This window comes from Kitasatospora sp. NPDC094015 (assembly GCF_040304075.1).
Lineage (GTDB): Bacteria > Actinomycetota > Actinomycetes > Streptomycetales > Streptomycetaceae > Kitasatospora.
The window spans coordinates 1-56,653 of sequence record NZ_JBEOUL010000002.1 but is presented as its reverse complement, the minus strand read 5'-3'; the positions used below and the strand labels follow the sequence as shown (position 1 = coordinate 56,653).

Genomic DNA, 56,653 nt, shown 5'->3' with positions numbered 1-56,653 from the left:
GCTCCCGAACGGCGAGGAGGTCGGCCCGACCGTCGCCCCCATCGAGGCCATCTACCCGGACCGCCCGAGCCGCCAGGACCAGACCGCCTGGTTCGTCTTCTCCGGCGCCACCGACGGCGACTACACCCTCTCCGTCACCGACCCCGACCACGGCGCCCCCGCCACCGCCGTCCTACCCGCCACCAACGTCAAGGCCAGCGGCCCCACCGGCTGAACCGGCCACACCCCCACCGACCGACGGCGCGGCCCTCCGGGGGGAGGGCCGCGCCGTCACCACTTGGCCCCCACGTGCTCGTCCAGCAACGCCACGGCGGCCCGCCGGGCGATCGAGATGTTGACCGCCCCGCTCGGCCGCCGGGAGGCCTTCCACTCGACGCCGAGGGCGTCCAGGGTGCCGGTGAACAGCCGCACGATGTCGGCCGAGGTGTTGGTGAAGAAGTACCGCGGATACTCATGGCGACGCACCACACCGCCGACCGTCCTGGTCGCCCAATTGGTGATCCGGCACCCGTCGGAGTGCAGCAGCCCGCGCAGCAGCGGCCACGGATGGGCGTCCACGATCTCCTGCTGCCAGGCGGCGAGGACGATCGGCCGCTCGTGCTTCTTCCCGGGGCCGTGCTGCGGGAGGAGGCAGGGCCAGTGCTTGCTGGTGCTGACCACCTGGACGCACCCCTGGGCGTCGGCCCGGCAGGTGCGGTTGGCCGGCAGGACGGCGGTGATCGTCCGTTCGCACTCCTCGATCAGCCCCGGCCAGGCCTTGGCGCAGGCGATCCGCAGGGCGTACACACCCCGTCGGCCTTCGCTGAGGCAGCCGTCACCGAGGTAGAGGCCGAGCAGGTAGGCGTACGGCGCCGGCGGCAGGGCGGCGGGCGTGCGCGCCGGGCACTCGGCGCTCCTCCCGGGGCTGGGGGCGGCGCGGATCGTCCACTGCCGCAGCGCGTGACGCGAGATGCCGGTGGCCCGGTTCACCTGGCTGAGGGTCAGGCCGGAGCGGTGCAGTGCGAGCGCCCGCTCGCGGGTGGCCATGTCGTACATGCGGCCGAGAGTCCGCGATCAGCTGTCCCGAATACCGGGATCGCGGAGAGCTTCACCTGAAGTGATGAAGATCTCCAACGGTAGCGAAACCTTCGATTCGAAGGTGAGGTGCCCCGGGTGGGATTCGAACCCACGCTGTCGGTGGTTTGAGCACCGTGCCTCTCGCCGCTGGGCTACCGGGGCATTCGCAGAATCGAAGGTTGCCCCTGACCCTGTGGGTCTCAAACATACCGTGTCTAGGTAGGCTCGTGCATGCAGCACCCCGCCGGAACGAGGAGCCCCGTGAGCACCGCCGACGAGCAGCCCGAGCCGCTTGAGACCGATCTGCCCCAGATCACCCGTATTGTCATCGCCGAGGACGAGGCGCTGATCCGCCTCGACCTGAAGGAGATGCTGGAGGAGGAGGGGTACACCGTCGTCGGTGAGGCGGGTGACGGCGCCACCGCGGTGCGGCTGGTCGAGGAGCTCAAGCCGGACCTGGCGATCCTGGACGTGAAGATGCCCGTCCTGGACGGCCTCTCCGCGGCCGAGCAGATCCACGAGGCGCACCTGGCCCCGGTCCTGATGCTCACCGCGTTCTCCCAGCGCGAGCTGGTCGACCGGGCGCGGGACGCCGGCGCGATGGCGTACATCGTGAAGCCGTTCAGCAAGAGCGACCTGGTGCCGGCGATCGAGATGGCGGTGTCCCGCTACACCGAGATGCGGACGCTGGAGGAGGAGATCGCCGATCTCACCCAGCGGCTGGAGACCCGGAAGCTGGTGGACCGGGCGAAGAGCGTGCTGCAGACCAAGTTCGGGCTGAACGAGCCGGCCGCGTTCCGGTGGATCCAGAAGACCTCGATGGACCGCCGGATGACCATGGCGGCGGTGGCCGAGGCCGTGATCGAGGAGGGTGACGCGCAGGACCGCAAGAAGGCCGAGAGCGAGGCCTGACCGGTCGTCACGGACGTCACGCGCGAGTGCCCCGCCGGGCTGGCCGGCGGGGCACTCGCGCGTTCGGGTGGCGGGGTGCTCAGTCCTCGCCGAGGTAGGCCTTGCGGACCGACTCGTCGTGGAGCAGGTCGGCGCCGGTGCCGGTGAGCACGATGCGGCCGGTCTCCATGACGTAGCCCTGGTCGGAGAGCGAGAGCGCGGCCTGGGCGTTCTGCTCGACCAGCAGGATGGTGGTCCCGGCGGCCTTGAGCTCGACGATGGTCGCCATGATCTTCTGCATCATCAGCGGGGACAGGCCCATCGAGGGCTCGTCCAGCATCAGCAGCTTGGGGCGGGACATCAGGGCGCGTCCCATGGCGAGCATCTGCTGCTCGCCGCCGGACAGGGTGCCGGCGGCCTGCTTGCGGCGCTCGCCGAGGATCGGGAAGAGCGTGTAGGCGCGCTCGACGTCCTCGGTGATCCCGGGGGTGTCCTTGCGGAGGAAGGCACCGAGGAGCAGGTTCTCCTCGATGCTCATCCGCGGGAAGATGTGCCGGCCCTCGGGGGAGTGCGCCAGCCCGAGCGAGACGATCTTGTGCGCGGGCACCGTGGTGAGCGGCCGGCCCTCGAAGGTGACCTTGCCCGCGGTGGGGCGCAGCAGGCCGGAGAGGGTGCGCAGGGTGGTGGTCTTGCCGGCGCCGTTGGTGCCGATCAGGGTGGTGACCTCGCCCTGGTTGACGGTGAAGCTGATGCCCTTGACGGCTTCGATCTTGCCGTAGGAGACGCGGAGGTCCTCGACCTCAAGGAGCGCGGTCACTGGTCTGCCTCCGTGCTGGTGTCCGTGCTTGCCGCCGGGGCCTCGGTGGCCGCGGCGGCGTCGGTGGCGCCTTCGAGGGGCGCACCGAGGTAGGCGGTGATGACCCGCTCGTCGCTCTGGACGGTCTCGCGGTCGCCCTCGACGATCTTCTGGCCCTGGACCAGTACGGCGGTGCGGTCGCAGAGGTTGAAGATGAACCGCATGTCGTGCTCGATGACGAGGATCGCGATGCCCTTGTCGCGGATGGCGAAGACCAGTTCCTCGGCGGCGCGGGTCTCCTGCGGGTTCATGCCGGCGGTGGGCTCGTCGAGGAGCAGCAGGCCGGGGTCGCTGGCGAGGGCGCGGGCGATCTCGAGCTTGCGCTGCTCGCCGTAGGGGAGGTTGCGGGCGAGGTGCTCGGCCTTGTGGGCGAGGCCGCAGAACTCGAGGAGTTCCATGGCCTTCTCGCGGCTCTCGGCCTCGGCGCGGCGGTAGCCGGGGCCGCGCAGGATGGCGGAGAAGAGGCCTTCCTTGGTGCGGGTGTGCCGGCCGACCAGGACGTTCTCCAGGACGGTCATGTTGGCGAACAGCCGGATGTTCTGGAAGGTGCGCGCGATGCCGGCCTGGGTGACCAGGTGGGGCTTGGGCGGCAGGACGGTGCCCTTGTACCGGACGGTGCCCTCGGTGGGGACGTACAGGCCGGTGAGGCAGTTGAAGAAGGTGGTCTTGCCGGCGCCGTTGGGGCCGATCAGGCCGACGATCTCGCCGCTGTTGACGGTGAGGTCGACGTTGTTGACCGCGGTGAGGCCGCCGAAGCGCATGATGACGCCGGTGGCTTCGAGGATCGGCACGGTGTCCGGCGCGTCGGCCGGGCGGGGGGCGGGGACGGTGCTGGTGGTCATGGTGCGGGTCACGCCCCTGCCTTGGTGAGTACGGGTTCGTCGGTGACCGGCGGCTCCGCGTCGGCGGCGTCCTCGTGGAACTCCAGCTGGGCGCGGCGGTTGGCGATGAGGCCTTCGGGCCGTACGCGCATCAGCAGGACGAGGGCGATGCCGAAGACGAGCAGCTGGTAGTTCTTCAGGAAGACCAGCTTCTCGGGGATCAGGTAGAGCAGGGTGGCGCCGAGCAGGGGACCGCTGATGGTGCCCATGCCGCCGAGGACGACGGCGGCGACCAGGAAGGCGCTGTTGGGCGGGACGGGTCCGGCGAACTGGTAGGGGTCGGGGACGACGCTGTAGCTGACGTGGGCCATCACGGTGCCGGCGAGGCCGGCGAGGGCGGCGCCGAGGGCGAAGGCGAGGAGCTTGAGCTTGAAGCCGTTGATGCCCATCGCCTGGGCGGCGGTCTCGTCCTCGCGGATGGCGACCCAGGCGCGGCCGATCCGGGAGTCGTTGGCCCGGCTGAAGATGACCACGACGATGGCGGTGACGAGCAGCATCAGCAGGAAGTAGTTGGCGAACCGGCCGAGGGTGAAGGAGCCGAAGCTGTGCTCCGCCCCGAAGTTGAATCCGAGGATGTCGAGGTCGGGGATGTTGCGGATGCCGTTGGGGCCGTTGGTGACCTTGGGGCCGGAGATGCCGTCGAGGCTGTTGACGGCGATGCGGAAGATCTCTCCGAAGCCGAGGGTGACGATGGCGAGGTAGTCGCCGCGCAGCCGCAGGGTGGGGGCGCCGATGACGACGCCGAAGACCAGGGCGGCGGCCATGCCGGTGAGGGCGGCGCCCCAGAACGGGAAGTGCAGGCCGACCGGGGAGGAGCTGGAGCCGGAGACCAGGGCGGCGGCGTAGGCGCCGACGCCGAGGAAGGCGACGTAGCCGAGGTCGAGCAGGCCGGCCAGGCCGACGACGACGTTGAGGCCGAGGGCGACGGTGGCGAAGATCAGGATGTTGACGCCGACGCTCGCGAAGTGGTCGTCGCTCTGGGTGAACGGGAACGCGGCGGCGGCGGCGAACGCGGCGGCCGTGGTGGTGCCGCGGTGGCGGGCGTTGATCGCGGTGAGCTGGGCGATCAGGCCGCCGCGCAGCAGGGCCCAGGCACCGAAGGCGGCGAGGATGAGGAAGCCGATGAACAGCTCGCCGTACTCGGTGGTGATGCCGTAGGTGAAGACGGTGAGGCCGATGGCGGCCGCCGCGATGATGATCAGCGTCTCGACCCAGCGGTTGAGCGGGGCGGCGGGGCGCAGGTCGGGGCGGGTGCCGACGAGCTTGCTGACCGCGTAGCGCAGTGCGGCGAGCGGGTTGCCGGTGGCCTGCCAGGATTCGGCGGTGGCCTCCCGGGGCAGGCCGAGGGCGCCGAGCAGCGGGAGCAGCGCGGCGAGGCCGGCCAGGTAGCCGCCGGGTTCGAGGTTGGCGATGCCGCCGAGCTCGTAGCTGATGGCGATCAGGGTGAACCAGGTGGTGGCGAAGGCGCCCGCGGCGAGGACCAGCGCGGCGGCTTCGGGGCCGGCCGGGCTGAGCCAGCGGGTGCCCTTGACGCGGTAGAGCGGGAGCGCGAAGAGCGCGGTGAGCAGGCCGCCGACCAGGGTGAGGATCTGCAGGCCGCCGGGGTAGCCGTCGACGGTGAGGTCGCCGGGGAACTCGGAGGTCCAGGTCCAGTGGACGAGGGTGCTGGCGGCGGTGGCCACGCCGCCGACGGCGACCAGGGCCTTGGCGGCCGCGGGGGGCATCGGGATGGCACTGCGCGTAGTGGTGCTCATGGTGTGGTCTCCCGCTTCCTCAGGCCCGGTCCGCGACGCGTTCCCCGAGTAGACCCTGTGGTCTCACGAGGAGGACGACGATGAGCAGCACGAAGGCCCACACGTTGGCCCAGGAGCCGCCGCCGAGCTGGTGCATGCCGGGGATGTCCTGGATGTAGGCGGTGGCCATGGCCTCGGCGACACCGAGGACGAGCCCGCCGAGCATCGCGCCGTAGATGTTGCCGATGCCGCCGAGGACGGCGGCGGTGAAGGCCTTGAGGCCGGCGAGGAAGCCCATGGTGGGGGCGACCTGGCCGTAGCGCAGGCCCCAGCCGATGGAGGCGACGGCGGCGAAGGCGGCACCGAGGGCGAACGCGATCACGATGATGCGGTCGGTGTTGATGCCCATCAGCTTGGCGGTGTCGGGGTCCTGCGCGGTGGCCTGCATGCCGCGGCCGGTGCGGGTCTTGCCGACGAAGGCGGCGAGGGCGCCCATGCACAGCGGGGCGGCGATGAAGAGGTAGAAGTCGGCGGGCTGCAGGGTGACCGGGCCGAAGACGTAGGGGCCGCCGGGGAGTTGCGGGAAGCTGCGGCCGGACTTGGCGCCGGGGTAGAACTGCTCGACGACCTGCTGCAGCGCGATGGACAGGCCGATCGCGGTGATCAGGGGGGCCAGCTTGGGTGCTCCGCGCAGCGGCCGGTAGGCGAAGCGTTCGGCGGCGACGGCGATGAGCACGGCGACGAGGATGCCGCCGAGGAGCATCAGGGGCAGCGCCAGCCAGAGGCTGGTGCCGGACGGAAGGATGAGATAGGTGGTGAGGGCGCCGAACCCACCTGTCATGAAGATCTCGCCGTGGGCGAAGTTGATGAGCTGGACAATGCCGTAGACCATTGTGTAGCCGATCGCGATCAACCCGTAAAGGGCGCCGAGGATCAGGCCGTTGGCCAGCTGCTGCGGCAGTTCGTGCACCGCTGGGCCTCCGAGGGGATTCGGTTGGGTGGGTTCGGTGTGGGGGTCGGCTCGAACCGGGTGGCGTACACGGATGTACTGCGGGGGGCGCTGGTTCGCAGCGCCCCCCGGCTGGTGGTTCGTGGTGTGGTGCCGTACCGCGGTGGTGCTGTGCTGCCGGGTGGTGGCCGGTCCGCCGCCGGTCCGCCCGGGTGCTGCGCCGCAGGGGCGGCGCGGCGGGGTCAGCCGGAGTAGGTGCCGGACTTGGCGACGGTCCAGGCGCCGTTCTTCACGACGTAGACGGTCAGCTGCTTGTTGACGGCGTCGCCGTACTCGTCGAAGGCGACCTTGCCGGTCACGCCGTCGAAGCTGACCTTGCTGAGGGCCTCGACGACCTTGGCGCGGGAGCCGTCCGGCACCTTGCCGCCGTTGGCGGAGGCGACGGCCTTGACGCCCTGGATGAGGGCCCAGGCGGCGTCGTAGGAGTAGCCGCCGTAGGCGGCGTACGGGTCCGCGTACTTGGCCGCGGTGTAGTCGGCGACGAACTTCTTGGCGGAGTCCAGGGACTCGACCGGGGCGCCGACCGAGGTGGCGAGGTCGCCCTCGGCGTTCTTGTTGGCCTTGTTGATGTACTCGGGGTCGTACATGCCGTCGCCGCCCATGACCGGGACGGTGACGCCGGCCTTCTTGAGCTGGTCGGTGAGCGGGCCGGACTGCGGGTACTCGCCGCCGTAGTAGATGATGTCGGCGCCGGCGGCCTTGGCCTTGGTGACGACGGCGGAGAAGTCCAGGTTGTTCTCGTCGATGTGGTCGCTGCCCGCGATCGCACCGCCGAGCTTGGTGAACTCCTTCTGGAAGGCGCCGACCAGGCCGACGCCGTAGGTCTTCTTGTCGTCGATCAGGTAGGCCTTCTTCTTGCTCAGGTCGTTGTAGGCGTACTGAGCGGCGAAGGGGCCCTGGATGGCGTCGGTGGTGGCGGTCCGGAAGTAGCTCTTGAACTGGCGCTTCTTCTCGGTCTCGTACTTGTCGCCCTGGGTCAGCGCGGGGCTGGTGTTGGCGGGCGAGATCTCGGCCAGGTTGGCGGCCTCGAAGACCTGCTGCATGGACTGGGCCACGCCGGAGTTCAGCGGGCCGACCACGCCGAGGACGCTCTTGTCGGCGACCAGGGCGGTGGCGTTCTGCTGGCCTTCCTGCGGCGACTTCTTGTCGTCCAGGGCCTTGACCTTGAAGGTGACGCCCGGAACTTCCTTGGTGTCGTTGGCGACCTTGGCCGCGAGCTCGACGGAGTGCTGGATGCCGAGGCCGAGGGCGGAGAGCGGGCCGGTCAGCGGCGCGTCGACGCCGATGGTGACGACGGTGCCGCCGGCGGCGTCGTCGCCGGCCTTCTTCTCACCGCGCGAGCCGCAGGCGGAGAGGGTGAGAGCTCCGGTGACGGCAATGCTCACGACAAGCAGTGAACTCTTACGCACGAGGGTTCCCTTCTGGATCAGGAAGGCGCGGCGCCCGAGACGGCGGCCGGCCACGTCGCGCGCTGGGCCAGGCCCAATCGGTTGGCGCGGTGACTGGCCGTGACTCTAGAACGGGTTCGGCGGCTCGGGCAGAGGTCCGGTCAACCTGTGATTCTGTTGTTATCAGCACCCCTGCCGAAAATCTCACATGCTGAGCCAACGGCCCTTTCCGCGCTCCGGATAGCGGATTGCGTCTCGTCCTGTGGAAAGCTGTCCCGCCGGATTCCCTGCTCATCCAAGGAATGTCCGGCTATCGGACGGCGGTGTTCGGGGAGGGTGGAACGGGCACTCGCGTCCGGATATCGGAATCAGGACAGGCGATATGGAGGTTTCGCGACAGATCTCCTGGGTACCCGTCCCCGAGGATCTGACTCGCCGTCTGGATTGCGCGTGTGTTACGCAGCGTTACATCCAGCACGGGCATCCCCGCGTCGGGCGGAGCCGCGGCGCAGTCGGTCACCAGGAAGCGCACCTCCAGCCGGGCCGCGGCGCCCGGCTCGATCCGCAGCGGTACGGCACCCAGGAGTTCGGCCGTCAGGCCCCGGTAGCCCTGGCGCAGGGCCAGCAGGTCGACCGGTCCGGGCCCTTGGTCCTCGACGGTCAGCAGCAGGACGAACGGCTCACCCGGTCCGGCGGCCGGTGATCCGACGCCGGCGTACCGGAAGTACGTGATCTGCGCCGGGTACGGGGGTGGCGAGTTGGCCGCCCGCTCGGGTCTGTTCGCGCCGTGCGGCGCGGCGGCCTGGTGGGCGGTGACGAGGGCGGCCGCGGTGAGCAACAGTGCTGCCGCTGCGTAGCGGTGACGGCGGGTCAGGCGGGGGGTGCGGGGCGGCCGGGGCGGGTGTTCGGCGGGTGCCGAGGTGCCGTCGGCGGGCTCGACCGGGCCGAGGGAGCCGTGCGGGCCGGCCGGCTCCTCGCCGCGCCCGCGCCGTGTCCCGGACATGCCACCGCCCCCTCGTCCCGACATGGCCTGCCCCGGTGGGACGGGGACCAAACCGGCGTTCGAACGAGGGGGCGGTGGGGGAGCCTCAGAGGTCCCGGAGCATGCAGGTCAGCCGGCAGCTGGTGATCCGGCGGCCGGTGTCGTCGGTCACCGAGATCTCGAAGGTGGCGGCCGTGCGCCCCTTGAAGACGGCGGTGGCCACCCCGGTGACCAGGCCCGAGGTGGCCGATCGGTGGTGAGTGGCGTTCAGGTCCACACCGACCGCGTACCGGCCGGGACCGGCGTGCAGCATCGCCCCGATCGAGCCCAGCGTCTCCGCCAGCGCGGCCGACGCACCGCCGTGCAGCAGCCCGTACGGCTGCTGGTTGCCCTCCACCGGCATGGTGCCCACCACCCGGTCCGGCGAGGCCTCCAGCACCTTGATGCCGAGCTTGTCGCCGAGCAGGCCGCCGGAGAAGGTCGCCGGGTCGACGCCCAGCTTGGCGAAGTGGTCGAGCACGTCCTGGGGCACGTTGAGTACGGGGGCCTCGTCGGTCATGGCGCTCCTGCCGCTGTGGGGTGATCGCGTGGTGGTGCGGACACTGCGATCGTACGACCGCGCCGCCGGCCGGCCGGACCGCGGTGGCCTGCGTCCTCGCGTCCGATGTCGGCGCCGGGCCATAGGATCTGTAGCTGGCAGTGGAACCGGCAGGACGGACGTGGACGTGGCTACGCAGAGTGCAGGCAAGGGCGCGGGCGAGGGTGCGGGGAGCCGGCCCCGGCTGATGCTGCTCGACGGGCATTCGATGGCCTACCGGGCCTTCTACGCCCTGCCCGTGGAGAACTTCAACACCACCACCGGGCAGCCGACCAACGCCGTCTACGGCTTCGCCTCGATGCTGGCCAACACCGTCCGGGACGAGCGGCCCACCCACCTCGCGGTCGCCTTCGACGTCTCCCGGCAGACCTTCCGCTCCGCGGAGTTCCCCGACTACAAGGCCAACCGCGCCAAGACGCCGGACGAGTTCCGCAGCCAGATCGGCCTGATCCACGAGCTGCTGGACGCGATGAGCATCCGGCGGCTGTCGGTCGAGGGCTTCGAGGCCGACGACGTGATCGCCACCCTGGTCACCGCCGCCGAGGCCGAGGGCTTCGAGGTCCTCATCGTCACCGGCGACCGCGACTCGCTCCAGCTGGTCACGGACCGCACCACGGTGCTCTACCCCACCAAGGGCGTCTCCGAGCTCACCCGCTACACCCCCGAGAAGGTCGCCGAGAAGTACGGCGTCACCCCCGCCCAGTACCCGGACCTGGCCGCCCTGCGCGGCGACCCGTCCGACAACCTGCCCGGCATCCCCGGCGTCGGCGAGAAGACCGCCGCGAAGTGGGTCAACCAGTTCGGCTCCTTCGAGCAGCTGGTCGAGCGGGCCGACGAGGTCAAGGGCAAGATCGGCGAGAAGCTCCGCGAGCACCTCGACTCGGTCAAGCGCAACCGCGTGCTCACCGAGCTGGTCCGCGACGTCGAACTGCCGCTCGGCGTGGCCGACCTCGGCCGCGAGCCGTTCGACAAGGAGGCGGTCGGCCGGCTCATGGAGAGCCTGGAGTTCCGCAACCCCAACTTCCGCGAGCGGGTCCAGGGCATCGACCCGGCCGGCACCGAGACCGAGGCCGCCACCGAGGCCGCCCCCGGCCCGGCCGTCGACGGCGAGCTGCTCACCGAGCCCGGCGCCCTGGCCGGCTGGCTCGACCAGCACGGCAAGGGCCTGGTCGCGGTCGCCGCCGTCTACAGCTGGGCGCTCGGCTCCGGCCGCGTCCAGGAGATCGCGCTCGCCGCCGGCGACACCGCCGCCTGGTTCGACCCCGCGCAGCTCGCCGAGACCGACGACCAGGCCTTCACCGCCTGGCTCGCCGACCCGTCCCGCCCCAAGGCCCTGCACATCGCCAAGCACGTGATGCGGGCCTTCGCCGAGCAGGGCTGGCAGATCGCCGGCGTCACCGCCGACACCGCGCTCGCCGCCTACCTGGAGAAGCCCGGCCGGCGCACCTTCACCCTCGACGTGCTGGCCGAGGAGTACCTGGCCCGCTCGCTCGCCCCCGCCGCGGCCGTGGAGAGCGGCCAGCTCTCCTTCGACGCCGAGGAGGAGGACGACACCGCCGCCGCCCAGGCCCTGATGGTGCAGGCCCGCGCGATCCTCGACCTGGCCGCGCTGTTCGAGACCAGGCTCGCCGAGGTCGGCGCGGTCGAGCTGTTCCACGACATGGAGCTGCCGATCGCCGCCCTGCTGGCCCGGATGGAGCGGTACGGCATCGCCGCCGACCGGGAGTGGCTCACCGGCCTGGAGGCGCAGTTCGCCACTGAGATCCAGCGCTGCGTCGAGGAGGCGCACGCCGCCGCCGGCCACCCCTTCAACCTGGGCTCGCCCAAGCAGCTCCAGGAGATCCTGTTCGGCGAGCTGGCGCTGCCCAAGACCAAGAAGATCAAGACCGGTTACACCACCGACGCCGACGCGCTGCTCTGGCTGGCCGGCCAGACCACCAACGAGCTGCCGGTCATCCTGCTGCGCCACCGCGACCAGGCCAAGCTGCGCACCACCGTCGAGGGCCTGCTCAAGACGGTCTCGCCGCAGGGCCGCATCCACACCACCTTCAACCAGATGGTCGCCGCCACCGGCCGGCTCTCCTCGCAGGACCCGAACCTGCAGAACATCCCGGTCCGCACCGAGGAGGGCCGGGCGATCCGCCGCGCCTTCGTGGTCGGCCAGGGGTACGAGGCGCTGCTCACCGCCGACTACTCGCAGATCGAACTGCGCATCATGGCCCACCTGTCCGAGGACGCGGCGCTGATCGAGGCCTTCGAGAGCGGCGAGGACCTGCACACCACCGTCGCCTCGCAGGTCTTCGAGGTCGCCCCGGAGGCGGTCGACGCCGAGATGCGCCGCAAGATCAAGGCGATGTCCTACGGCCTCGCCTACGGCCTGTCCGCGTACGGGCTCTCCCAGCAGCTCGGGATCAAGCCGGCCGAGGCCCAGGGCCTGATGGACACCTACTTCCTGCGCTTCGGCGGCGTGCGGGAGTACCTGCACCGGGTGGTGGAGGAGGCCCGCGCGGTCGGCTACACCGAGACCCTGCTCGGCCGCCGCCGCTACCTGCCGGACCTCACCAGCGACAACCGCCAGCGCCGCGAGATGGCCGAGCGGATGGCGCTGAACGCCCCGATCCAGGGATCGGCCGCCGACATCGTCAAGCTCGCCATGCTGCGGGTCGACGAGGAGCTCACCAAGGCCGGCCTGGCCTCCCGGATGCTGCTCCAGGTGCACGACGAGATCGTGCTGGAGCTGGCCCCCGGCGAGCGCGAGCAGGTCGAGGCGCTGGTCCGGGCCCAGATGGCGGGCGCGTACCCGCTGCGCGCGCCGCTGGATGTCTCGGTCGGCGTCGGCCCGAACTGGGAGGCGGCCGCCCACTGACCCGCGCTACCGTCGGGACGGGCGGCGCCCGGCCGCCCGTCCGGACGGGGGAGCGACGGATGTTCGGTGGGGCGAGGTGCCCGGTGGGGCCCGTGGAGCAGCGCTGGATCGAGGAGTCGCTGGCCTGGCTGCTGGCCGAGTTCGGGCCGCGGGTGCTGCTGCGGCCACCGGTGCTGCCGACCGCCGAGCACTTCCCCGGGCCGTTCGACGGCTCGCCGCAGCAGATCGGCGCCCTGGTGGCCCGGCTCTGCGGCGACTTCGAGGTGGACCCGGACGGCCTGCGGGTCGAGGTGGAGCCGTACGACCCGGGGGCGGACCGGCTCGGCGCGGTGCTCGGCCTGACCGAACGCTCCAGCGGGGCGGCCGGCCACTTCCGGATCGAGCGCGGGGTCCCGGTGCTGGCCGTCGACCAGGCGCTGGCCGCCCGGCCCCCGGCGCTGGTCGCCACCATCGCGCACGAGCTCGGCCACGTCCGGCTGCTCGCCGAGCGCCGGATCGACCCCGACCGCGCCGACGGCGAACCGCTGACCGACCTGCTGACCGTCTTCTTCGGCTACGGCGTCTTCAACGCCAACGCGGCCTTCACCCGGACCGTCGAGGGCGACCGGATCAGCAGCCGCCGGCTCGGCTACCTGCCGCAGCAGGCGTACGGGTACGCGCTGGCCTGCTACGCCCAGCTGCGCGGCGAGTCCAGGCCCCCCTGGGCCGTCCAGCTGTCGCCCGACCCGCGCGGCTACCTCCGGCAGGGCCTGCGCTTCCTGCGCCGCCACCCGCTCACCTACACCGCCACCTGACCGCCCCGGCCCACCGCCGCACACCGCCCGGGCGGGCGTTAGGCTCCCGCGCGACGCGGGCCGATGATCGGTCCGGCCGGGAGGGAGTACCCATGGTCCAGGACGACGCCGGGCGGCCGGCACCGGTGCGGCGCGGGCGGGTGCGGCCGGCCGCGGCGGCCGCGGTCGGGGTCCTGGGCGCGGCAGCGCTGGCCGGCTGGGCGCTGACCGGCTCCGGCCCGGCATCCGGGAGCACGCCGGCGGCCGTGCCGAACCTGTCGGCCGCACCGTCGCCGACCGCCGCGCCGACGCCGTCGCCCGTCCCCTCGCCGCCACCGACCACGGAGCCGGCCTCCGGACCCGCTGCCGAGCCGGCTGCCGGTCCGGGCACCGGGGCGGCCGCCGGCCCGAGCACGCACGCCGCCACCCCGCAGGCCGCCAAGGCCGCGACGCCCACCCGGCGGGCCACCAGGACGCCGCGCAGCGGGATCACCCCCCGGGACCGACAACTGCAACTGCGACCACCACCCGGCGCCGGTCGATCCGAACTGCCAGCGCGACGCGGCCGGCACCGTGATGACCTGCGATCCGGTGCGGACCCCCACCCCGCCTCCGGACCCGGCCGCCTCGCCGAGGTAGGACGCCGCCGCGCCGCCCGGCCGTGCCGGCCCCCGGCGCCTGCGGTCACCGTCTCGGGTTGGCGCGGCGGGTGGGTTCGGCGGTGGCCGGGTCCTCGGGCCAGGGGTGTCGGGGGTAGCGGCCGCGCAGGTCGGCACGGACGGCTTTGTAGCCCTCGCGCCAGAAGCCGGCCAGGTCGCCGGTGACGGCGGCCGGGCGCCCGGCGGGGGAGAGCAGGTGGACGGTCAGCGGTACCCGCCCGCCGGCCAGCGCCGGTGCGGCCTGCCAGCCGAACAGCTCCTGCAGCTTGACGGCCAGTACCGGCCGGTCGCCGCTGTAGTCGACCCGGATCCGGGACCCGGTCGGGACGGTGATCCGCTCCGGGGCCAGTTCGTCGAGCCGCCCGGCCTGCCCGCTCGCCCACGGCAGCAGCCGTTGCAGGGCGGCGGCGGTGTCGATCCGGGCGAGGTCCGATCGCCGCCGGGCGCGCGAGAGTTCGGGCTCCAGCCAGTGGTCCGCGGCGGCCAGCAGCGCCTGGTCGGACACCTCGGGCCAGGGCTCGCCCAGCACCCGGTGCAGGAAGGCCAGCCGCTCGCGCAGTCCGGACGCGGCGGGCGGCCAGCCGAGCAGCGTGGCCACGCCCTCCCGGGCCAGCCCGTCCAGCAGGGCGGTCCGCACCAGCGCCGGGTCGGGTGACCTCAGCGGCTCGGCGGCGAGTTCGATCGCACCCAGGGCGGCGACCCGACGGGCGGTCAACTCATGGTCGCGCGTCGACCATTCGACCTCCTGGCGCTCGGTCAGCAGCGCCGCCCCGGCCTGCCGGGCGGTCCGCTCGTCCAGGGCGACCGCCCGTCGGATCCGGGCCGAGTGGGCGAGGGCGGGCCGGTCGGCGACCGCCACCACCAGCCACTCGGCGCCGGACAGCCGTGCGCCGGCCGGGAGTTCGGCCGCGGTGCCGGAGGCCATCAGGTACCGCTCGCCCGCCCGGTCACCGGGACGCTCGCCGGGGCGCTCGCCCGCGCTGCGGGCCCGGGCGATCCGCTCGGGGTACGCCAGGGCGACCACCAGGCCGGCCGCCGCCCGGTCGGGCAGCTCGGTGCGCGGGGCGTCGACCGCGCGCCGCAGCCGCCGTACCTCCTCCCGCCAGCGGCGGGTGTAGGGGTCGGCGGCGCCGCGGACGGTCCGCCAGACCTCCGCGAGGTCGTCACCGAGCGCCTTCGGCGGCTCCTCGGAGAGCAGGGCGACCAGTTCGGCGGCCCGGTCGGCGCCGACCAGCTCCGCGCCGTCCAGCAGCGCGCGGGCGAGCCGGGGGTGCAGGCCGGTGCGGGCGATCCGCCGGCCGCGCTCGGTGGCCCGGCCGTCCGCCCCGACCGCGCCGAGGGCGGCCAGGGTGGTCCGGGCGGCGGCCATCGCCCCGGCCGGCGGCCGGTCGGGCAGCGCGAGGGTGGTCGCGTCCGGGTCGCCCCAGCAGGCGCTCTGCAGGGCGAAGGAGGCCAGGTCGGCGAGGGCGATCTCGGGGGTGGGGTAGCGCGGCGCGAGCGCGTCGGCGGCCTCGGGCCAGCAGCGGTAGACCGTGCCCGGCGCCTCCCGCCCGGCCCGGCCGGCCCGTTGGCGTCCGGCGGCGAGCGAGGCGCGGACGGTGACCAGGCCGGCCAGGCCGCGGGCGTGGTCGGTGCGCGGTTCGCGGGCCAGCCCGGCGTCGACCACGACCCGGACGCCCGGCACGGTCAGCGAGGACTCGGCGACCGAGGTGGCCAGCACCACCCGGCGGCGCTCGCCCGGCGCCAGTGCCGCGTCCTGGACGTCCTGCGGGGCCTGCCCGTGCAGTTGCAGCAGGTCGACCGGCAGGTCGGCGAGGTGTCCGGCGACCCGGGCGATCTCGCCGACCCCGGGCAGGAAGCAGAGCACGTCCCCGTCCTGCTCGGCCAGCGCCCGCCGGACGGTGGCCGCGACGTGCTCCAGCAGCGCGCCGTCGACCCGGGTGCCCCGGGCGGGGCGCACCGCGCGGGGCGGGGGCGCCCAGCGGGTCTCGACCGGGTACGAGACGCCGTGCGCCTCGACCACCGGCGCCGGCCCGTGCTCGTCGCCGAGCAGCTCGGCCCAGGCCCCGGTGTCGGAGGTCGCCGAGGCGCAGACCAGCCGGAGCTCGGGGCGCAGCGCGGCCCGGACGTCCAGCAGGAAGGCCAGGGCGGTATCCGCGTCCAGGTGCCGCTCGTGGCACTCGTCGAGCACCACCACGTCGACGCCGGGCAGTTCGGGGTCGCGTTGCAGGCGCTGGAGCAGGACGCCGGTGGTGACCACCTCGACCAGGGTGGTGGGCCCGACCCGGCGCTCGCCGCGCACGGTGAAGCCGACGGTCTCGCCAGTGGCGGAGCCGAGCAGCCAGGCCATCCGCCGGGCCGCGGCCCGGACCGCCAGCCGTCGCGGCTCGGCGACCAGCACCCGGCGCGGCGGCCCGGCCGGGCCGCCGGCCAGCCCGGCCAGGGCCAGCGGCACCAGCGTGGTCTTGCCGGTGCCGGGCGGTGCGGCCAGCACCGCGACCCCGCGCTCGGCCAGCGCCCGGTGCAGGGCGGGAACGGCTGCGGCGACCGGTAGTTCGACCCCCTCGGAACGCACCGGTCAGCCCCGCTCCGCCACGAAGATCGCGGTGCCGGGGATCAGCCGGCCGCGCAGCGGGCTCCAGCCGCCCCACTCCTGCTCGTGCCCCTCCGGCCACTCGGGCTCGACCAGGTCCAGCAGCCGGAAGCCGGCGCCGGTCAGTTCGCGCACCCGGTCGCCGAGGGTCCGGTGGTGCTCGACGTAGGTGGCGCGGCCCTGCTCGTCCTGCTCGACGTACGGGGTGCGGTCGAAGTAGGGGGCGGTGGCGGTCAGTCCTTCGGGGCCGGGCTCGTCGGGGAAGGCCCAGCGGATCGGGTGGGTCACCGAGAACACCCAGCGCCCGCCGGGCCGCAGCACCCGGTGCACCTCGCGCATCAGGGCGGCGGTGTCGGCGCTGAACGGGACCGCGCCGTACGCGGAGCAGGCCAGGTCGAAGGCGCCGTCGGCGAACGGGAGCACCGCCGCGTCGGCCTGGACCAGGGCGAGCGCCTCGGCGCCGCGGCCGAGGTCGATCCGGCGGGCGTGCTGGAGCTGGCGGTGCGAGATGTCGAGGGCGACCGGGCGGGCGCCCTGCGCGGTCAGCCAGCGCGAGCACTGGGCCGCGCCGGCGCCGATCTCCAGCACCGCCAGGCCCTGCAACGAGCCGGGTTCGCCGAGCAGGTGGGCCTCGGCCTCGTCCAGGCCCTCGGGGCACCAGACGAACCGGTCGTCGCCGAGGAAGGCGCCGTGCTCGTCCTGGTAGTCGTCCGCGTTGCGGTCCCACCAGTGCCGGCTGGCGCGGCTGCTCTCGTGCTCGCCGGCGGCGCGGCGGACGGCGTCCCCGTCGTCCTCGTCGGCCAGGCCCTCGGGGGGCAGGTCGTCGGGATCGTCGGGCCGGAGGTCGGGGGTGGTGGCCAAGGTGGTAGTGCCCGTCGCGTAGGGTATGGGGTGCGGAAGCGCTACTGCCGCGACCGGCCCCGAACAGGGTGCCGGCACCGGGCTGTGGCATCCGGGGTGGGCCCCTGCGGTTGCCTGTCTCACACCCAGGTGTGAGGTGCGCAGTTCGGAGGATATGGCCTGATCGATCCCGGCCTCTACCGGTCTCGCCTGCTGCGGCGTTGACCGTGCCCGGCTGTCCCCGTATGCTACAAGTTGCGCTGCGGGCCTGCGCGCCTCGGACGGAGCAGGTCGCGCTCGCATCTGTCGAAGACCCCACGGTCGCAAGACGGACGTCGGTTCTCGTGGTACGGGATCCTGGCGGGCCGTGTTCTTGGCTGTCCGGCTTTCGGTGGGAGCGATACGGGCCCTCCGCGTGGCATTACCTACGACTTCATGTCCGTACCGGAGCCCTTTTCCTAATGACGAGCCCCACCGACACCTCTGTCAGCACCACCCCGCAGGTTGCGGTCAACGACATCGGCGACGCCGAGGCCTTCCTCGCCGCCATTGACGAGACCATCAAGTACTTCAACGATGGCGACATCGTTGAGGGCGTCATCGTGAAGGTCGACCGTGACGAGGTGCTCCTCGACATCGGTTACAAGACCGAGGGTGTCATCCCGTCTCGCGAGCTCTCGATCAAGCACGACGTCGACCCCCACGAGGTTGTCTCCGTTGGCGACAACATCGAGGCCCTGGTTCTCCAGAAGGAGGACAAGGAGGGTCGTCTGATCCTGTCCAAGAAGCGCGCTCAGTACGAGCGTGCCTGGGGCACGATCGAGAAGATCAAGGAAGAGGACGGCATCGTCACCGGTACCGTCATCGAGGTCGTCAAGGGTGGTCTCATCCTCGACATCGGCCTCCGTGGCTTCCTCCCGGCCTCGCTGGTCGAGATGCGCCGCGTCCGCGACCTCCAGCCGTACGTCGGCAAGGAGCTCGAGGCCAAGATCATCGAGCTGGACAAGAACCGCAACAACGTGGTCCTGTCCCGCCGTGCCTGGCTGGAGCAGACCCAGAGCGAGGTCCGCCAGACCTTCCTCACCACCCTGCAGAAGGGCCAGGTGCGCTCCGGCGTCGTCTCCTCGATCGTCAACTTCGGTGCCTTCGTGGACCTGGGTGGCGTCGACGGTCTCGTGCACGTCTCCGAGCTGTCCTGGAAGCACATCGACCACCCGTCCGAGGTTGTCGAGGTCGGCCAGGAGGTCACCGTCGAGGTTCTCGACGTCGACATGGACCGCGAGCGTGTCTCCCTGTCGCTGAAGGCGACCCAGGAGGACCCGTGGCAGCAGTTCGCCCGGACCCACCAGATCGGCCAGGTCGTCCCGGGTAAGGTCACCAAGCTGGTTCCGTTCGGTGCGTTCGTCCGCGTGGACGAGGGCATCGAGGGTCTGGTCCACATCTCCGAGCTGGCCGAGCGCCACGTGGAGATCCCGGAGCAGGTCGTCCAGGTCGGCGACGAGATCTTCGTCAAGGTCATCGACATCGACCTCGAGCGCCGCCGCATCAGCCTCTCGCTGAAGCAGGCCAACGAGTCCCTCGGTGCCGACCCGGCGTCGGTCGAGTTCGACCCGACCCTGTACGGCATGGCTGCCTCGTACGACGATGCGGGCAACTACATCTACCCGGAGGGCTTCGACCCCGAGGCGAACGACTGGCTGGCCGGCTTCGAGAAGCAGCGTGAGGAGTGGGAGCGCCAGTACGCCGAGGCGCAGTCCCGCTTCGAGCAGCACCAGGCCCAGGTCATCAAGAGCCGCGAGGCCGACGCCGCCGCTGCCGCCGAGGCCGGCGAGGAGGCCCCGGTCTCCGGTGGTGGCTCGTACTCCTCCAGCAGCGACGAGGGCTCCGGCGCTCTCGCTTCGGACGAGGCGCTCGCCGCGCTCCGCGAGAAGCTGGCCGGCGGCCAGAGCTGATCGCTGTGACGCGCCGTCCTTGACGGCGGATCACTGAGAAACCCCCATCCGGGATACCGGGTGGGGGTTTCTTGTTGCGCTTATGTGGTCTTTATGTGAAGGAAAGTGTGATATGAGGCTCATGGACCGCCTCTAGGCTGAACATCCGGTTGCGCATACGTTTGGGGCAACTGTCCGAAAGGCCTCCCGCACATGCGCCACTCGCACACCGCTGCACCGCACGCGCCCGCCGATCACCAGGTCGGTGGGCGGCTCGCAGCCCTCGGTCGGGCGTGTTACCGACACCGTCGCTGGGTCCTCGGCTTCTGGGTGGTCGTGCTCGCCCTCGGTGTGCTGATCGGGGGCCGGGTCTTCGAGGGCACGGTGGCCTCCACCGGCGCCGGCGGTTCCGAGTCGGCCCGGGGCGAGGCGGTCGTGCAGGCCGCCGACCCGGTCCAGGGCACCGTCACGGCGGTGGTGGACGGGGCGCCGGCCACCGACCCGGCCGTCCGGGCCGCGGTCACGGCGGCCACCGCCGAGATCGCCGCCCTGCCCGGGGTCGCCTCGGTCGCGGACACGTACGGCTCCGGCGGATCGCTCACCGCCGCAGACGGGAACGCCAGCCTGGTCTCGGTGCGGATGGCCGACGCCAGCACGGAGGCCCAGCAGGGCGCCGTCACCCACCGGCTCGCGGAGATCGACGCGGCGGGCGCGCACGTCACCGTCGGTGGCGACCTGGTGCTCCAGCAGGAGGTCAAGAGCCAGACCGAGAAGGACACCCGGTTCGGTGAGATCGTCACCCTGCCGTTGACGCTGCTGGTCATGGTGCTGGTGTTCGGCGGCCTCGCCGCGGCCGGCCTGCCCGGGATCGGCGCGATCGCCTCGGTGGGCGGGGCCCTGCTGGCGATGTTCGGGTTCAGCCGGATCATGGACATCGACACCAGCGTGCTGCCGATCGCCACCGTGCTGGGCCTCGGACTGTCCATCGACTACGCGCTGCTGATGGTCAACCGCTTCCGCGAGGAACGCGGCAACGGCGCCACCATCGCCCAGGCCGTGGAGCGCTGCTCGGCCACCGCCGGCCGGACCGTCGCCTTCTCCGGCCTGACGGTGGCCGTCGCACTGTCCGGCCTGTTCGTCTTCACCAGCCCGGTGTTCCGGGCGGTCGCCGCGGCCGGGGTGTCGGTGGTGGTGATCGCGGTCGCCGTCGCGCTGACCATGATGCCCGCGCTGCTCGGCTTCGTCGGCCGCCGGATCAAGGCTCCCAACGCCCCCGTCCCCGACGAGGGCTTCTTCTCCCGGATCGTCCGCCTGGTGCAGAAGCGCCCCGTCCCGGTGATGCTCGCCTGCGTGGCGCTGCTGCTGGCCGCCGGCGCTCCCTTCCTCGGCTCGCAGTGGCGCAACTCGGGCGCCGACGTGCTGCCGAAGTCCTTCGCCGCCCGCCAGGTCGCGCAGACCGTCGACCAGCGCTTCCCGCAGCAGGCCCCGGCCCCGGTCACGGTGGTGGTCGAGGCCGACCGGGCCGCGGCGCAGGCGTACGCGGACCAGGTGGTCGCCGGGCTCCCCGGGGTGAGCGGCGTCCGGGCCGTCGCCCCGGTCACCGACCAGGTCAGCACCATCGACGTCCTGGTGCAGGGCGACCCGCAGGGCGCCCAGGCCAAGACGGTGGTGAACGAGCTGCGGGCGGAGCGCGGCGGGCTGCAGACCTACGTGACCGGCGACGCCGCCTCGGTGGTCGACTTCCAGCACGAGATATCCAGCCGCGGCCCATGGGCGCTCGGCCTGGTCGCCGCGGGCACGCTGATCCTGCTGTTCATGATGACCGGCTCGGTGGTGATGCCGGTCAAGGCCCTGCTGATGAACGTGCTCTCGCTGGGCGCCTCGCTCGGCGCGCTCACCCTGGTCTTCCAGCACGGCTACTTCAGCGGCCTGCTCGGCTTCACCCCGACCGGCGGGATGGAGACCTTCATCCCGGTGCTGGTGTTCGCCTTCGCCTTCGGTCTGTCGATGGACTACGAGGTCTTCCTGCTGTCCCGGATCAAGGAACTGCACGACCAGGGCTACGACTGCACCAAGGCGGTCCAGCTCGGCCTGCAACGCAGCGGCCGGATCATCACCTCCGCCGCGCTGCTGATGGTGATCGTCTTCGCCGGGTTCGCCGCCGGGCAGATGCTCATGGTCAAACAGATGGGCGTGGCGCTTGCGGTGGCCGTCGCGGTGGACGCGACCCTGGTCCGCTGCCTGCTGGTGCCGGCCACCATGTCACTGTTCGGCAAGCTCAACTGGTGGGCGCCGGCGCCGCTGCGCCGGCTGCACCGGGTGATCGGCCTGAGCGAGCACATCAAGCTGCCCCCGCTGGGCCTGGCCGCCCGGCTGCCCTCGCCGCGGCTGCCGGGGGTCCGGCTGCCCTCGCCGGTCAGCGATTGACGCAGCCGTTGCCGTAGCTCGGGGTCAGGCCGGTCGCCACGTCCAGCACCCCGCAGGCGGCGGCCGGTCCGGCGCCGACGGTGAGCAGGCCGAACAGGGCGGCGGCGATGATCAAGGCCGAACGGGTGGTGCTGCGCATGGCGGTGCCTCTCTGGGTGGACTGCTGCCCAGCACAACGCGCGAGCCCCGGACCGGGCATGCCGCATCGCCCGTTCGGCGGTACGGGCGGCGGCGGCCTCCGGGTCGGCGACGAGGCGGGGTCAGGCCAGCCGGCGCAGCAGTTCCACGCTCGCGTGCAGGGTCCGGCGCTCCTCGGGGCTGAGCCGCTCGGTGATCGCGGCGGCGATCTCGCCCTCGCGGCGGGCCCGCTGGGCGTGCAGGGCGGCGGTGCCGCGTTCGGTGGCGGCGATCAGCACCTTGCGGCGGTCGGTGTCGTGCGGCCGCTGCTCGACCAGGGCCGCCTCGGTGAGCAGGGCGACGGTGCGGGCCATCGACTGGTGGCGCACCCGCTGCAGTTCGGCCAGCTGGCTGGTGGTGCGCGGGCCCTCGCGGACCAGCTGGCCCAGGACGGCCGCCTGATTCTGCGGCAGCTCGTCGCCGGCCCGCAGCCCGCGTACCAGGGTGCCGAGGGCCAGTCGGAGTTCGGCGGCGAGTTCCAGCGGGTCGAGGTCTTCCATGGGCACAGCCTAGCCGGTCGATCTCCAGCAAAACTGCGCAGCTTTGCTGTATGGTCCGGTTCATGCGACTGACGAAGCTTGGCCATGCCTGCGTCCGGATCGAGCGGGGCGGTTCCACCGTCGTGATCGACCCCGGAATGTTCACCGAGGCCGACGCCCTGCGCGGCGCCGACGCGGTACTGATCACCCACGAGCACGCCGACCACTTCGCGGAGGACCGGCTCCGCGCGGCCGTGGCGGACAACCCCGGCCTGCGGATCTGGGCCAACCGGTCGGTGGCCGGGACGCTGGAGGGGATCGGCGCGAAGGTCACCGTGGTCGGTGAGGGCGACGCCTTCGAGATCGACGGCCTCGACGTGAGCGTGCACGGCGAGTGGCACGCGGTGATCCACCCGGACATCCCCCGGGTCGGCAACATCGGGTTCCTGCTCGGCGGCACCCTGTTCCACCCCGGTGACGCGCTGACCCTGCCGCCGCACCCGGTGGAGACCCTGCTGCTGCCGATCGCCGGCCCGTGGGCGAAGGTCTCCGAGCTGATCGACTACGTCCGGGAGGCCGGCCCCTCGCGCGCGCTGGCCATCCACGAGGCGGTGCTCAGCGACGTCGGCCGGATGGTGCACGCCCGCCTGCTCGGCGAGGGCGGACCGGGCACCGGGGCGGAGTTCGCCCAGCTCGCCGTCGGCGAGGGCGTCGACCTCCCCGGCTGACCTGACCTGACTCGCCCGGCCGCCCAGCCGGCCGGGCGAGGCCGAACCGGATCCGCGGTCGGCCACGTCCAGCTGGGTATGGACCACCTGCCCGCACTGCTCGCCGCCCTGCCCGCCCTCGACCGCGGGGAGGAGGTGCCCGGGCCCTGGCGGCTGCGCCGGGCCGGGGCGCTCGACCTCGACGGCGCCGACGGGTGCCTGCTGGAGGATCCGGAGGGCGGCGGGTCGTACGGCTTCGGCGGTGGCACCGCCTACCTGGTGCTGGACGGCGACCGGGCGGACCCCTCGGTGCTGGCCCTGCTGCTGCACCACGGGGACACCCCGCCGGTGGTGGCGGGCGAGGACGGCGACGCGGTGGACACCGACTCGGGCGTGCTGGCGCTGCACGCCCTCCCGCCCGCCGCGCTGGCCGCGCTGCACGAGCGGGCCGCCGCCGCCCGGTCCGGCGCGGGCCCGGCGGACGGCGGCTTCGCGGAGGGCTGGCTGATGCTGCCCGACCGGGCGGCGGGCGGCCCGGCGCTGGTGCTGCTGGTGGAGCGCGACGGGTACCGGCTGGTCCCCGTCCTGGACGCGGCCGGCCGGGTCACCGCGGCGCTGGTCCACCGGTGAGCCGGCCCGACGGGGCCCCGCGGGGCTCGGCCGGTCGGGGCTCAGCCGGCCGGGGCGGGCTCCTCGGCGGCGGTGAACGGGCGGCCGTCCAGGGTCCAGTGCGGGTCCGGGGCGATCTCCAGCGCCGCGTACACGTGGGCCGCCACATCGGTGTGGTGCAGCGGGCGGACCGGCGCGCCGGGAATGATGCCCGGGCCCTGCGCGGCGATCCACGCGGTGCGCTCCAGCTCGCTGCGCCCGCCGTGGCCGCCCTGCTCGACGTGGCCGTGGTCGGTGACCACGATCACCGTCCACTCCTCCTCGGCCCGGGTCGTCCGGCCCTCGACCGCGGCGAGCAGCCGCCCCAGCCGGCGGTCGGCGACCTCGGCCGAGCGCCGGTACTCCTCGCCGCAGCCCAGGAAGTGCGCGGTCTCGTCGACCGCGCCGAAGTAGACGAAGGAGGCCTGCGGGTCGTCGTCGCTGTGGCCGAGCACGTACTCCGCCTCGGCGGTGACCCGCTCGTCGCAGACCTCCCAGGCCTCGGGGGTGTCCTCCAGCGGCGCGATGTACGACAGCCGGCCGGGCGAGACGAACAGCGGACCGCCGCCGCGGGCCAGGAACAGCGGCTCCCAGCCGCCGGCCGCGAAGGTGCGGCGGCGGTGGACGGCGGCCAGCCTGGTGGTGAAGTCGGGGAACACGTCGAGCCGGTTGCCACCGAGGTGGTTGCCGAGCACCCCGTGCTTGGCCACCCCGACGCCCGTGACGATGGTCGCCCAGCACGGCCCCGACATGGTCGGGGTGGCGTCGTCGACGAGTACCGGGGCCAGGAAGCCGGCCTTCGCCACCGCGTCCAGGTGCGGGGTGTGCAGGTCGGGCAGCAGGTCGAGCCGGACGCCGTCGATGCCGACGACCAGGACCCGGCGGGGGCCGGTGGGCCAGAGGCTGGACATGGGGGGTGCTCCGTCCGTTCGAGGGTCTGTCCGGCACCCTAGCCGGGCTGACGGCCCGCCAGCAGGCCAGGGGCCCGGGACTGCGGGGTGCGCGCTCGAACTGTTCGCCCGATGTTCGGCCGGAGTTCCTCCGACCGGGCCGCCGGTGCTGCCCGGCCGGGCCGCCGGTAGCCTGGGCGCATGCTGAGGATCGGACTGACGGGCGGGATCGGCGCGGGCAAGAGCGAGGTGTCGCGGCAGCTCGCGGAGCTGGGCGCGGTCATCGTCGACTCCGACCTGATCGCCCGTGAGGTGGTGGCGCCCGGCACCGACGGCCTGCGCGCCGTGGTGGCCGAGTTCGGCCCCGGGGTGCTGCGGCCGGACGGTTCGCTGGACCGCCCGGCGCTCGGCGCGATCGTCTTCGCCGACCAGGACCGGCTCGCCGCGCTGAACGCCATCGTGCACCCGCTGGTACGGGCCCGCTCGGCCGAACTGGAGGCCGCCGCCGGGCCGGACGACCTGGTGGTGCACGACGTGCCGCTGCTCGCCGAGAACGGGCTCGCCCCGCTCTACGACCAGGTGATCGTGATCGACGCCTCCGACGAGGTCCGGCTGGACCGGTTGGTACGGCTGCGCGGGATGGCCGAGCCGGAGGCCCGGGCCCGGATGGCCGCCCAGGCGAGCCGGGAGGACCGGCTGGCCGTCGCCGACCTGGTGATCGACAACGGCGGCGCGCTGGCCGACCTGGCCCCCCGGGTGCGCGAGGTCTGGCAGCGGCTGACGGAGCACCGGGCCGCCGGCTGAGTCCGTACCGGGACCGGACGGCCCCGGAACCGGCTCAGCCCGCGGGCTGGAGCAGGTCCCAGCGGTTGCCGTAGAGGTCCTGGAAGACGGCGACGGTGCCGTAGGGCTCGTGCCGGGGCTCCTCCAGGAAGACCACGCCCGCGGCGGTCATCCGGCGGTGGTCGGCGGCGAAGTCCTCGGTGGTGAGGAAGTGGCCGACCCGGCCGCCGGTCTGGTCGCCGATCCTGGCCTGCTGCTCGGGCGTGGTGGCGCGGGCGAGCAGCAGACCGGACTCGGCGGCGCCGCGCGGGGCGACCACCACCCAGCGGTTGCCGTTGCCGCGCGGGGTGTCCTCGCGCAGCTCGAAGCCGAGGGCGTCCACGTAGAAGGCGATCGCCTCGTCGTAGTCGCGGACGAGCAGGGAGGTGAGGGAGATGTGCGCCATGCCGGCGATTCTCCCAGCTCGCGGGGGCGGCGGTCCGGGCACCCCCGCCCGGTCCGCCCCGCCGCACCGCTGCGGGCCTACGGCTTGCGGCCGACCCCGGCCCAGATCGCGACCTGGTGGTCGGTGTCCTGGGGCTCCTCGTCCGGGCGCCAGAGCGGGGCGGTGACCAGGCCGGGTTCGGCGAGTTCGAGGCCGTCGAAGAACCGGGCCACCTGGTCCTTGCTGCGCATGGTGAGCTGGGCGGTTGCGCCCCGGTAGACGGCCGGCCCGCGGTCGGCCTCCTCGGTGGTGAGGAAGTCGGCGGTGCCGTGCGAGAGCGCCAGGTGGCTGCCGGAGGGCAGCGCGTCCAGCAGGGTGCGGACGATGCCGTACGGGTCGTCGGCCTCGTCGATGAAGTGCAGCACGGCGTAGAGCAGCAGGGCGACCGGCCGGTCGAAGTCGATCACGGCGCGGACCGCCGGGTCGGCCAGCACGGACTTCGGGTCGCGCAGGTCGCCCTGGACCACGTTGACGGTGCCGGTGGCCGAGCCGGTCAGCAGGGCGCGGCCGTGCACCAGCACGATCGGGTCGTTGTCCACGTACGCGACCCGGGCGTCGGGCAGGATCTGCTGGGCGACCTCGTGGGTGTTGCCCGCGGTGGGGATGCCGGTGCCGATGTCCAGGAACTGCGTGATGCCCTGCCGGGCCAGGTGGCGGACCGAGCGGCCCAGGAAGGACCGGTTGGCGCGGGCGCTGATCCGCACCAGCGGGCCGAGCGAGACGACCTGCTCGGCGGCGGCCCGGTCGGCCGGGAAGTTGTCCTTGCCACCGAGGTAGTAGTCGTACATCCGGGCCGGGTGCGGGACGTCGGGGCGCAGGTCGACCGGGACGTGCTGCTCCTCGTCCTCGCCCGACATCCAGTCCAGCGCCACGTCCTGATGGTCGGTCATGGTGTTTCTCCCCCGGGTGCTCGTGGTCTCGCAGCAGCATAGACGGGGCGGGGGGCCGCCCGTGCCGAACCCGCAACTGGTGGGCCGTCAGGTCGGGCCCGCACGGCCCGCCCGCGGGGCGGTCAGAGGCCGGCCGGCAGTGGTTCGGGGCCGTCCGCCGGGTCGCCGGTGCGCAGGTAGCGTGCGCCGCTGCCGGCCCGGCCGGCCCGGTCCTCGGCGTTGTAGAGCCCGCAGCGGGTGAGCGAGAGGCAGCCGCAGCCGATGCAGCCGGTGAGCTTGCGCTTCATCAGCTCCAGCTCCTCGATCTGCCGGTCGATCCGGACCTGCCAGGTGCGGGCCACCGCGTTCCAGTCCTCGTGGCTGGGGGCGCGGTCGACGGGCAGCCGGTCGAGCGCCGCGCGGACCTCCTCCAGCGAGAGCCCGACCTGCTGGGCGGCCCGGACGAAGGCGACCCGGCGCAGCGTGGAGCGGGCGAAGCGGCGCTGGTTCCCGGTGGTGCGTTCGGAGTGGATGAGCCCCATCCGCTCGTAGTAGCGCAGCGCCGAGGTGGCCAGGCCGCTGCGCTCGGCGAGCTGGCCGATGGTCAGGAGGTCGTGGCGGCTGAGTCCCATGGTCGCCGAGGATAGCGGCCGCCCGGCTTGACCTGAAGCCGACTTCAAGTTGCACGATCTTCGCATGACCACCGCGACCCACCTCCAGCGGCCGGCCCCGGCCCCGTACGGCTTCGCCGACCTGCCCGAGCTGCTCTCCCGGATGACCGGCGCCGAGAAGCACGGCCCGGCCGCCACCTCCACCCTGGACGCCCTGTGGGTGCTCTACGACCGGGTCCTGCGGGTCACCCCGGCGACCGTCGAGGACCCGGCCCGGGACCGCTTCCTGCTCTCCAAGGGCCACGGCCCGATGGCGTACTACGCGGTGCTCGCCGCCAAGGGCTTCCTGCCGCCCGAGCTGCTGGCGAGCTTCGGCGGCTACGACTCGCCGCTCGGCCACCACCCGGACCGGCTGCTCGTGCCCGGGGCGGAGATCGGCTCCGGTTCGCTCGGCCACGGCCTGCCGCTGGCGGTCGGCACGGCGCTCGGACTGCGGGCCCAGGGTCTGCTGGACCCGGCGGTGTGGGTGCTGATCGGCGACGCCGAGTTCGACGAGGGCAGCAACCACGAGGCGGTGGCCTTCGCCGGTGCGTACGGGCTGGACCGGCTCCGCGCGGTGGTGATCGACAACTCCTCGGCCACCCACGGGTGGCGCGGTGGCATCGCGGCCCGGTTCGCCGCCGAGGGCTGGTCCACCGCGACGGTGGACGGCCGTGACCACGAGGAGCTGCACCGCGCGTTCGGCTCCGCGCAGCCGGGCCGCCCGCACGCCGTGGTCGCCCGGGTCGAGCCCAAGAACTCCTGAACCGCCTTCGCACGAACCGCCGTCACACGAACCGCCTTCGCACCGCAGAGGAACCCCGATGGACACCATGCGCGACCGCTTCATCGACATCACCGCCGAGCTGCTCGACGCCGATCCGCGGCTGGCGGTGGTGCTGGCGGACATCAGCGCGGCCGGCTTCGCGGACGCCGCCGTGCGCCACCCCGACCGGGTGGTCAACGTCGGCATCCGGGAGCAACTGCTGATCGGCGCCGCCGGCGGTCTCGCCCTGACGGGGCTGCGGCCGATCGCGCACACCTTCGCCAGCTTCCTGATCGAGCGTCCCTTCGAGCAGGTCAAGCTGGACCTCGGCCACCAGGGCGTCGGCGCGGTGCTGGTGAGCGCCTCCGGTTCGTACGACTGGCCGGCCGGCGGCCGCACCCACATGGCGCCGGGCGACGTGGCGCTGTTGGACACCCTGCCCGGCTGGAGCGTGCACGTGCCCGGCCACCCGGACGAGGCGGAGGCGCTGCTGCGGCACGCCACCGCGGCCGGCGACAGCCTGCAGTACGTGCGGCTCTCGGTGCACGCCAACCGGGAGGCCCGCCCGGTCGAGCCGGGCCGCTTCCTGCCGGTGCGCGCCGGCAGCCGAGGCGCGGTGCTGGCGGTCGGCCCGATGCTGGACGCGGTGCTCGACGCGACCGAGGGCCTGGACGTCGCGGTGCTGTACGCGGCCACCGTGCGGCCGTTCGACGCGGCGGGCCTGCGGGCGGCGCTCGGCGGGCGCCCGGACGTGGTGCTGGTCGAGCCGTACCTGGCCGGGACCTCCGCCAACCCTGCGCACGACGCCCTCGCCGACCTGCCGCACCGGGTGCTCGGCCTCGGCGTGCCGCGCGCCGAGCACCGCCACTACGGCTCGATCCCGGAGCACCTGGCGGCCTACGGCCTGGACGCGGCGGGCCTGCGGCAGCGGATCACCGCCTTCCTCGGCGACGTCTAGGCGGGGCCGAGCACCGCCACCGCGTCCGGCCCGAGCAGCAGTTCGCCGCCGGGGCCGGGGGCCGCCTCGCCGAAGGCGGCCAGCACCCGGGCGTCCGGGTACTCCAGCGGCACTGCCACGGACCCGGTGCCGCCGATCCGGACCGCGACCCGGTACGGGCCGCGGTGCACCACCAGCCAGCCCCGCTCCCGGTCGTGGCGGACCGCGACGCCCGCCAGGTCCTGGTCCATCAGCTCCGGGCAGGAGCGCCGCAGCCGGATCAACGTCCGGTACCAGTCGAGGAGTTCGGCGTGCGAGGGCAGCGCGGGCTCGGACCAGTCCAGCACCGAGCCGAGCACCGTGGAGCGGGCCTGCGGGTCGGGGACGTCCTCGGCGGCCCAGCCGTGCTCGGCGAACTCCCGCCGCCGGCCCTGCCGGACCGCCTCGGCCAGCTGCGGGTCGGTGTGGTCGGTGAAGTACTGCCAGGGCGTGCCGGCGCCCCACTCCTCGCCCATGAAGAGCATCGGGGTGAACGGCGAGGTCAGCACCAGCGCGGCCCCGGCGGCCAGCCGGCCCGGCGGGAGGGTGGCGGCGAGCCGGTCGCCGGTGGCGCGGTTGCCGACCTGGTCGTGGGTCTGCAGGTAGCCCAGCAGCCGGTGCCCGTACCCGGCCGGGAACGGGCGGCCGTGCCGCCGGCCGCGGAACGAGGACCAGCTGCCGTCGTGGAAGAAGCCGCCGGTCAGCGTCTTGGCGACGGCCGCGTACGGGTCCTCGGCGAAGTCCCCGTAGTAGCCCTGGGACTCGCCGGTGAGCAGGGCGTGCAGGGCGTGGTGGAAGTCGTCGCTCCACTGGGCGGCGAGCCCGAGCCCGCCGGCCTGCCGGGGGTTGGTGGTGCGCGGGTCGTTCAGGTCGGACTCGCCGATCAGGAACAGCGGGCGGCCGGTGGCGGCGGCCAGCCGGTCCACCTCGCCGGCCAGCTCCTCCAGGAACGGCAGCGCCCGGTCGTCGGCCAGCGCGTGCACCGCGTCCAGCCGCAGCCCGTCGATCCGGTAGTCCCGCAGCCAGGCCAGCGCGCTGCCGATCAGGTAGCCGCGGACCTCGTCCGAGCCGGGCGCGTCCAGGTTGACCGCCGCCCCCCACGGGGTGTGGTGGCGGTCGGTGAAGTAGGGGCCGAAGGCGGGCAGGTGGTTGCCGGACGGGCCCAGGTGGTTGTGCACCACGTCCAGCACCACGCCCAGCCCCTTGCGGTGGGCCGCGTCGACGAACCGCTTCAGCCCGTCCGGGCCGCCGTACGGCTCGTGCACCGCCCAGAGCGAGACCCCGTCGTAGCCCCAGCCGTACCGGCCGGGGAACGGGCAGACCGGCATCAGCTCGACGAGGTCCACGCCGAGCGCGACCAGGTGGTCGAGCCGCTCGGCAGCGGCTTCGAAGGTCCCGGCCGGGGTGAAGGTCCCCACGTGCAGCTCGTACAGCACCGACCCCGGCAGCGCCCGGCCCGACCAGGGGGTGTCGGACCAGGCGAAGGCCGCGTGGTCGACCGCCAGGCTCGGCCCGCCGGGCCCGTCCGGCTGGCGCGGCGAGCGCGGGTCCGGCAGCGCCGGGCCGCCGTCCAGCCGGAAGCCGTACGGTCCGGCGGGTGCCTCGCCGCACCACCAGCCGGGCCGGTCGGCGTCCGGGCGCATCGGGTGCGCCGTGCCCGCCACCTCCACCTCGACCCGGCCGGCCGCGGGCGCCCACACCCGGTACCCGGTCACGGCCGCCGCCCGCTGGTCAGCAGCGCCACCGGCAGGTGTTCCAACAGATCGGCCACCGAGGTCTCCCCACCCGTGAAGTGCCGTCCGGTCAGTTCGTCGGTCCACCGCCCGGGCGGCAGTTCCAGCACCGTGCCGCCCCAGCCGCCGCGCCGGCGCAGCCCGTACGGGAGTCGGGTGGCCACCGGAACCACCGATTCGCCGCGCCCGAAGGCGAGCAGGTGCTCGGCGGCCGGGCCGCTCGCCGCGATCGGGCGGTAGGAGCCGAACGGGTGGGTGCGGCGCAGGTGCAGCGCGGTGGTGGTCAGGTGCAGCTTCTCGCGGGCCAGGTCGCCGGACCGGTCGGCCGGCGAGTCGGTCAGCCGGACGGCCAGCGCGCCCAGGTCGACCGGGGCCCGGTTGTCCGGGTCGACCAGGGTGTACAGCGGCTCCTCGCTGCCCTGGTAGAGGTCGGGCACGCCCGGCACGGTCAGGTGCAGCAGCGCCGCCGAGAGGCTGTTGCTGCGGGCGAACGGGGCGAGCAGCGCGATCAGGCCCTCGATCCGGGGGGCCAGCCCGACGTTGGTGAGCACGTCCCGGGCGTACCGGTCGAGCCGGCGCTCGAACTGCTCGTCGGGCGCCGTCCAGGAGGTGTGCAGCTTGGCCTCGCGGGCCGACTTGAGCACCACCCCGGCGAGCCGCTCGGGGCTGATCGGCCAGGCCGCGACCAGGGTCTGCCAGAGCAGCCAGGCGCTCGGCCGGTCCGGGCAGGCACCGGAGGCGGTGGTCCAGGCGGCGCACTCGGCGGCCCACATCTCCGGCAGCTCGGTGAGCACCGCCAGCCGGGCCCGGGCGTCCGCGCTGCGCTTGGTGTCGTGGGTGGACAGCGCCGTCATGGTGCCGGGCCAGGCCCGGTCCAGCTCGGCGCACCAGCGGTGGAACGCGTCCGGCCGCACCCCCGGGCGGCCGGGGTCGCCGCCGACCTCGTTCAGCCCGAGCAGCGCCGTCCAGCGGTAGAACGCGGTGTCCTCCACGCCCTTGGCGGCGACGGCCGAGGCGGTCTGCGCGAACCGGGCGCAGAACTCGTCCTTCTCCGGGCTGCGGCCGAGCCGGCCGAGCGTCAGGTCGCGCACCAGGTCGGCGGTCGGGCCGGCGAGTGCGCCGGCCTCGCGGACCGCCTCGAACTCGGCGACCGCGGCGGCCGGCGCCGGCTCGCCCGGCACCACGTACGGCCGGTACACCGGGTAGGCGGCCAGCACCGCCCCGAGCGCCCGGCGCAGCGCGCCCGGGCCGTGGTCGGCGAGGGCCGGTTCGGCGGCGCAGATCCGGCCGGCCAGGCGCACCAACCGCTCGACCTCGGCGGCCAGTTCGCCGTCCGGCGCGGTCAGCTCGGCACGGGCCAGCCGGCCGGCCTCGGCGGCGCCGCTCGGGTCCGCGACGTCCCGCTGGTAGCTCGTGGTGAGCCGCTCGGCGCCGGCGTGGTCGATCAGCACTCCGTCGATCCGGCGCAGCGCGTCGTAGCCGGTGGTGCCGGCGCACGGCCAGTCGGCGGGCAGCCGCTCCTCGCCGGTGAGGATCTTCTCCACCACCGTGTACGCGCCGCCGGTGGCCGCCGCGAGCTGCCGCAGGTAGCCGCGCGGGTCCGCGAGTCCGTCCGGGTGGTCGATCCGGAAGCCGTCCAGGACGCCCTCGGCGTGCAGCCGCAGCAGGGTGCGGTGGGTCGCCTCGAAGACCTCGGGCACCTCCATCCGGACCGCGATCAGCTCGTTGACGGTGAAGAACCGGCGGTAGTTCAGCTCCTCGGAGGCCAGCTGCCACCAGGCCAGCCGGTACCACTGGCGGGCCAGCAGCTCGGGCAGCGGCAGGTGCCCGGTGCCGGGGCGCAGCGGGAAGGCGTGGTCGTGGTAGCGCAGCACGTCCCCGTCGACGGTGAGCTGGTCGAGCACGGCGCCGAGCCGGTCGCCGAGCAGCGGGAGCAGCAGCCGCCCGCGCCCGGGGGCGTCGGCGGGGCCGGGCTGGGCGGCCCAGTCGATGTCGAACCAGGGCGCGTACGGGGAGTCCGGGCCGTCCCGGAGCACCTGCCACAGCGGCTGGTTGAGCTGCTCGGGGACGGGCAGCGCCATGTGGTTGGGCACCACGTCGGCGATCAGGCCGAGCCCGTGCCGGCGGGCCTCGGCGGCGAGCGCGCGCAGCGCCCGCTCGCCGCCGAGCTGCTCGCTGATCCGGCCGTGGTCCACCGTGTCGTACCCGTGCGTGGAGCCGGGGACGGCCTCCAGCAGGGGGGACAGGTGCAGGTGCGAGACGCCGAGCGCGGCCAGGTAGGGCACCGCGCGCGCGGCGTCGTGCAGCGTGAAGCCGGGCTGGAGCTGGAGCCGGTAGCTGGCCGTCGGCGGTCGGGCGGCGGCTGAGGTCATGCGGTCATGCCTACCCGCGCCGGGGGCGGGCTACCTCCGTCCTGGTACGAATGGCGCAGTGCGGGCCGGGCGGCGGCTCAGGCGGGCCGTTGCAGCACCAGCAGCGAGCGGTCGGTGAGCCAGACCGTGTCGCCGGCCTTGACCCGGGTGCCGGTGCCGGGGGCGGGCAGGACCGGCAGGCTGGTGTCGACCACCACCTGCCAGGCCTCGCCGTGGTCGGCCGGGACGGTGAACTCCAGCTGCTCGGAGCTGGCGTTGAAGAGCAGCAGGAACGAGTCGTCGACGATCTTGCCGCCGCGCCGGTCGGGTTCGGAGATCGCGTTCCCGTTCAGGAAGACGGTGAGCGACTTGGCGTAGCTGGTCGACCAGTCCTGCTTGGTCATCTCCTCGCCCGCGGGGGTGAACCAGGCGATGTCGGTGAGGTCGTCGTGGGTGCCGGAGACCGGGCGGCCGTGGAAGAACCGGCGGCGCCGGAAGACCGGGTGGTCGCGGCGGAGCCAGATCATGCCCTGGGTGAACTCCAGCAGCTCCGCCTGCGGGCCCTCGCCGCTCGGCCAGTGCACCCAGGTGAGCTCGTTGTCCTGGCAGTAGGCGTTGTTGTTGCCGCGCTGGGTGCGGCCGAGCTCGTCGCCGTGCGAGAGCATCGGCACGCCCTGGGACAGCATCAGGGTGGCGATGAAGTTGCGCTGCTGGCGGGATCTGAGGTCGAGCACCCCGCGGTCCTCGGTCTCGCCCTCGGCGCCGCAGTTCCAGGACCGGTTGAAGGACTCGCCGTCCCGGCTGTCCTCGTGGTTGGCCTCGTTGTGCTTGTCGTTGTACGAGACCAGGTCGCGCAGGGTGAAACCGTCGTGGCAGGTGACGAAGTTGATCGAGGCGATCGGGCGGCGGCCGTCGTCCTGGTAGAGGTCGGAGGAGCCGGTCAGCCGGGAGCCGAATTCGGCCAAGGTGGCGGTCTCGCCGCGCCACAGGTCGCGGACGGTGTCGCGGTACATGCCGTTCCACTCCGTCCACAGCGGGGGGAAGTTGCCGACCTGGTAGCCGCCCTCGCCCAGGTCCCACGGCTCGGCGATCAGCTTGGCCTGGGAGACCACCGGGTCCTGCTGGACCAGGTCGAAGAACGAGGACAGCCGGTCGACCTCGTGGAACTGGCGGGCCAGGGTGGCCGCGAGGTCGAAGCGGAAGCCGTCCACGTGCATCTCGGTGACCCAGTAGCGCAGCGAATCCATGATCATCTGGAGCACGTGCGGGCTGCGCATCAGCAGGCTGTTGCCGGTGCCGGTGGTGTCCTCGTAGAAGCGCTGGTCCTTGGCGAGCCGGTAGTACGAGGCGTTGTCCAGGCCGCGGAAGGAGAGCGTGGGGCCCAGGTGGTTGCCCTCGGCGGTGTGGTTGTAGACCACGTCGAGGATCACCTCGATGCCGGCCGCGTGCAGCGCCTTCACCATCGACTTGAACTCCTGGACCTGCTGCCCCCGGTCACCGGTGGAGGAGTAGGAGGAGTGCGGCGCGAAGAAGCCGACGGTGTTGTAGCCCCAGTAGTTGGACAGGCCCAGGTCGCGCAGCCGGTGGTCGCGGACGAACTGGTGCACCGGCATCAGCTCGATCGCGGTGACGCCCAGCTTGGCCAGGTGCTCGATCACCGCCGGGTGGGCCAGCGCCGCGTAACTGCCCCGGATCTCCTCCGGGATGCCCGGGTGCAGCCTGGTCAGGCCCTTCACGTGCGCCTCGTACAGCACGGTGCGGTGGTAGTCGGTGCGCGGCGGCCGGTCGGTGCCCCAGTCGAAGTACGGGTTGATCACCACCGAGTGCATGGTGTGCGGGGCGGAGTCCAGGTCGTTGCGCCGCTCCGGGGCGCCGAAGTGGTACCCGTAGACCGACTCGTCCCAGTCGATCGTCCCGCTCATCGCCTTGGCGTACGGGTCCAGCAGCAGCTTGGCGCTGTTGTGCCGCTGGCCCAGGCCCGGGTTGTGCGGGCCGTGCACCCGGAAGCCGTACCGCTGGCCCGGCTGGACGCCGGGCAGGTAGGCGTGCCGCACGAAGGCGTCCGTCTCGCGCAGCTCGATCGCCGTCTCCGAGCCGTCCTCCGCGATCAGGCACAGCTCGATCCGGTCGGCACTCTCGGAGAACACCGCGAAGTTGGTGCCCGCTCCGTCATAGGTGGCGCCGAGCGGGTACGGCTGTCCTGGCCAGACCTGCATATGTCCTCAACTTCCGTCTAGCGAACGGCAACTGGCGCTCACAGCGGTGTTCCCGGCGGAGCCCCGCGGCATGTACCACCCGTCCGTACCGTGACGCACGGCACATGTCGCATACTCCCCAACGGCTGCCCGCAGACCGAACCCATTCACCACTTGTTCGCCCGAACGGGTGTCCGTTGGCCGAAAGTCGCGGTGTCGCGGCCCGTCTCGACGGGTCGCGGATCGGATCGTCGTGCCGCCAACCGGCTGCGCCCCGCGCGACCGGGGCAGTACCCTTGATCGTCCGGCACGCCACCGGACCGCGTGCCGGCCCGGGAGCGCCCCGGGGCGCCACGGTTGAGTCCGTGTCAGTGGACGGCCCGTCACCCCCGGTGAGTGGAAGGCCGGGAGGTGAGGTAGCGCATGGGGTTCCCCGCCGACGGCCAGGGCGGGCCCGAGCAGGGGCCCCGGCGCAGCGAGGCGCCGACGCTGGTGATGCGGCCTTCCGGCGGTGGCGGTGGCGGCGGCGCCCGCGGCACCGTCCCGGGCCAGGCCGGCCCGGTCGACGGCCCGCTGATGGCCTGGACGGCCGGCGCCTGGGACACCGCCTACCGCAGGGTCCGGCTGGCCGGCCGGGCCTACGTCTGGCTCAACCTGGTCGAGCAGCGGATGCGCGACCTGGTCGACGAGGTGCTGCGCCCGCTCTACGCCCCCGCGCACGGCGAGGACTGGGTGACGGCCGCCGCCGGGCCGGCCGGCGAGGAGTGGGTGCACCGGGCCGCCGCCGTCCGCGAGGTCAGCCGCCGCAAGGGCTACCTGCTGGACCCGGCCGACGACGACCCGCTGGTCTTCCTCACGCTGCCCCAGCTGCGCGAGCTGATGGTGCAGCACTGGCCCTGCTTCGAGCCGTACCTGGTGGAGCGCCGCGAGGTGGAGCTGGCGCTGGACGAGCTGGAGGTCGCCCGGCACGTGGTCTCCCGCAACCGCAGCCTGTCGCAGACCGTTCTGGACCAGACCGAGCGGGCCGCCGCCCGGCTGCTCGCGCTGCTGGACGGCGGCCACGGCGGGGTGCCGGCCGACGTGGTCGAGGAGCTGGTGGCCGGCCGCTACGCGGACGTGGTCGCGGTGCACGCCGACCGGGTCGGGCTGCAGCGCGAGCTGCCGGTCGAGGACCTGCTGGAGGGCGCCCGCCGGCTGGACGCGGTCGGCATCGGCCTCGGCATGCTGTGCCAGAATTACACCGGCAAGCGGCTGGTGCGCCTCGCCGCCGAGGGCTGCCGGGTGCGGCTGCTGTTCCTCAACCCCGCCTCCAGCGCCGTCCGGCGCCGCGAGCGCGAGCTCGGGATCGGGCGCGGCGAGCTGTCCCGCTCGATCGAGATGAACATCATGCACGTGCGCCGGGTCCGCACCCGGCTGCGCGACCAGGGCGGCTTCGAGATCCGGGTGTTCGACGAGATGCCCCGGTTCACCGCCTACCTGGTGGAGGGGCCGCGCACGGCCGGCCCCGGCGGGCGGCGCCGGTCGACCGACCTCGGCGTGATCCAGCCCTACCTGCGCCGGGCCCGCGGCATCGAGTCGCCCGCGCTGGTGCTGCGCGGCGGGGCCGGGCAGGAGCCGGGCGGCACCGAGCCGGGGCTGCTGGAGGTCTACCGCGAGGAGTTCGAGGGGGTCTGGGCGGACTCCCGGGCGGTGTCCTGACCGCGGCGGCCACCCGCCGCAGGGGCCGGGCGGTACTCGGCCGGGCGGCGCAGCGCCGAGTTGCCGCCGGTCACCGCCCCGGATAGCAAACAGGTGAGCGGATCGTTCCGGCCCGTACGGACGGCCGCGCCCCGCACCCCCGCCACCTGGAGCCCGTCCGATGACCAGTCAGCCCGCCGTCGAGGGCGGCCCGGCCCGCCGCAGCCTGCTCAGGACCGCCGCCCTCGCCACCGGTGCGCTCGCCCTGCCCGCCGTCGGCCTGCCCACCGCCGCGGCCGCGGCCGGCCAGGTGCCGTTCCTCGGCCCGCACCAGGCCGGCGTCACCACCCCGGCCCAGCCGTACGCGGTCTTCGCCGCCTGCAACGTGCACGCCCCGGACCGGGACGCGCTGGAACGCCTGCTGCGCACCCTGACCGCGCGGATCGCCTTCCTCACCACCGGCGGCACCCCGGCCGAGGCGGACGCCGACAACGGGATGCTCGGGCCGGTCGTGCCCGCGGACAACCTCACCGTGACGGTCGGCGTCGGCGCCTCGCTGTTCGACGACCGCTACGGCCTGGCCGCCGCCAAGCCCCTGCGGCTGACCGCGATGCGGGCCTTCCCCGAGGACCGGATGCGGCCCGGCGACGCGCACGGCGACCTGTCCCTGCAGCTGTGCGCCGACAGCCGGGACACCGTCCTGCACGCGCTGCGCGACCTGCTGGCGCACGCCGACGGCGCGCTCGAACTGCGCTGGCGGGTGGACGGCTTCCAGAACCGGCCCCGACCGGACGGCGCCCAGCGCAACCTGATGGGCTTCAAGGACGGCATCGCCAACCCCGACACCGCCTCCGACCGCGAGATGGACCGCCTGGTGTGGGTCCGGCCGGACGGCGGTGAGCCGGCCTGGGCGACCGGCGGCAGCTACCAGGTGCTCCGGGTGGTCCAGATGCTCGGCGAGGCCTGGGACCGGGTGCCGGCCATCGACCAGGAACGGGTCATCGGCCGCCGCAAGGACAGCGGCGCGCCGCTGGAGGTGATCCCGCCCGACGCGCACATCCAGCGGGCGAACCCGCACACCCCGCAGAGCGCCGACAGCCGGATCCTGCGCCGCGGCTACAACTTCGACCGCGGGATCGACCCGGACGGGCGGCTCGACCTCGGCCTGCTGTTCTGCTGCTACCAGCAGGACGTGGTGCGGCAGTTCGAGGCCGTGCAGCTGCGGCTGGCGGGGGAGCGGCTGGCGGACTTCACGGTGCCCACCGGGGGCGGCTACTTCTTCGTGCTGCCCGGCGTGCAGGACGGGTCGGACTGGCTCGGCCGGGGCCTGCTGGCGGCCGGCTGACCCGACCCGCCGGGGCGGGGGCCGGACCGCTGGCCTGCACCGGACCGCTGGCCTGCACCGGACCGCGGGCCTGCACCGAGGGGGCGGGCCCGCGGGCCCGCCCCCGCCGGGCTCAGAAGTTCAGCGGCTGGAAGAAGGTCGGCGAACCGCTGGAGGCGCCGCCGCTGATCAGGCCCAGCCCGGTGGCGCCGTCGTAGACCGGCCCGCCCGAGTCGCCCTCGCCGCCGCTCTGGCTGCTGCGCACCAGCCCGCGGACCACCCCGTCGGGGTAGTTCACCGTCACGTTCAGCGCGGTGACCTGGCCGCAGCTGGTGCCGCTGGTGGAGCCCCGCCCGCACACCGCCTCGCCCAGCGCCGCCTTCCCGAAGCCGGAGATCGGCTTCGCCGCGCCGAGCACGTAGTCCGGCAGCGTCCAGCCGCTCACCGGCGTGATGACCGACCAGTCCGCGCCCGGGTAGCGCCAGTCGGTGACCGTGCCGAGCCGGTTGCCCCCGGCGTCGTACCAGGTCTTGGCGGCGTGGCCGCAGTGGCCGGCGGTGGTGGTGGTGCCCGGGCGGTAGTTGTTGAAGCCGTTGGTGCAGCGGTAGACCAGCCCGGAGGTTCCGCTGTAGATCGCGCTGCCGCCGTGCAGGGTGCCCGGCGCCCGCACCACCTGCCCGGCGGTGGCCGGCGCCAGCGCGATCCGGCGGCCCACCGGCTCCGCCACCTCGGTGAGCTGGGTCAGACCCGGGGTCGCCAGCGCGGCCCCGACGAAGTCCTCGGTCCGCCCGTCGCCGTTGTCCGGCAGCACGGTGACGGCCAGCCGGCAGGCCTGCGGATCGACGTACCAGTACTGGGCCCGCCCGGCCGTGCCGGCTTCGGCCCGGGCGTCCAGGTCGGACTTCAGGCCGTCCAGCCGGGACAGTTCGGCCGCGCCGCAGCGCGGGGCGTCCTCGGCGGCCGGTGCGGCGGCGGCCGCGGCGGCCGGGCCGAGCGCGGCGGTGAGCACGAGCGCGGCTGCCGGCAGCAGCGGGCGCAGGACCTTACGTGGCATCGGGCGAGCTCCCTTCGTCGGCCGCCCGGCTGCCCGCACGGGGTCCCGTGCGCCGGCGCGGCCCTGAGCGGCCACGCTACGAAGGCGAACCATCCCCGCCGCAGAGCGCGCCCGGCGGCTCACCTGATCGGCCCCGGTCTGGGTCCCGGCCGAGGTCCCGGCGGCGGGCTTGTCACTGGCGCAGGCGATGATGGAGCCCGTTCACGGCAGGACTGACGGAAGGACGTGCCGCATGAGCTGGTGGAAGGGGCCGCTGGTCGGGTTCGACCTGGAGACCACGGGCACCGATCCGGCCGAGTCCCGGATCGTCACGGCCGCCCTGGTGGACACCGAGGGCGGCCGGGTGGAGGCCACCACGGGCTGGCTGCTGGACCCGGGGGTGCCGGTGCCGGCCGAGGCGACCGCGGTGCACGGCATAGCCGACGAGTACGCGCGCACCCACGGCGGCCCGGCCGCCGAGGGCGTCGAGGAGATAGCCCGGGCGCTGTGCACCCGGCTGCTGGCCGGGCGACCGGTGGTGGTCTTCAACGCGCCGTTCGACCTCTCGCTGCTCGACGCCGAGCTGCGCCGGCACGGGCTGCCGACGCTGGCCGAGCGGCTCGGCGGCCCGGTCGGCCCGGTGCTCGACGCCCTGGTGATCGACCGCACGGTCGACAAGTACCGCAAGGGCTCGCGCGCCCTGCAGCGGGTCTGCGAGGTGTACGGGGTGGAGCTGGCCGACGCCCACCAGGCCGGCAGCGACGCGCTGGCCGCGGTCCGGGTCGCGGTCGCGCTCGGCGAGCGCTACCCGGCGCAGGCCGGGGAGCTGACGCCGGAGCAGCTGCACGACCGCCAGATCGACTGGTACCGCGCCTGGGCCGAGGGGCTGCAGTCGTGGCTGCGGCAGGGCAAGGAGCCGGAGGCGGTGGTGGACGGCCGCTGGCCGCTGCGCTGAGCCCTAGCGGGCGGGGAGGTCGAAGCCGTAGCCCTGCGCGACCAGCCAGGGCAGCAGCTGCCGCAGCGCCGCGACGGTCTGGCTGCGGTCGCCGCCGCCGTCGTGCAGCAGCACCACGGCGCCGGGGCGCAGGCCGCGCTGGACGGCGGCGACGATCGCGGCCGCGCCCGGCCTGGCCCAGTCGCGCGGGTCGACCGACCAGGAGAGCGAGCGCATCCCGTGCTCGGCGGCGATCTGCTCGTTCTCGGCGGTGAAGTCCCCGCCCGGCGCCCGGAACCAGGCGATCGGGCCGCCCGCCCCGCCGGCGGCCGTGGTGATCATGTCCTGGGCCGCGGTGATCTCCGCCACCTGCCGGTCGTGCGGCAGGGTGTGCATCGGCTGCGGGTGGTGCACCGTGTGGTCGCACAGCCGGTGGCCCTCGGCGACGATCCGCCGGACCGTCGCCGGGGCGGCGGCGGCGTTGGGCCCGATCTGGCAGAAGGTCGCGCGGGCGTGGTAGCGGGCGAGCAGGTCCAGGATCTGACCGGTCGCCGGGCCCGGGCCGTCGTCGAAGGTGAGGGCCACGGTGCGCCCGCCGGTGGCGGTGGTGCGGACCAGCGCGGTGGCCGCGGACGGCGGCGGCGGTGCCGGGGTGGTGGGCCGGCCGGTGGCCGGTGCGGCGGTGGTCGGCCGAGGGGTGTCGGGGCGGCCGGTGTGGGGCGTGGCCGCCGGCGCGGTCGCCGCCGGGGTCCCGCCGGGGGTGGTGGTGGCGGGCGCCGGTGCGGTGGTCGAGCCGCCGGGCCCGGTGGCCGGTGCGGCCGGTGCGGGGGCAGGGGGCGGGGTCGGCCCGGTGCTCGCCGGGGTCGGTGCGGTGGGCGGGGCGGCGGCGCGGGGCGCGGTGGGCACGGCGGGTCCGGAGCCGCAGCCGCAGAGCAGCGCGGGGGCCAGCAGGACGGCCAGCGCCGCGGCGAGGACCCGCCCGCGCTGCGGGGAACGGGGTCGGGGTGACGGGTGGTGCGGGAGCAGCATGGTGACGACTCCTGAGGTCGCACGGCCGCCGAGCTGCGGGCCGCCTGCCGGCTAGGACTGGTCGGACAAGCCCTAGGACGTGCCACCCTCGCGGCCCGGTTCCGCCCGCGCGTACGAGCCGTACCGGTGGCTCGAACGGGCCCGGCCGCGTCCGGGCCTCAGAAGGCGTACCAGCGCACCTTCGGGTCGCCGGCCCGCAGCGAGTCCACCCGGCGGCGGAATTCGGCCAGCGCGGCGGGGGAGGCGGCCGCCTGCTGGGCCACCCAGGCGGCGCTGGCGGTCTCCCGGGCGCCGCGCAGCACGGCGAAGCCGGGCCACTCGCGGACGTCCCAGCCGTACGCGGCGGTGAAGGCGAGGTAGTCCTCGGTGCGGACGCCGTACCGGTCGTGACTGAGTGCCAGCACCACCAGGTCGTGCTCGCGCAGGTCGTCGGCGACGAACTCCAGGTCCAGCAGCACGGGGCCGTCCGGGCCGAGGTGGACGTTGCGCGGCAGCGCGTCCCCGTGGATGAAGCCCGGGGTCAGGTGCGGTGTCAACTCACCCACCGCGGCGGCGAATTCGGCCCGCCGTTCGCGCAGGAAGCGGACGTCGGCCGGGTCGATGTGCCCGTCGGCCGCGGCCAGCCAGCGGTCGACCGGGGCCAGCAGGTCGCGCGGGCGCAGCGGGACGGGCGGGGCGGGCAGCCGGTGCAGGGCGAGCAGCAGCGGGGCCAGGTCGACCGGGCGGGCGGAGGCGACGGCGGGCGGCAGCCGGTGCCAGAGGGTGACGGGGTGCCCGGCGGCGTCCACCGGCTCCGGCAGGTACGGGCGCACCACCGGCACCCCCTGGCCGTCCAGCCAGCGGGCCACCGCCAGTTCGCGCACGGCGCGGCCGGTCAGCCCGGGCGTCCGGCCGACCTTGGCGACCACGGCGGGGGAACCGAGGTCGAAGACGGCGTTCTCGCCGAGCGCCAGCAGGCCGGCGCGGGTGGGCGCGGGCAGGCCGGCGGCGGCGCAGGCGGTGGCGAGCAGGGTGCGGGCGCGGGCCTCGTCGAAGGCTGTGGCGGGGCTGGTCATCGGGCGGCTCCGTTCTGGCTGGTGCCGCTCAATCCTGCCGCAGTCACCGGGTACGAACGGCGCCGGGCCCCGCGCGACGCGCGGGACCCGGCCGGTGCGGGTGGCCGACCGTCCCCGGTGCGGTCGGCCACCTGCGGTTCAGCGGGCGGCGGTCTGCCGCGCGGGGGCGGCCGGGTCGGCCGCGTGCCGGGCCTGCGGGAGCGGGGCGCCCGGCTCGCCGTGCGAGAAGTCCGGGAGCCAGGACAGCCAGCGCGGCAGGTACCAGTTGCGCTCGCCCAGCAGGGTCATCGCGGCGGGCAGCAGGACCGCCCGGATCACCGTGGCGTCGATCAGCACCGCGACCGCGAGGCCGACGCCCATCTGCTTCATCGACTGCATCGACAGGGTGCCGAAGACCGCGAACACCCCGACCATGATCACGGCCGCGCTGGTCACCACGCCGGCGGTGCTGCGGATGCCGTACGAGACGGCGGCCCGGGTGGACAGGCCCCGGTCGTGCGCCTCCTTGATCCGGGAGACCACGAACACGTGGTAGTCCATGCTCAGCCCGAACAGGATGACGAACAGGAACAGCGGCACCCAGGACTCCACGGCGCCGACCCCGGCGGTGCCGAGCAGCGAGGCGCCCACGCCGTGCTGGAAGACCAGCGCGAGAACCCCGTAGGCGGCGCCGACCGAGAGCAGGTTGAGCACCACGGCGGTGACCGCGATCCCCAGCGAGCGGAACGAGGTGAGCATCAGCAGGAAGGCGAAGGCCACCACGAAGCCGAACACCGGCAGCATGGAGTCGGACATCTGCCGGTTGAAGTCGTGCGAGCCGGCGGTCTGGCCGGTCACCGGGGCCTCGGTGCCGGCCACCGCGAGGAGGGTGCCGGGGACCACCCGCTCGCGCAGCGCGTCGAGGGCGGCGGTGCTGGTCGCGTCGTTGCCGCTGCCCGGGAGCGGGACGTCGATGGTGGCGATGTTCTGCTCACGGTGCACGGTGACCTCGATCGGGCCGTGCACCCCCGGGGTGGCCAGCGCGGCGCTGCGGAAGTCGGCGATCGCCCTGGTCATCTCCGGCGAGCCGATGTCCCTGGCCTTGACCACGACGGTGGCCGGGGAGGGGCTGCCGGGGAAGGCGGCCTCGATCCGGGCCGAGGTGGCGACCAGGGCGTTTCCCGCCGGCAGCTGCTGCTGGAAGGTCAGGTTGGCGGTGTGCATGGTGAGCAGCGGCGCGGCCAGGCCCAGCAGCAGGCCGCCGGAGAGCAGGGTGGCCGCCAGCGGGCGGCGCAGCACGGGGGTCAGTACCGCGTTCCACACCCGGCCGCCGCGGGCCGGGTCGGCGGTGCGCAGCCGGTGCAGCAGCGGCACCCGGCCCTTGTCGACCCGGTCGCCGAGCATCGAGAGCAGTGCCGGCAGCACGGTCAGCGAGCCGAGCACGGCGGTGATCACCACGATGATGGTGGCCAGCGACATGGCCTGGAAGTCGGCGATCCCGGTGAGGAACATGCCGGCCATCGCGACCACCACGGTCACCCCGGAGACCAGCACGGCGCGGCCCGAGGTGGCGGCGGCGATCCGCAGCGCGTCGGCGGCGGGCCGTCCGGCGGCCCGCTCCTCGCGCTCGCGGCGCAGGTAGAACAGGCAGTAGTCGACGCCGACGGCGAGGCCGACCAGCAGCATCACCGAGCTGGCGTCGTCGCTCGTGTGCAGCAGGCCGCTGCTGAGCGCGACCAGCCCGCCGGCGGCGATGAAGGCGGTGAGCGCGAGCAGCACCGGCAGGACGGCGGCCACCAGCGCGCCGAAGGCGACCAGCAGGATGCCCAGCGCCAGCGGCACGGCGGTCCACTCGGCCCGGGCGAAGTCGTCGGTGAACTGCTCCTGGAACCACTTGCCCGAGCTGGCCTCGCCGAACTCCGCGACGGTCAGCTCCGGATGGGCCGCCTGCACCTTCGCGACCGCGTCCAGCACGGCGGGCACGTTCTGCACCGCCAGGTCGTCGGCGCCGGCGATGCTGAACTGGAGCAGGGCCGAGTGGCGGTCCGCCGAGATCGCCCCGCTCTCGTACGGGCCGTGCAGGTCGGCGGTGCGGCCGGTGGCGCCGACGGCGGCGGCGACCTGGTCGACCACGCGGTGGAAGGCCGGGTCGTCGGCGGTGCTGCCGGCGCTCTGGACCAGGACCACCTCGCCCGCCGGGCGCTCGATGCCGGCCTCGTCCAGGATCTTCGCGGCCCGGGCGACCTCGCCGGGCATCGATTCGGACTGCTCGACCTTGGTGCTGCCGTGCAGGCCGCCGAGATAGGCGGCGAGCACCACGAACAGCAGCCAGCCGAAGACGGCGGTCTTCCTGTGCCGGGCGCTCCAGGCCCCCATGGTTGCGGCAAGTCCGGTACTCACGAGTCTGATCCCCCAGGGAAAGCGGCGGCGGTGGCCGCCGGAAGCGGTCGCCGGTGGTGGTCCGGCGCGCTGTGGAAGCTGCACCACAGAGGCTAGGAATTCGCGGCCGGGACCGACATCCGGCTGGCGGGGGAGCCCGCCCTGGGCCTTCCCTCACCCGTGGGGTGGGGTTTGCCCTACCCGCCGTCCCGGAGATTTCCCCCGGGACGGACCGCCCAGGAATCCACCCTGAGGCGGAGGCGTCTCCACCCGGAGTACGAGGTGCCGCGCGCAGCCGCAGGTCAGGATGGTCGAGGGGAGGCACCCGACCTCCCCTAGGGGGTGCGTCCGGGGAGTGGTCACTTGCCGGGCGGCAAGTAAATTCCCGTAGGATGCCAACCGTACTTACCTGCCGACCGGCTAAGAGCTGCCGTCGCCGCTCCCCGCCCGGTCCCGCGCCGTCGCCCGACGTCCCGTCCCCCCAAGGGCTGCGGTGAACCATGCCCAGGAGGCACAACGAGCATGTTCCACCGAATAGGACACTTCGTCGTCAAGCGGGCCTGGTGGGTGATCATCGGCTGGCTGGTCGCCGCCGTCGCCATCATCGCCACCGCGCCCGCGCTGACCGCGCAGACCGACGAGAGCGCCTTCCTGCCCGAGCACTACGAGTCCATCCAGGCCTCGAAGGTGCAGGAGCGGGCCTTCCCGGCCAACTTCACCCCGGCCGCGATGGTGCTGTTCGAGCGGACCGACGGCGGCAAGCTGGACGCCGGTGACCAGGCCGCCATGGACAAGGTCGTCAAGGGCCTGACCGACCAGCACGTCAAGCTGGTCGAGACCATTCTGCCGGTCAGCGACCAGTCCACCTCCAAGGACGGCCGCTACGCGCTGTCCATGGTCGGCATGGAGAAGAACTCCGCGCACAAGCCGGAGGCCGCCGACTCCGCGAAGGAGCTGCGCGACGAGGCCAAGAAGCTCGCCGAGGGCAGCAACCTGAAGGTCCAGCTGGGCGGCCAGGCCGCGCAGAACCTGGACCAGAAGGACTCCTCCGAGCTGGCCAACATGCTGATCGGCGTCGGCACGATCGTGATCATCCTGCTCACGCTCGGCGTCATCTTCCGCAGTCCGATCATCGCCCTGCTGCCGGTCCTGTCGATCTTCGTCTTCTCGATGGTCGCCAACGGCCTGATCGCCGACGCCAGCAAGGCCTTCGGCCTCAAGGCCGACAGCTCGGTCTCGGCCATCCTGATCATCGTGCTGTTCGGCGTCGGCACCGACTACTTCCTCTTCCTGATGTTCCGCTACCGCGAACGGCTGCGGGCCGGCGACGACCGCAAGACCGCCGTGGTCAACGCGGTCGGCCGGGTCGGCGAGGCGATCGCCTCGGCGGCCGGCGCGGTCATCGTGGCGTTCAGCGTGCTGCTGCTCTCCAGCCTCGGCATGTTCCAGGCGCTCGGCCCCTCGCTGGCCATCGCGGTCCTCGTCACCGCCCTGGCCTCGGTCACCCTGGTGCCCGCGATCCTGTCGCTGATCCCGGAGAAGGTGCTGTTCTGGCCGTCCAAGGCCTGGCAGAAGGATCCGGCGAACGCCCGCTTCGCGGCCCTCGGCCGCACCGTCGAGCGCCGTCCGCTGCTGGTCACCCTGGTCTCCGGCGCCCTGCTGGTGGCGCTCTCCTTCGCGGCCTTCGGCTACAAGGGCACCTTCGACCTGGCCTCCGGCTCGATGCCGAAGACCAAGGAGTCGATGGTCGTCCAGGACACCCTGATGACCGCCTTCTCGGCCGGCGCCGCCGACCCCAGCCACGTGTACGTGGAGAGCAAGAACGGCGCCAAGCTCGACCCGGCCGCGCTGAACGGCTACGTCGGTGAGCTCGGCAAGGTGCCCGGGGTGGCCCAGGTCGTCCCGCAGCCGCACCTCAACACGGACGGCACCGTCGCCGACATCACCGTGATGCTCAAGGACGCCCCGGCCACCAACCAGGCCATCGACACCATCGACGGGCTGCGCAAGGTCGCCCACGGCTCCGCGCCGCAGGGCAGCGAGGCCAAGGTCGGCGGCATCACCTCGGTGTACAAGGACATCAACACCGCGATGGCCCGCGACTACTCGCTGGTCTTCCCGGTCGCCGCGCTGCTGATCATGCTGATCCTGGCCCTGCTGCTGCGCAGCGTGGTCGCCCCCTGGTACCTGATGGGGGCGGTGGGCCTCGGCTTCGGCGCCACCGTCGGCGCCACCAGCCTGGTCTTCCAGAAGATGCAGGGCGAGGCCGGCCTGATGTTCATGCTGCCGATGTTCATCTACCTGTTCGTGGTGGCGATCGGCACCGACTACAACATCCTGATGATCGCCCGGCTCCGGGAGGAGGCGGCCGAGGGCCACAGCCCGCGCAAGGCGGCCGGCCTGGCCATGCGGCACGGCGGCCCGACCGTCGCGGCGGCGGGCAGCATCCTGGCGCTCACCTTCGCCACCATGCTGCTGGCGGGCAACTCGCTGTTCAGCCAGATCGGCTTCTCGGTGGCCTTCGGCATCGCCGTCTCGGCCTTCGTGATGGCGATGTTCTTCACCCCGGCGCTGACCGCGCTGCTCGGCCGGGCGGCCTGGTGGCCCGGCCACGGCTCGCTGCCCGGACACCCGGAGGCCGCCCCGGCGGTCACCGACACCCGGGAGCCGGCCGGCCGGCACTGAGTTCACGACTCGAAGCCGAGGGGGCGCGCGGAGCTCGTCCGCGTGCCCCCTCGGTTTGTCCCCCAAACGTCGTGTGACCAGGGGAACTTTCCGATCACCACACCGATCGGCCGTGCTACAGTCGATGCAGTTGCAGTATTGGTTCCCATGAACGTGTGTGTGCGCCTGCTGGTCCCAACCGACAGGCGCATTTGTTTTGTCCGGTGTTTTGTCTCCGGATGGGGATCGCGGCTATGTGGGGTTCACGAGGTGTGGACCCTGACGCCCCAGTGAAATATGGAGACGGTTATGGCTACCGGCACCGTGAAGTGGTTCAACAGCGAAAAGGGCTTCGGCTTCATCGAGCAGGACGGCGGCGGCGCTGACGTGTTCGCCCACTACTCGAACATCCAGTCCAACGGCTTCCGCGAGCTCCTCGAGGGCCAGCAGGTCGAGTTCGACGTCACGCAGGGCCAGAAGGGCCCGCAGGCCGAGAACATCCGCACCATCTGAGACCCGGCTCACAGCCGACTCGAACAGTGCTGCGCGAGGGCCCGCACCGCAGGGTGCGGGCCCTCGCCCATGCTGCCTCACGGCCGGGGCGGCGCACTCCTCCCCCGAAACGGCCGACCTCCCCAGCTCTCGCCGGGGTGCCCCCTCAGGGGCCCACCGCACGGCACTGCCGTCGCGGTCGGCCGAATCAGGATTTAGGAGCACGATGACCGAGCCCGCACGCAACCAGCGCACCCGTACCGGTGGCGGCCGCCCGCCGCGCCGCCCGGCCGGCGCCTCCCGCCCGCGCACCGCGACCCCGCGCCCGGCCGAGGAGTTCACCGTCGTCCAGGGCACCCCGGCCCGCCCGCCGGCGGCGAGCTTCGCCGAGCTGGAGATGCCCAAGGCGCTGCTGACCGCGCTGACCCGCGAGGGCGTCACCGAGCCGTTCCCGATCCAGGCCGCCACCCTGCCCGACGCGCTCGCCGGGCGCGACGTGCTCGGCCGCGGCCGCACCGGCTCCGGCAAGACCCTGGCCTTCGGCCTGGCGCTGCTGGCCCGCACCGCCGGACAGCGCGCCGACTCGCGCCACCCGCTCGCCCTGATCCTGGTGCCCACCCGCGAGCTGGCCCAGCAGGTCACCGACGCGCTCAGCCCGTACGCGATCGGGCTCAACCTGCGGATCACCACCGTGGTCGGCGGCATGTCGATCACCCGCCAGTCCAACCAGGTGCGCCGCGGCACCGAGGTCCTGGTCGCCACCCCCGGCCGGCTGGACGACCTGATCAACCGCGGCGACGTCCGGCTCGACCAGGTGAAGATCACCGTGCTGGACGAGGCCGACCAGATGGCCGACATGGGCTTCCTGCCCCAGGTCGCCAAGCTGCTGGAGCAGGTCGCCCCCGGCGGGCAGCGGATGCTCTTCTCCGCCACCCTCGACCGCAACGTCGACCGCCTGGTGACCCGCTTCCTGACCGACCCGGTCACCCACTCGGTGGACCCCTCGGCCGGCGCGGTCACCACCATGGACCACCACGTGATCCAGCTCGACCCGGCCGACAAGGCCGAGGCCACCGCCCGGATCGCCGCCCGCGAGGGCCGCGTGATCATGTTCGTGCACACCAAGCACGGCGCCGACCGGCTGGCCAAGCAGCTGCGCGCGGCCGGCGTCCAGGCCGCCGCGCTGCACGGCGGCAAGTCCCAGCCGCAGCGCAACCGCACCCTGGACCAGTTCCGCGAGGGCCAGGTCAGCGCGCTGATCGCGACCAACGTCGCGGCCCGCGGCATCCACATCGACGGGCTGGACCTGGTCGTCAACGTCGACCCGCCGATCGACCACAAGGACTACCTGCACCGCGGCGGCCGCACCGCCCGGGCCGGCGAGTCCGGCACCGTGGTCACCCTGGTGCTGCCCGAGCAGCGCCGCGAGGTCTCCCGGCTGATGACCACCGCCGGCATCCGCCCCACCGTCACCAAGATCCGCCCCGGCGACGGCGAGCTGCACCGGATCACCGGCGCCCGCACCCCCAGCGGTGTCGCGGTGCTGCCGATCCTCGCCCCCACCCAGATCGCGGCCCAGGCCGCGGCGGAGGCCGGCGCGGCCGCCAAGGCGGACGGCCAGGGCCGGCGCCGCCCGCAGTCCAAGCGCTCCGCGCTGCCCAAGGACGTCGACTCCAACGGCAACCCGCGCCGCCCCCGCCCCAAGCAGCGCCTCGGCGCCGCCACCGGCGGCAACCGCGCCGCGGCCGGCGGCAGCCGCCAGGCCGCCGGGTTCATCGGCAAGACCTCCGGCCGCGCCCAGCCCGGCTCCGGCACCAAGTCCGGCTCCAACTACGGCACCGGCCGCCAGCGCCGCAAGTCGGACTGACCCGCCGGCACCGCCCCGGGGCGCCCGACCGCACTGCGGTCCGGCGCCCTTCGGCGTACCCGGGCCGGCCCGCCCCTACCTGCGCTGCACCTGCGCTGCGCTGCGCCCGGGACGGCCCTCCCGGCCACCGGAAAACCTCCTTGTGGGGCCCGACCGGATCGGACATGATCGCTCACGCATCGATCGTGCGAGGCCCGTCGAACGGCCCACCGCACGGCCCGTTCAGAGGGGGAGACCAGCATGACCCGAACCACCGGCAGACTTCCGGCCGTCGCGGCAGGAGCGGCGCTCGCCGCCGCCGCAGGGCTGTTCGCCGCGCCGCCGGCCGGCGCCGCCGGCACCGCGCCGGTCCGCGATCCGCGGACCGCCCCCGTGCCCGGCTTCGCCACCACCGGGCAGCGGACCGCCTGCGGCGCCGACGGCGCACCCGGCTGGATCACCACCGCGGCGCCCACCTTGACCGTCACGGCCGACTCGCCCGAGGTCCGGTTCACCGTCCGGGACGACCAGACGCCCGCCCACACCAAGGTCTTCGACGCCACCGCGTCCACCACCGCGGGCACCGCCCAGGTCACCACCGCCGGGCTGACCGACGGCCACGCCTACAGCTGGCGCGCCAAGGGCGTCCACGCGGACGACCCGACGGACGCCTGCCGGTTCCGGGTCGACAGCACCGCGCCCGCCCAACTCACCGTCGAATCGACGGACTTCCCGTCCCAGGGCACCCCGTCCAAGCACGCCGGCCAGATCGGCTCCTTCACCCTCGGCGCCACCGACCCGGCCTCCGGGGTGGCCTGCTACTGGTACACGACCGGCCCCTACCTGAGCTTCGGCCAGGACTGCACCGACCCGGCGGCCGTCGCGGCCGGCCCCGACGGGCGGGCCACCGTGCCGATCCGGGTCACCTCCTGGGGCACCAACACCCTGACCGTCCGGGCGATGGACAAGGCCGGCAACATCAGCTGGCCCGCCCAGTACACCTTCTACGCCCCGTCCGACCCCAACCCGCCGAGCACCCCCGGCGACGTGGACGGCGACGGCGTCCCCGACATCCTGCTGCCCGACGCCAAGGGCAACCTCCAGATCATCAGCGCCGCCGCCACCACCGCCGCCCCGACCTCGGTCGTCGCCGCCAACCGGGCACCGGACCACGCCGGCTGGGGCGACTACCAGCTCGTCCACCGCGGCTGGGGAGAGCACGCGCCGATGGACGACCTGATCGCCTTCCGGCCGCGGACCGGCCCGTACCTGTACCGGAACACCGACTACGGCACCTTCACCGGCGGCGTGGGCTTCATCGACCGCCCGGCCGACCTGCCGTGGGACGAGCCGACCATCCCGGCGGACTTCGCGACCGACTGGGGCCGGACCGACCAGCTGGTGTCCGTGGGAGAGCTGGCGCCCCACCACGGCCCCTCGCTGCTCACGGTCGAGGACGGTGACCTCTGGCTGCTCACCGCCGTGAACAGCTACAGCTTCTGGACGGTCGGCAAGCTCAGCACCGCGGCCTGGGCCGGCTACGACCTGATCGCCCCCGGGACGGCAGCCGACGGCACCTTCGCGCTCTGGTCGCGCGAGCGGGCGACCGGCGTGCTGCGCAGCTACCCCGTCACCCGCGGCACGGACGGGTCCTGGGACTTCTCCGCCCTCGCCGACCCGGCCGCCGGCACCGTGACCGGGAACTTCCCGGTGGCGCAGTACCCGACGCTGGGCAGCTCCGGCGACGGCAATGGCGACGGCCACCCGGACCTGTACGCCGTGACCGCCCAGCGGCACCTGCTGACCTTCGACGGGGTCGCCACCCCGAAGGACCTCGGCGTCCTGGCCTGACCGGCACCGCGGGCCCCCACCCGCCGGGTGGGGGCCCGCGGCGTCCCCGGCGGGCCCGCGTAGGCTGGACGGATGGACCTCGGAGAGCGGCTCGGACGGCAGGAGGACGGGCTGGACGACCTGCTCGCCGCCCTCGGCCTGACCTGGCCCGACGAGCCCGACGAGCGGGTGGCCCGGCTCGCGCAGCAGCAGCCGCACTACCCGCAGTACCACCGGATCGGCCACAAGCGGCAGACCGTCCGCCGAGCGCTGGAGGCCGACCGGACGGCCGCGGCGCGCCACTTCGAGCCGGTGCTCGCCCTCCTCCTGCTCGACGACGACCCCAGCTCACCGCGCTGGCTCACCACCGCGCTGGTCGCCGCGGTCGGCCACCGGCGGGTGCTGGCAGGACTGTTGCACGCCGCCGAGGAAGGCACCCCGGACCAGCGCCGCTGCGCCGCCAACGCCTGGCACTGGGCCGAACCGCCGCTGCGCCACGCGAGTGAGCAGGCCCGCCGCGAGGGGCGGCCGACCGCCACCAGCCGCGCGCAGCGCGAGGCGGTCGCCGACCTCGAACAGCGCTTCCGGGCGGCGATCGGCTGACCCGCGGGCCCGGCGCGTGCGGACACCCTGCGGGGGCGCCGTCGCACGGGCGTCCCGTGCGGATCCGGCTCGACGTGGGCACCTCGGCGGGCGGGGGCCGGATCGGTTCACGCGGTCGGCGGGCTCCCGGACGGGCCTGCCGAGCCGACCTGGCGGCTGCCGGCCGGGCTGCGCCCGCGCGGCGCCGGGCCTCCCGGCGCAGGTCCGTCCCGGCCGTCGCGACAGTTCCCGGGTTCTGCCGGGGCGGAACGAAGGTGGCGGTACGTCAGGCCGTCAGTGCGGGGGCGGTCGCCGTCGCCGTGCGGGCCAGGTCGTAGCGGCGCAGCAGCAGGGTGGCGATCTCCGGGGAGGCGCCCAGGACTCCGGCCGTCAGGTCGGCGCCCGACGCCTCGGCGGCGGCCGCGATCCGGTCGGGCAGCAGACCGGGAGCCAGCAGGTAGGGGGCGACCGCCACCCGCTCGACGCCGGGGGCGGTGCGCAGGGCCGCGACCGCGTCGGGGACGTGCGGCGGGACGGCGGAGGCGTGCGCGGTCTCCACGGCCGCCCAGCCGCGGGTGCGCCGCCACTCGGCGGCGAGCTCGCGGACGGCCGCGTTGGCCGCCGGGTCGGAGGATCCGGCGGAGGCGAGCACCACGCCGGTGCGGGCCCGGACGGCGGCGGAGCCGAGGTCCAGCCCGGCCTCGGCCAGCCGCCGGTCCAGGGCGTCCAGCAGCAGCGGCGACGGGCCCAGCACGTCCGCCACCGGCAGGTCGGCGGCGGCCGCGCGCAGGGCGGCGGGGATGTCGCTGCGGGCGTGGAACGCCCGGCCGAGCAGCAGCGGGACGGCGACCGCGGCCCGGCCGTCCAGCCGCCCGACGACCTGCGGGATCCGCGGCGCGCAGTGGTCCAGGTACGCGGTGGCCACCTCCAGCGCCGGTCGCGCCGTGCGCACCAGGCCGACCAGCGCCTCGACGGTCGCGGCGTGCCGGGCGTCCCGGCTGCCGTGGGCGATCAGGAGCAGGGCGGGGCTCCCCGCCGCGGGGGCGGGGGCGGGGGCCCGGCGGTGCGGGGCGGACGGCCGGTGGCGGGTCATCGCGGCGGCCTCAGCGGGTGGTGACGAGCAGGCCGCGGCTGCGCAGCACGCGGCGCTCGATCGGGGAGAAGATCAGCAGGTCGATGGCGACGCCGACGACCAGGATCAGCACGATGCCCAGCAGCACCCCGGACATGTCGGAGAACTCGCGCTGGTTCTCCAGGTAGCGGCCGAGGCCGACGCCCAGGTCGGGGGAGGCGGCGATGAGTTCGGCGGCCATCAGGGAGCGCCAGGAGAAGGCCCAGCCCTGCTTGAGGCCGGCCAGGTAGCCGGGCAGTGCGGCGGGCAGCAGCACGTGGCGGGCGCCGGCGAGGCCGGTGGCGCCGAGGGTGCGGCCGGCCCGCAGGTAGATCGGCGGGACCTGGTCGATGCCGGAGATCAGGCCGTTGGCGATGGAGGGGACGGCGCCGAGCAGGATGACGGCGTACATCGCGGAGTTGTTGATGCCGAGCCAGATCACGGCGGCCGGGACCCAGGCGACCGAGGGCAGCGACTGGAGGCCGGAGAGCACCGGGCCGAGGGCGGCGCGGATCGGCTTGACCCTGGCGACCAGCAGGCCGATCGGGGTGCCGATCACGACGGCGGCCAGGAAGCCGGACAGGCCGCGCCACAGGCTGGTCCAGATGATCGAGAACAGCGTGCCCGCGTACCAGAGCTTGGTGAGGGCCTGCCAGACCTCGCCGGGGCTCGGCAGCTTGTCGGTGGTGGTCAGCTCCAGCGAGACGGCGAGCTGCCAGACGCCCAGCACCAGCAGGATGCCGAGGACCGGCGGGAGCACCTTCCGGCGCAGCACCTGGCCGACCGGGGTGCGCTGGGTCTGCACGGTCTCCAGCGCGTCGAGACCGGCCTCCACGCTGGCGGAGTCGGCGGGCGAGGTGTCCGCGGTGCGGGCGGGTGCGGGGGAGGTGTCAGTGCTGGACATGGCGGCGGATCTCCCCACGCAGTTCTTCGGTGATCTCGATGGACAGATCGGCGACGCCGGCGGATTCGATCCGGCGCGGTTGCGGCAGGTCGATCCGCCACTCGCGGGCGATCCGGCCCGGGCGGGAGGAGAGCAGTACGACCCGCTGGGCGAGCCGGACGGCCTCGCGGACGTTGTGGGTGACGAACAGGACGGTCAGCTGCCGTTCGGCCCAGATCCGGGTGATCTCGTCGTGCAGCACGTCGCGGGTGATGGCGTCGAGCGCGGCGAACGGTTCGTCCATCAGCAGCACGTTGCCGCCCTGGGCGAGCGAGCGGGCGAGCGCCACGCGCTGGCGCATGCCGCCGGAGAGCTCGTGCACGCGCTTCTTGTACGAGCCGCCGAGCCGGACCAGCTCCAGCAGGCGTTCGGCCTCGGGACGGCGCTCCTCGCGGGGAACGCCCGCCAGGCGCAGGGCGAGTTCGATGTTCTTCCCGGCGGTGAGCCAGGGGAACAGCGCGTGGTCCTGGAACATCAGGGCGGGGCGTCCGCCGGGCACCTCGATGGTGCCGGCGGTCGGCCGGTCGAGGCCGGCGACCAGGTTGAGCAGGGTCGACTTGCCGCAGCCCGAGGCGCCGAGCAGGGTGACGAACTCGCCCGGGGCGACGTCGAGCGAGATGTCGTCCAGGACGGGGGCGGCGGTGCCGGGGCGGCCGAAGGTCTTGTGGACGTGCGAGAGCCGTACGGCCACCTGGCCGGCGGCCGCCTCGACGCCGGCGGCGTCGTACGAGGTGGTCAGTGTCGGGGTCATCCGGACACCTCCTGCGTGATCGGTCTGGCGTCGGGCTGGCGGAGTGGGAGCCGGGGCCCGGCCCCGCCCCGTCCTGTGATTGGGCATCGACCAGGACGGGGGCGGGGCGCGGACCGCGGAGTCACGGGGTGGGGGTCACTTGACCCCGAGGCCGGCGTCCGCGACGGACGGCCGGCCCGTCTCCTTGAGCACCTTGTTGAGCAGGGTCAGGTCGTAGATCCCGGTCAGGGTCGGCTTCTCGAGCAGGCCCGCCTTGACGGCGTGGTCGGCCTCGGCCTGGAAGGTGCCCGCCAGCGGGTCGTCCAGGAACTCGATGTCCTTCCACGCCGGGTCGAGGATCGCCGGCTCCAGGGCGTTGCCGGCCGCGGCCTTGATGGCGTCGTTGGCGTCGGCCTTGGCCTTGTCCGGGTTGGCCTTGATGAAGGCGTTGGTGTTCACCGAGCCGCGCAGCACGGCCTCCACCACGTCCGGGTGCTCCTTGAGGAACTTCTGCGAGACGATGATGTTGGTGATCACGAACTTGCCGTCGGGCCAGACCTGCTTCTCGTTCAGCAGCTCCTTGGCGCCGAGCGTGACCAGCTTGGAGGCGGTCGGCTCGGGCACCCAGGCGCCGTCGATCGAGCCGGACTTGTAGGCGTCGGGGGTGACCTTGTTGTCCGAGCGGACCACCGAGACGTCGCCGGCGCCGGACTGCGGGTCGACCTTGTAGCCCTTCTCCGCCAGGTAGTTGAGCAGCGCCACGTCCTGGGTGTTGCCGAGCTGCGGGGTGGCGATCTTCTTGCCCTTGAGGTCGTCCAGGGTCTTGATCTTGTCGGGGTTGACCACCAGCTTGACGCCGCCGGACGCGGAGCCGCCGATGACCCGCAGCGAGGTGCCCTTGGACTTGGTGAAGCCGTTGATCGCCGGGGAGGGGCCGATCCAGCCGATGTCGATCGAGCCGGCGTTCAGCGCCTCGATCTCGGCCGGGCCGGCGTTGAAGATCTGCGGCTTGATCTGGGTGGCGCCCAGCTCCTTCTGGAACAGGCCCTCCTGCAGGCCGACCAGCGGGGTGCCGTGGGTCAGGTTGGCGAAGTAGCCGATCTTCACGGTGTCGGCGGAGAGCTTCGTGCCCGAGGTGCCGGAGGCGGCTGCGGGGGCGGCCGCGGCCTTGCTGTCGGTGCTCTTCGAGCCGTAGCTGCAAGCGGTCAGCAGACCGGCGACGGTGACCGCGGCGACGACGGCGACGGCCGACCGTCTGATCCGGCCGGAGTTGGGGCGGGCCGGGGTATGCGGGTGCGAGGTGCTGGGTGCCATGAGAGTCGTCCCTGTTCCATGGAAGGAGGAAAGCGTGCGCTGTGCTGTCGGCATCGGGATGCCGGGGCGAGCCGGTCGGCCCCGCTGTGGGAAGGGCCGGTCCGGTGACAGGGGGTCAGTGCCCCTGTCCGCCCCCACATCGGGTCAGCCCGCCCTGGCCGCTGCCGAGGACGCCGCTGCCGATGCGGCCGCCTTCCTTGTCCATGCCCGAGAACGCCTCGCTGGGCATCAGACCCAGTCCTCCTCGTTCGGATCGGTGGTGCGTACGGTGTCGAAGGCCTCGCCCGCCATGCCGGCGGTGAGGGTGGTGCCGTCGGCCGGGTCGATCAGCAGGAAGGATCCGGTCCGGCGGTTGGTGCGGTACTCGTCCAGGGCCAGCGGTTCGGCGGTGCGCAGTACCACGTGGCCGATGTCGTTGACGTCCAGGCCGTCGGTGCCGCTGCGTTGTTCGAGGGTGTCGATGTCGATGCGGTAGGTGATCTCCTTGACCAGGGCCCGGACGGTGCGGGTGGTGTGCTTGAGGAGGACCTTGTCGCCGGC

47 protein-coding genes and 1 tRNA gene (1 of these 48 cut by a window edge) are annotated in these 56,653 nt (G+C 73.8%); 19 read left to right on the top strand and 29 right to left on the bottom strand.

Going from position 1 to position 56,653, the window contains the following annotated elements:
* A protein-coding gene (locus ABT014_RS02575; RefSeq protein WP_350636145.1) for a hypothetical protein crosses the window boundary here: on the top strand, positions 1-214 show its 3' portion. 782 nt of this gene lie to the left of the window's left edge; 214 of the gene's 996 nt are visible here — the last part of the coding sequence; its start codon lies off the left edge, out of view; it ends in the stop codon at positions 212-214.
* 56 nt (positions 215-270) lie between these two features.
* Here the strand turns inward: ABT014_RS02575 and ABT014_RS02570 are convergent, their stop codons facing one another.
* Both ABT014_RS02570 and ABT014_RS02565 read right to left on the bottom strand, forming a co-directional pair.
* A complete protein-coding gene (locus ABT014_RS02570; RefSeq protein WP_350636142.1) occupies positions 271-1,035 on the bottom strand; it encodes a transcriptional regulator in 765 nt (254 codons plus the stop codon).
* A gap of 109 nt (positions 1,036-1,144) precedes the next feature.
* A tRNA-Leu gene (locus tag ABT014_RS02565) sits at positions 1,145-1,218 on the bottom strand.
* A gap of 99 nt (positions 1,219-1,317) precedes the next feature.
* Between ABT014_RS02565 and ABT014_RS02560 the strand changes: the two genes are divergently transcribed.
* Entirely contained in the window at positions 1,318-1,968 is a 651-nt protein-coding gene (locus ABT014_RS02560) for an ANTAR domain-containing response regulator (RefSeq protein ID WP_350636139.1), read from the top strand.
* A 79-nt stretch (positions 1,969-2,047) separates the two neighbouring features.
* On the opposite strand, the gene ABT014_RS02555 is transcribed toward ABT014_RS02560, so the two are convergent.
* The 7 genes from ABT014_RS02555 to ABT014_RS02525 form a co-directional block, all read right to left on the bottom strand.
* The gene (locus ABT014_RS02555; RefSeq protein ID WP_350636136.1) at positions 2,048-2,764 is read right to left on the bottom strand and encodes an ABC transporter ATP-binding protein; all 717 of its coding nucleotides are present in this window, start codon (positions 2,762-2,764) and stop codon (positions 2,048-2,050) included.
* The gene (locus ABT014_RS02550; protein ID WP_350636889.1) at positions 2,761-3,645 is read right to left on the bottom strand and encodes an ABC transporter ATP-binding protein; all 885 of its coding nucleotides are present in this window, start codon (positions 3,643-3,645) and stop codon (positions 2,761-2,763) included. The genes ABT014_RS02555 and ABT014_RS02550 overlap by 4 nt, the downstream gene beginning before the upstream one ends.
* 8 nt (positions 3,646-3,653) lie before the next feature.
* Positions 3,654-5,438: a branched-chain amino acid ABC transporter permease gene (locus tag ABT014_RS02545; RefSeq protein WP_350636133.1), complete on the bottom strand. Its 1,785-nt coding sequence runs from the start codon at positions 5,436-5,438 to the stop codon at positions 3,654-3,656.
* Between the two features lie 19 nt (positions 5,439-5,457).
* Positions 5,458-6,387 (bottom strand): branched-chain amino acid ABC transporter permease, encoded by a 930-nt coding sequence (locus tag ABT014_RS02540; protein WP_350636130.1) that lies wholly within the window; start codon positions 6,385-6,387, stop codon positions 5,458-5,460.
* Positions 6,388-6,608: 221 nt separating this feature from the next.
* Positions 6,609-7,835, bottom strand: a complete 1,227-nt coding sequence (locus ABT014_RS02535) for a branched-chain amino acid ABC transporter substrate-binding protein (protein WP_350636127.1) — start codon at positions 7,833-7,835, stop codon at positions 6,609-6,611.
* A gap of 289 nt (positions 7,836-8,124) precedes the next feature.
* On the bottom strand, positions 8,125-8,817 hold the full coding sequence (locus tag ABT014_RS02530; protein ID WP_350636124.1) for a Tat pathway signal sequence domain protein: 693 nt from the start codon (positions 8,815-8,817) through the stop codon (positions 8,125-8,127).
* Between the two features lie 85 nt (positions 8,818-8,902).
* A complete protein-coding gene (locus ABT014_RS02525; protein ID WP_350636121.1) occupies positions 8,903-9,355 on the bottom strand; it encodes a PaaI family thioesterase in 453 nt (150 codons plus the stop codon).
* Positions 9,356-9,581: 226 nt separating this feature from the next.
* Between ABT014_RS02525 and polA the strand changes: the two genes are divergently transcribed.
* Entirely contained in the window at positions 9,582-12,260 is a 2,679-nt protein-coding gene (polA, locus tag ABT014_RS02520; RefSeq protein ID WP_350636887.1) for a DNA polymerase I, read from the top strand.
* Positions 12,261-12,343: 83 nt separating this feature from the next.
* On the top strand, positions 12,344-13,054 hold the full coding sequence (locus ABT014_RS02515) for a hypothetical protein (protein ID WP_350636118.1): 711 nt from the start codon (positions 12,344-12,346) through the stop codon (positions 13,052-13,054).
* A gap of 663 nt (positions 13,055-13,717) precedes the next feature.
* Here ABT014_RS02515 and hrpB read toward each other — a convergent pair.
* Both hrpB and ABT014_RS02505 read right to left on the bottom strand, forming a co-directional pair.
* Entirely contained in the window at positions 13,718-16,267 is a 2,550-nt protein-coding gene (hrpB, locus tag ABT014_RS02510) for an ATP-dependent helicase HrpB (RefSeq protein ID WP_350636115.1), read from the bottom strand.
* Between the two features lie 3 nt (positions 16,268-16,270).
* Positions 16,271-17,104, bottom strand: coding sequence for a class I SAM-dependent methyltransferase (locus ABT014_RS02505; RefSeq protein WP_350636885.1), 834 nt, complete (start codon positions 17,102-17,104; stop codon positions 16,271-16,273).
* A 482-nt stretch (positions 17,105-17,586) separates the two neighbouring features.
* Here ABT014_RS02505 and rpsA point away from each other — a divergent pair, with 482 nt between their 5' ends.
* Both rpsA and ABT014_RS02495 read left to right on the top strand, forming a co-directional pair.
* On the top strand, positions 17,587-19,077 hold the full coding sequence (gene rpsA / locus ABT014_RS02500; RefSeq protein ID WP_350636112.1) for a 30S ribosomal protein S1: 1,491 nt from the start codon (positions 17,587-17,589) through the stop codon (positions 19,075-19,077).
* 315 nt (positions 19,078-19,392) lie between these two features.
* Positions 19,393-21,483: an MMPL family transporter gene (locus tag ABT014_RS02495; protein WP_350636109.1), complete on the top strand. Its 2,091-nt coding sequence runs from the start codon at positions 19,393-19,395 to the stop codon at positions 21,481-21,483.
* Here ABT014_RS02495 and ABT014_RS02490 read toward each other — a convergent pair.
* Positions 21,473-21,622: a hypothetical protein gene (locus ABT014_RS02490; protein WP_350636106.1), complete on the bottom strand. Its 150-nt coding sequence runs from the start codon at positions 21,620-21,622 to the stop codon at positions 21,473-21,475. The two genes, ABT014_RS02495 and ABT014_RS02490, sit on opposite strands and share 11 nt — an antisense overlap.
* Positions 21,623-21,743: 121 nt before the next feature.
* Positions 21,744-22,160, bottom strand: a complete 417-nt coding sequence (locus ABT014_RS02485; protein WP_350636103.1) for a MarR family winged helix-turn-helix transcriptional regulator — start codon at positions 22,158-22,160, stop codon at positions 21,744-21,746.
* Positions 22,161-22,222: 62 nt separating this feature from the next.
* On the opposite strand from ABT014_RS02485, the gene ABT014_RS02480 reads away from it, so the two are divergent.
* Positions 22,223-22,867, top strand: coding sequence for an MBL fold metallo-hydrolase (locus ABT014_RS02480; RefSeq protein ID WP_350636100.1), 645 nt, complete (start codon positions 22,223-22,225; stop codon positions 22,865-22,867).
* Between the two features lie 78 nt (positions 22,868-22,945).
* Complete coding sequence (locus ABT014_RS02475) at positions 22,946-23,476, top strand: hypothetical protein (protein WP_350636097.1); 531 nt, start codon at positions 22,946-22,948, stop codon at positions 23,474-23,476.
* Between the two features lie 41 nt (positions 23,477-23,517).
* Here ABT014_RS02475 and ABT014_RS02470 read toward each other — a convergent pair whose 3' ends face one another.
* Positions 23,518-24,405: an alkaline phosphatase family protein gene (locus ABT014_RS02470; protein WP_350636094.1), complete on the bottom strand. Its 888-nt coding sequence runs from the start codon at positions 24,403-24,405 to the stop codon at positions 23,518-23,520.
* A gap of 180 nt (positions 24,406-24,585) precedes the next feature.
* On the opposite strand from ABT014_RS02470, the gene coaE reads away from it, so the two are divergent.
* On the top strand, positions 24,586-25,188 hold the full coding sequence (gene coaE, locus ABT014_RS02465; protein ID WP_350636091.1) for a dephospho-CoA kinase: 603 nt from the start codon (positions 24,586-24,588) through the stop codon (positions 25,186-25,188).
* Between the two features lie 34 nt (positions 25,189-25,222).
* Here the strand turns inward: coaE and ABT014_RS02460 are convergent, their stop codons facing one another.
* The 3 genes from ABT014_RS02460 to soxR form a co-directional block, all read right to left on the bottom strand.
* Positions 25,223-25,612, bottom strand: coding sequence for a VOC family protein (locus ABT014_RS02460; RefSeq protein WP_350636088.1), 390 nt, complete (start codon positions 25,610-25,612; stop codon positions 25,223-25,225).
* A 77-nt stretch (positions 25,613-25,689) separates the two neighbouring features.
* Positions 25,690-26,541 carry an SAM-dependent methyltransferase gene (locus ABT014_RS02455; protein ID WP_502894812.1) on the bottom strand — a complete coding sequence of 284 codons (852 nt, stop codon included), beginning with the start codon at positions 26,539-26,541 and terminating at the stop codon, positions 25,690-25,692.
* Between the two features lie 122 nt (positions 26,542-26,663).
* Positions 26,664-27,152 carry a redox-sensitive transcriptional activator SoxR gene (soxR, locus tag ABT014_RS02450; protein WP_350636085.1) on the bottom strand — a complete coding sequence of 163 codons (489 nt, stop codon included), beginning with the start codon at positions 27,150-27,152 and terminating at the stop codon, positions 26,664-26,666.
* A gap of 64 nt (positions 27,153-27,216) precedes the next feature.
* Between soxR and ABT014_RS02445 the strand changes: the two genes are divergently transcribed.
* Positions 27,217-27,936, top strand: coding sequence for a thiamine pyrophosphate-binding protein (locus tag ABT014_RS02445; RefSeq protein WP_350636082.1), 720 nt, complete (start codon positions 27,217-27,219; stop codon positions 27,934-27,936).
* Positions 27,937-27,994: 58 nt separating this feature from the next.
* Entirely contained in the window at positions 27,995-28,894 is a 900-nt protein-coding gene (locus ABT014_RS02440; RefSeq protein WP_350636079.1) for a transketolase family protein, read from the top strand.
* Here the strand turns inward: ABT014_RS02440 and treZ are convergent.
* From treZ to glgX, 3 genes are all read right to left on the bottom strand, one after another.
* Positions 28,891-30,627 carry a malto-oligosyltrehalose trehalohydrolase gene (treZ, locus tag ABT014_RS02435; RefSeq protein WP_350636076.1) on the bottom strand — a complete coding sequence of 579 codons (1,737 nt, stop codon included), beginning with the start codon at positions 30,625-30,627 and terminating at the stop codon, positions 28,891-28,893. The two genes, ABT014_RS02440 and treZ, sit on opposite strands and share 4 nt — an antisense overlap.
* Positions 30,624-33,017 carry a malto-oligosyltrehalose synthase gene (gene treY, locus ABT014_RS02430; RefSeq protein ID WP_350636073.1) on the bottom strand — a complete coding sequence of 798 codons (2,394 nt, stop codon included), beginning with the start codon at positions 33,015-33,017 and terminating at the stop codon, positions 30,624-30,626. The genes treZ and treY overlap by 4 nt, the downstream gene beginning before the upstream one ends.
* A 77-nt stretch (positions 33,018-33,094) precedes the next feature.
* Positions 33,095-35,212 carry a glycogen debranching protein GlgX gene (gene glgX, locus ABT014_RS02425; RefSeq protein WP_350636070.1) on the bottom strand — a complete coding sequence of 706 codons (2,118 nt, stop codon included), beginning with the start codon at positions 35,210-35,212 and terminating at the stop codon, positions 33,095-33,097.
* Between the two features lie 402 nt (positions 35,213-35,614).
* On the opposite strand from glgX, the gene ABT014_RS02420 reads away from it, so the two are divergent.
* Positions 35,615-36,889 carry a DUF5919 domain-containing protein gene (locus tag ABT014_RS02420; protein ID WP_502894811.1) on the top strand — a complete coding sequence of 425 codons (1,275 nt, stop codon included), beginning with the start codon at positions 35,615-35,617 and terminating at the stop codon, positions 36,887-36,889.
* Positions 36,890-37,049: 160 nt separating this feature from the next.
* On the top strand, positions 37,050-38,213 hold the full coding sequence (locus ABT014_RS02415; protein ID WP_350636067.1) for a Dyp-type peroxidase: 1,164 nt from the start codon (positions 37,050-37,052) through the stop codon (positions 38,211-38,213).
* 112 nt (positions 38,214-38,325) lie between these two features.
* Here the strand turns inward: ABT014_RS02415 and ABT014_RS02410 are convergent, their stop codons facing one another.
* A complete protein-coding gene (locus ABT014_RS02410; RefSeq protein ID WP_350636064.1) occupies positions 38,326-39,246 on the bottom strand; it encodes a S1 family peptidase in 921 nt (306 codons plus the stop codon).
* Positions 39,247-39,478: 232 nt separating this feature from the next.
* On the opposite strand from ABT014_RS02410, the gene ABT014_RS02405 reads away from it, so the two are divergent.
* On the top strand, positions 39,479-40,180 hold the full coding sequence (locus ABT014_RS02405; RefSeq protein ID WP_350636061.1) for an exonuclease domain-containing protein: 702 nt from the start codon (positions 39,479-39,481) through the stop codon (positions 40,178-40,180).
* A gap of 3 nt (positions 40,181-40,183) precedes the next feature.
* Here the strand turns inward: ABT014_RS02405 and ABT014_RS02400 are convergent, their stop codons facing one another.
* The 3 genes from ABT014_RS02400 to ABT014_RS02390 form a co-directional block, all read right to left on the bottom strand.
* A complete protein-coding gene (locus ABT014_RS02400) occupies positions 40,184-41,188 on the bottom strand; it encodes a polysaccharide deacetylase family protein (RefSeq protein WP_350636058.1) in 1,005 nt (334 codons plus the stop codon).
* A 158-nt stretch (positions 41,189-41,346) separates the two neighbouring features.
* Positions 41,347-42,243, bottom strand: coding sequence for a phosphotransferase enzyme family protein (locus ABT014_RS02395; RefSeq protein WP_350636055.1), 897 nt, complete (start codon positions 42,241-42,243; stop codon positions 41,347-41,349).
* A 138-nt stretch (positions 42,244-42,381) separates the two neighbouring features.
* Positions 42,382-44,598 (bottom strand): MMPL family transporter, encoded by a 2,217-nt coding sequence (locus tag ABT014_RS02390; protein WP_350636879.1) that lies wholly within the window; start codon positions 44,596-44,598, stop codon positions 42,382-42,384.
* A 525-nt stretch (positions 44,599-45,123) separates the two neighbouring features.
* Between ABT014_RS02390 and ABT014_RS02385 the strand changes: the two genes are divergently transcribed.
* The 5 genes from ABT014_RS02385 to ABT014_RS02365 all read left to right on the top strand — a co-directional run bounded on the left by ABT014_RS02385 (position 45,124) and on the right by ABT014_RS02365 (position 52,036).
* Positions 45,124-47,286, top strand: coding sequence for an MMPL family transporter (locus tag ABT014_RS02385; protein ID WP_350636052.1), 2,163 nt, complete (start codon positions 45,124-45,126; stop codon positions 47,284-47,286).
* 288 nt (positions 47,287-47,574) lie between these two features.
* Positions 47,575-47,778, top strand: a complete 204-nt coding sequence (locus ABT014_RS02380) for a cold-shock protein (RefSeq protein ID WP_350636049.1) — start codon at positions 47,575-47,577, stop codon at positions 47,776-47,778.
* Positions 47,779-47,983: 205 nt separating this feature from the next.
* Positions 47,984-49,624, top strand: a complete 1,641-nt coding sequence (locus tag ABT014_RS02375; RefSeq protein ID WP_350636046.1) for a DEAD/DEAH box helicase — start codon at positions 47,984-47,986, stop codon at positions 49,622-49,624.
* Between the two features lie 240 nt (positions 49,625-49,864).
* Entirely contained in the window at positions 49,865-51,454 is a 1,590-nt protein-coding gene (locus tag ABT014_RS02370) for a hypothetical protein (RefSeq protein WP_350636043.1), read from the top strand.
* A 72-nt stretch (positions 51,455-51,526) separates the two neighbouring features.
* On the top strand, positions 51,527-52,036 hold the full coding sequence (locus ABT014_RS02365; RefSeq protein WP_350636040.1) for a hypothetical protein: 510 nt from the start codon (positions 51,527-51,529) through the stop codon (positions 52,034-52,036).
* A 265-nt stretch (positions 52,037-52,301) separates the two neighbouring features.
* On the opposite strand, the gene ABT014_RS02360 is transcribed toward ABT014_RS02365, so the two are convergent.
* From ABT014_RS02360 to ABT014_RS02340, 5 genes are all read right to left on the bottom strand, one after another.
* Positions 52,302-53,108: a sirohydrochlorin chelatase gene (locus tag ABT014_RS02360; protein ID WP_350636037.1), complete on the bottom strand. Its 807-nt coding sequence runs from the start codon at positions 53,106-53,108 to the stop codon at positions 52,302-52,304.
* Between the two features lie 10 nt (positions 53,109-53,118).
* On the bottom strand, positions 53,119-54,030 hold the full coding sequence (locus ABT014_RS02355) for an ABC transporter permease (protein WP_350636034.1): 912 nt from the start codon (positions 54,028-54,030) through the stop codon (positions 53,119-53,121).
* Positions 54,017-54,820 carry an ABC transporter ATP-binding protein gene (locus ABT014_RS02350; RefSeq protein WP_350636031.1) on the bottom strand — a complete coding sequence of 268 codons (804 nt, stop codon included), beginning with the start codon at positions 54,818-54,820 and terminating at the stop codon, positions 54,017-54,019. The genes ABT014_RS02355 and ABT014_RS02350 overlap by 14 nt, the downstream gene beginning before the upstream one ends.
* 135 nt (positions 54,821-54,955) lie before the next feature.
* Positions 54,956-56,113, bottom strand: a complete 1,158-nt coding sequence (locus tag ABT014_RS02345; protein ID WP_350636028.1) for an aliphatic sulfonate ABC transporter substrate-binding protein — start codon at positions 56,111-56,113, stop codon at positions 54,956-54,958.
* Positions 56,114-56,341: 228 nt separating this feature from the next.
* Positions 56,342-56,653: elongation factor 1-alpha C-terminal domain-related protein (locus tag ABT014_RS02340; protein WP_502894810.1), on the bottom strand; the 312-nt coding region annotated here is incomplete at its 5' end.

What these genes read in the sequence shown, in the direction of transcription:
- ABT014_RS02570 (WP_350636142.1), bottom strand. Translation starts at nt 1,035, where the DNA reads ATGTACGACATGGCCACCCGCGAGCGGGCGCTCGCACTGCACCGCTCC.
- ABT014_RS02550 (WP_350636889.1), bottom strand. Translation starts at nt 3,645, where the DNA reads ATGACCACCAGCACCGTCCCCGCCCCCCGCCCGGCCGACGCGCCGGAC.
- ABT014_RS02545 (WP_350636133.1), bottom strand. Translation starts at nt 5,438, where the DNA reads ATGAGCACCACTACGCGCAGTGCCATCCCGATGCCCCCCGCGGCCGCC.
- ABT014_RS02530 (WP_350636124.1), bottom strand. Translation starts at nt 8,817, where the DNA reads ATGTCCGGGACACGGCGCGGGCGCGGCGAGGAGCCGGCCGGCCCGCAC.
- ABT014_RS02525 (WP_350636121.1), bottom strand. Translation starts at nt 9,355, where the DNA reads ATGACCGACGAGGCCCCCGTACTCAACGTGCCCCAGGACGTGCTCGAC.
- polA (WP_350636887.1), top strand. Translation starts at nt 9,582, where the DNA reads ATGCTGCTCGACGGGCATTCGATGGCCTACCGGGCCTTCTACGCCCTG.
- rpsA (WP_350636112.1), top strand. Translation starts at nt 17,587, where the DNA reads ATGACGAGCCCCACCGACACCTCTGTCAGCACCACCCCGCAGGTTGCG.
- ABT014_RS02490 (WP_350636106.1), bottom strand. Translation starts at nt 21,622, where the DNA reads ATGCGCAGCACCACCCGTTCGGCCTTGATCATCGCCGCCGCCCTGTTC.
- ABT014_RS02485 (WP_350636103.1), bottom strand. Translation starts at nt 22,160, where the DNA reads ATGGAAGACCTCGACCCGCTGGAACTCGCCGCCGAACTCCGACTGGCC.
- ABT014_RS02480 (WP_350636100.1), top strand. Translation starts at nt 22,223, where the DNA reads ATGCGACTGACGAAGCTTGGCCATGCCTGCGTCCGGATCGAGCGGGGC.
- ABT014_RS02475 (WP_350636097.1), top strand. Translation starts at nt 22,946, where the DNA reads ATGGACCACCTGCCCGCACTGCTCGCCGCCCTGCCCGCCCTCGACCGC.
- ABT014_RS02470 (WP_350636094.1), bottom strand. Translation starts at nt 24,405, where the DNA reads ATGTCCAGCCTCTGGCCCACCGGCCCCCGCCGGGTCCTGGTCGTCGGC.
- coaE (WP_350636091.1), top strand. Translation starts at nt 24,586, where the DNA reads ATGCTGAGGATCGGACTGACGGGCGGGATCGGCGCGGGCAAGAGCGAG.
- ABT014_RS02460 (WP_350636088.1), bottom strand. Translation starts at nt 25,612, where the DNA reads ATGGCGCACATCTCCCTCACCTCCCTGCTCGTCCGCGACTACGACGAG.
- ABT014_RS02455 (WP_502894812.1), bottom strand. Translation starts at nt 26,541, where the DNA reads ATGACCGACCATCAGGACGTGGCGCTGGACTGGATGTCGGGCGAGGAC.
- soxR (WP_350636085.1), bottom strand. Translation starts at nt 27,152, where the DNA reads ATGGGACTCAGCCGCCACGACCTCCTGACCATCGGCCAGCTCGCCGAG.
- ABT014_RS02445 (WP_350636082.1), top strand. Translation starts at nt 27,217, where the DNA reads ATGACCACCGCGACCCACCTCCAGCGGCCGGCCCCGGCCCCGTACGGC.
- ABT014_RS02440 (WP_350636079.1), top strand. Translation starts at nt 27,995, where the DNA reads ATGGACACCATGCGCGACCGCTTCATCGACATCACCGCCGAGCTGCTC.
- treY (WP_350636073.1), bottom strand. Translation starts at nt 33,017, where the DNA reads ATGACCTCAGCCGCCGCCCGACCGCCGACGGCCAGCTACCGGCTCCAG.
- glgX (WP_350636070.1), bottom strand. Translation starts at nt 35,212, where the DNA reads ATGCAGGTCTGGCCAGGACAGCCGTACCCGCTCGGCGCCACCTATGAC.
- ABT014_RS02420 (WP_502894811.1), top strand. Translation starts at nt 35,615, where the DNA reads ATGGGGTTCCCCGCCGACGGCCAGGGCGGGCCCGAGCAGGGGCCCCGG.
- ABT014_RS02415 (WP_350636067.1), top strand. Translation starts at nt 37,050, where the DNA reads ATGACCAGTCAGCCCGCCGTCGAGGGCGGCCCGGCCCGCCGCAGCCTG.
- ABT014_RS02410 (WP_350636064.1), bottom strand. Translation starts at nt 39,246, where the DNA reads ATGCCACGTAAGGTCCTGCGCCCGCTGCTGCCGGCAGCCGCGCTCGTG.
- ABT014_RS02405 (WP_350636061.1), top strand. Translation starts at nt 39,479, where the DNA reads ATGAGCTGGTGGAAGGGGCCGCTGGTCGGGTTCGACCTGGAGACCACG.
- ABT014_RS02400 (WP_350636058.1), bottom strand. Translation starts at nt 41,188, where the DNA reads ATGCTGCTCCCGCACCACCCGTCACCCCGACCCCGTTCCCCGCAGCGC.
- ABT014_RS02395 (WP_350636055.1), bottom strand. Translation starts at nt 42,243, where the DNA reads ATGACCAGCCCCGCCACAGCCTTCGACGAGGCCCGCGCCCGCACCCTG.
- ABT014_RS02390 (WP_350636879.1), bottom strand. Translation starts at nt 44,598, where the DNA reads ATGGGGGCCTGGAGCGCCCGGCACAGGAAGACCGCCGTCTTCGGCTGG.
- ABT014_RS02385 (WP_350636052.1), top strand. Translation starts at nt 45,124, where the DNA reads ATGTTCCACCGAATAGGACACTTCGTCGTCAAGCGGGCCTGGTGGGTG.
- ABT014_RS02380 (WP_350636049.1), top strand. Translation starts at nt 47,575, where the DNA reads ATGGCTACCGGCACCGTGAAGTGGTTCAACAGCGAAAAGGGCTTCGGC.
- ABT014_RS02375 (WP_350636046.1), top strand. Translation starts at nt 47,984, where the DNA reads ATGACCGAGCCCGCACGCAACCAGCGCACCCGTACCGGTGGCGGCCGC.
- ABT014_RS02370 (WP_350636043.1), top strand. Translation starts at nt 49,865, where the DNA reads ATGACCCGAACCACCGGCAGACTTCCGGCCGTCGCGGCAGGAGCGGCG.
- ABT014_RS02365 (WP_350636040.1), top strand. Translation starts at nt 51,527, where the DNA reads ATGGACCTCGGAGAGCGGCTCGGACGGCAGGAGGACGGGCTGGACGAC.
- ABT014_RS02360 (WP_350636037.1), bottom strand. Translation starts at nt 53,108, where the DNA reads ATGACCCGCCACCGGCCGTCCGCCCCGCACCGCCGGGCCCCCGCCCCC.
- ABT014_RS02355 (WP_350636034.1), bottom strand. Translation starts at nt 54,030, where the DNA reads ATGTCCAGCACTGACACCTCCCCCGCACCCGCCCGCACCGCGGACACC.
- ABT014_RS02350 (WP_350636031.1), bottom strand. Translation starts at nt 54,820, where the DNA reads ATGACCCCGACACTGACCACCTCGTACGACGCCGCCGGCGTCGAGGCG.
- ABT014_RS02345 (WP_350636028.1), bottom strand. Translation starts at nt 56,113, where the DNA reads ATGGCACCCAGCACCTCGCACCCGCATACCCCGGCCCGCCCCAACTCC.